Origin of the sequence: Streptomyces sp. NPDC021080 (genome assembly GCF_044333225.1) — a bacterium.
Lineage (GTDB): Bacteria > Actinomycetota > Actinomycetes > Streptomycetales > Streptomycetaceae > Streptomyces.
In genome coordinates this window covers 13245-59166 of the sequence record NZ_JBIRQM010000030.1, presented here as the reverse complement: position 1 = coordinate 59166, position 45922 = coordinate 13245, and the positions used below count along the sequence as shown (strand labels likewise).

At 68.2% G+C, this 45922-nt stretch carries 42 protein-coding genes, 1 tRNA gene, 8 pseudogenes and 1 riboswitch; of the genes and pseudogenes, 33 read left to right on the top strand and 18 right to left on the bottom strand.

Going from position 1 to position 45922, the window contains the following annotated elements; genetic code table 11:
• Positions 1-175 precede the first annotated feature (175 nt).
• From ACH4S8_RS42415 to ACH4S8_RS42405, 3 genes are all read right to left on the bottom strand, one after another.
• The gene (locus ACH4S8_RS42415) at positions 176-298 is read right to left on the bottom strand and encodes a hypothetical protein (RefSeq protein WP_398404183.1); all 123 of its coding nucleotides are present in this window, start codon (positions 296-298) and stop codon (positions 176-178) included.
• A 197-nt stretch (positions 299-495) separates the two neighbouring features.
• The gene (locus ACH4S8_RS42410; protein WP_398404181.1) at positions 496-1209 is read right to left on the bottom strand and encodes a peptide deformylase; all 714 of its coding nucleotides are present in this window, start codon (positions 1207-1209) and stop codon (positions 496-498) included.
• A gap of 463 nt (positions 1210-1672) precedes the next feature.
• A complete protein-coding gene (locus ACH4S8_RS42405) occupies positions 1673-2575 on the bottom strand; it encodes a LysR substrate-binding domain-containing protein (protein WP_398404179.1) in 903 nt (300 codons plus the stop codon).
• 188 nt (positions 2576-2763) lie between these two features.
• On the opposite strand from ACH4S8_RS42405, the gene ACH4S8_RS42400 reads away from it, so the two are divergent.
• From ACH4S8_RS42400 to ACH4S8_RS42380, 5 genes and pseudogenes are all read left to right on the top strand, one after another.
• Positions 2764-3057 carry a DUF1330 domain-containing protein gene (locus tag ACH4S8_RS42400; protein WP_398404177.1) on the top strand — a complete coding sequence of 98 codons (294 nt, stop codon included), beginning with the start codon at positions 2764-2766 and terminating at the stop codon, positions 3055-3057.
• Positions 3058-3288: 231 nt separating this feature from the next.
• Entirely contained in the window at positions 3289-3912 is a 624-nt protein-coding gene (locus tag ACH4S8_RS42395; RefSeq protein WP_398404175.1) for a histidine phosphatase family protein, read from the top strand.
• Positions 3913-4000: 88 nt separating this feature from the next.
• Positions 4001-4120, top strand: a pseudogene (locus tag ACH4S8_RS42390) (IS5/IS1182 family transposase); the annotation flags it as partial.
• Between the two features lie 359 nt (positions 4121-4479).
• A complete protein-coding gene (locus tag ACH4S8_RS42385; RefSeq protein WP_398404173.1) occupies positions 4480-4779 on the top strand; it encodes a hypothetical protein in 300 nt (99 codons plus the stop codon).
• Positions 4780-5189: 410 nt separating this feature from the next.
• The gene (locus tag ACH4S8_RS42380; RefSeq protein WP_398404171.1) at positions 5190-5927 is read left to right on the top strand and encodes a hypothetical protein; all 738 of its coding nucleotides are present in this window, start codon (positions 5190-5192) and stop codon (positions 5925-5927) included.
• Between the two features lie 59 nt (positions 5928-5986).
• Here ACH4S8_RS42380 and ACH4S8_RS42375 read toward each other — a convergent pair whose 3' ends face one another.
• Positions 5987-6187: a hypothetical protein gene (locus ACH4S8_RS42375; RefSeq protein WP_398404191.1), complete on the bottom strand. Its 201-nt coding sequence runs from the start codon at positions 6185-6187 to the stop codon at positions 5987-5989.
• Between ACH4S8_RS42375 and ACH4S8_RS42370 the strand changes: the two are divergent.
• A pseudogene (locus tag ACH4S8_RS42370) lies at positions 6101-6627 on the top strand (transposase). The gene ACH4S8_RS42375 and the pseudogene ACH4S8_RS42370 sit on opposite strands and share 87 nt — an antisense overlap.
• A gap of 70 nt (positions 6628-6697) precedes the next feature.
• Here the strand turns inward: ACH4S8_RS42370 and ACH4S8_RS42365 are convergent.
• Entirely contained in the window at positions 6698-7327 is a 630-nt protein-coding gene (locus ACH4S8_RS42365) for a TetR/AcrR family transcriptional regulator (protein ID WP_398404189.1), read from the bottom strand.
• A gap of 111 nt (positions 7328-7438) precedes the next feature.
• Here ACH4S8_RS42365 and ACH4S8_RS42360 point away from each other — a divergent pair, with 111 nt between their 5' ends.
• The 4 genes from ACH4S8_RS42360 to ACH4S8_RS42345 all read left to right on the top strand — a co-directional run bounded on the left by ACH4S8_RS42360 (position 7439) and on the right by ACH4S8_RS42345 (position 9343).
• On the top strand, positions 7439-8023 hold the full coding sequence (locus tag ACH4S8_RS42360) for a dihydrofolate reductase family protein (protein WP_398404169.1): 585 nt from the start codon (positions 7439-7441) through the stop codon (positions 8021-8023).
• Positions 8024-8073: 50 nt separating this feature from the next.
• Positions 8074-8466 carry a VOC family protein gene (locus tag ACH4S8_RS42355; protein ID WP_398404167.1) on the top strand — a complete coding sequence of 131 codons (393 nt, stop codon included), beginning with the start codon at positions 8074-8076 and terminating at the stop codon, positions 8464-8466.
• Between the two features lie 289 nt (positions 8467-8755).
• On the top strand, positions 8756-9163 hold the full coding sequence (locus tag ACH4S8_RS42350; protein ID WP_398404165.1) for a hypothetical protein: 408 nt from the start codon (positions 8756-8758) through the stop codon (positions 9161-9163).
• A gap of 107 nt (positions 9164-9270) precedes the next feature.
• Positions 9271-9343: transfer RNA gene (locus ACH4S8_RS42345), tRNA-Glu, on the top strand.
• A gap of 136 nt (positions 9344-9479) precedes the next feature.
• Here ACH4S8_RS42345 and ACH4S8_RS42340 read toward each other — a convergent pair.
• From ACH4S8_RS42340 to ACH4S8_RS42330, 3 genes and pseudogenes are all read right to left on the bottom strand, one after another.
• The gene (locus ACH4S8_RS42340; protein ID WP_398404163.1) at positions 9480-10286 is read right to left on the bottom strand and encodes a hypothetical protein; all 807 of its coding nucleotides are present in this window, start codon (positions 10284-10286) and stop codon (positions 9480-9482) included.
• Positions 10283-10597, bottom strand: coding sequence for a PadR family transcriptional regulator (locus ACH4S8_RS42335; protein WP_398404161.1), 315 nt, complete (start codon positions 10595-10597; stop codon positions 10283-10285). The genes ACH4S8_RS42340 and ACH4S8_RS42335 overlap by 4 nt, the downstream gene beginning before the upstream one ends.
• A 190-nt stretch (positions 10598-10787) precedes the next feature.
• Positions 10788-10940, bottom strand: a pseudogene (locus ACH4S8_RS42330) (site-specific integrase); the annotation flags it as partial.
• A 93-nt stretch (positions 10941-11033) separates the two neighbouring features.
• Between ACH4S8_RS42330 and ACH4S8_RS42325 the strand changes: the two are divergent.
• On the top strand, positions 11034-11474 hold the full coding sequence (locus tag ACH4S8_RS42325; RefSeq protein WP_398404159.1) for a hypothetical protein: 441 nt from the start codon (positions 11034-11036) through the stop codon (positions 11472-11474).
• 418 nt (positions 11475-11892) lie between these two features.
• On the opposite strand, the gene ACH4S8_RS42320 is transcribed toward ACH4S8_RS42325, so the two are convergent.
• Positions 11893-12174, bottom strand: a complete 282-nt coding sequence (locus ACH4S8_RS42320; RefSeq protein ID WP_398404157.1) for a hypothetical protein — start codon at positions 12172-12174, stop codon at positions 11893-11895.
• A gap of 576 nt (positions 12175-12750) precedes the next feature.
• Between ACH4S8_RS42320 and ACH4S8_RS42315 the strand changes: the two genes are divergently transcribed.
• Positions 12751-13149, top strand: a complete 399-nt coding sequence (locus ACH4S8_RS42315) for a hypothetical protein (protein WP_398404155.1) — start codon at positions 12751-12753, stop codon at positions 13147-13149.
• 123 nt (positions 13150-13272) lie between these two features.
• Here the strand turns inward: ACH4S8_RS42315 and ACH4S8_RS42310 are convergent.
• Positions 13273-14039 (bottom strand): annotated as a pseudogene (locus ACH4S8_RS42310) (transposase).
• Between the two features lie 54 nt (positions 14040-14093).
• Positions 14094-14813, bottom strand: a complete 720-nt coding sequence (locus ACH4S8_RS42305) for a hypothetical protein (protein WP_398404153.1) — start codon at positions 14811-14813, stop codon at positions 14094-14096.
• 111 nt (positions 14814-14924) lie between these two features.
• Between ACH4S8_RS42305 and ACH4S8_RS42300 the strand changes: the two genes are divergently transcribed.
• The gene (locus tag ACH4S8_RS42300; RefSeq protein ID WP_398404151.1) at positions 14925-15455 is read left to right on the top strand and encodes an SMI1/KNR4 family protein; all 531 of its coding nucleotides are present in this window, start codon (positions 14925-14927) and stop codon (positions 15453-15455) included.
• 414 nt (positions 15456-15869) lie between these two features.
• Here the strand turns inward: ACH4S8_RS42300 and ACH4S8_RS42295 are convergent, their stop codons facing one another.
• Entirely contained in the window at positions 15870-16301 is a 432-nt protein-coding gene (locus ACH4S8_RS42295) for an ankyrin repeat domain-containing protein (protein ID WP_398404149.1), read from the bottom strand.
• A gap of 436 nt (positions 16302-16737) precedes the next feature.
• Between ACH4S8_RS42295 and ACH4S8_RS42290 the strand changes: the two genes are divergently transcribed.
• Positions 16738-17598 (top strand): hypothetical protein, encoded by an 861-nt coding sequence (locus ACH4S8_RS42290; RefSeq protein WP_398404147.1) that lies wholly within the window; start codon positions 16738-16740, stop codon positions 17596-17598.
• A 154-nt stretch (positions 17599-17752) separates the two neighbouring features.
• A pseudogene (locus ACH4S8_RS42285) lies at positions 17753-17974 on the top strand (transposase); the annotation flags it as partial.
• A 23-nt stretch (positions 17975-17997) separates the two neighbouring features.
• Here ACH4S8_RS42285 and ACH4S8_RS42280 read toward each other — a convergent pair.
• Positions 17998-18306 (bottom strand): annotated as a pseudogene (locus tag ACH4S8_RS42280) (helix-turn-helix domain-containing protein); the annotation flags it as partial.
• On the bottom strand, positions 18306-19103 hold the full coding sequence (locus ACH4S8_RS42275; protein WP_398404145.1) for an alpha/beta fold hydrolase: 798 nt from the start codon (positions 19101-19103) through the stop codon (positions 18306-18308). The gene ACH4S8_RS42275 and the pseudogene ACH4S8_RS42280, both read right to left, overlap by 1 nt.
• A 36-nt stretch (positions 19104-19139) precedes the next feature.
• On the opposite strand from ACH4S8_RS42275, the gene ACH4S8_RS42270 reads away from it, so the two are divergent.
• The 3 genes and pseudogenes from ACH4S8_RS42270 (at position 19140) to ACH4S8_RS42260 (ending at position 21503) form a co-directional block, all read left to right on the top strand.
• Positions 19140-19760: a TetR/AcrR family transcriptional regulator gene (locus ACH4S8_RS42270; protein ID WP_398404143.1), complete on the top strand. Its 621-nt coding sequence runs from the start codon at positions 19140-19142 to the stop codon at positions 19758-19760.
• A gap of 132 nt (positions 19761-19892) precedes the next feature.
• Positions 19893-20678, top strand: a pseudogene (locus tag ACH4S8_RS42265) (IS630 family transposase); the annotation flags it as partial.
• Between the two features lie 42 nt (positions 20679-20720).
• A complete protein-coding gene (locus ACH4S8_RS42260) occupies positions 20721-21503 on the top strand; it encodes a class I SAM-dependent methyltransferase (RefSeq protein WP_398404141.1) in 783 nt (260 codons plus the stop codon).
• A gap of 1577 nt (positions 21504-23080) precedes the next feature.
• Here the strand turns inward: ACH4S8_RS42260 and ACH4S8_RS42255 are convergent.
• Positions 23081-23614, bottom strand: a complete 534-nt coding sequence (locus tag ACH4S8_RS42255; RefSeq protein WP_398404139.1) for a transposase — start codon at positions 23612-23614, stop codon at positions 23081-23083.
• A gap of 55 nt (positions 23615-23669) precedes the next feature.
• On the opposite strand from ACH4S8_RS42255, the gene ACH4S8_RS42250 reads away from it, so the two are divergent.
• The 9 genes and pseudogenes from ACH4S8_RS42250 to ACH4S8_RS42210 all read left to right on the top strand — a co-directional run bounded on the left by ACH4S8_RS42250 (position 23670) and on the right by ACH4S8_RS42210 (position 37415).
• Positions 23670-24893, top strand: coding sequence for an MFS transporter (locus tag ACH4S8_RS42250; protein WP_398404137.1), 1224 nt, complete (start codon positions 23670-23672; stop codon positions 24891-24893).
• Between the two features lie 972 nt (positions 24894-25865).
• Positions 25866-29885 carry an amino acid adenylation domain-containing protein gene (locus tag ACH4S8_RS42245; RefSeq protein WP_398404135.1) on the top strand — a complete coding sequence of 1340 codons (4020 nt, stop codon included), beginning with the start codon at positions 25866-25868 and terminating at the stop codon, positions 29883-29885.
• Between the two features lie 59 nt (positions 29886-29944).
• Complete coding sequence (gene epsC, locus ACH4S8_RS42240) at positions 29945-30643, top strand: serine O-acetyltransferase EpsC (protein ID WP_398404133.1); 699 nt, start codon at positions 29945-29947, stop codon at positions 30641-30643.
• Positions 30640-31593 (top strand): annotated as a pseudogene (locus ACH4S8_RS42235) (acetyl-CoA carboxylase biotin carboxylase subunit family protein); the annotation flags it as partial. The gene epsC and the pseudogene ACH4S8_RS42235, both read left to right, overlap by 4 nt.
• Positions 31594-31650: 57 nt before the next feature.
• Positions 31651-32946: a pyridoxal-phosphate dependent enzyme gene (locus ACH4S8_RS42230; RefSeq protein ID WP_398404187.1), complete on the top strand. Its 1296-nt coding sequence runs from the start codon at positions 31651-31653 to the stop codon at positions 32944-32946.
• A 44-nt stretch (positions 32947-32990) separates the two neighbouring features.
• Entirely contained in the window at positions 32991-34217 is a 1227-nt protein-coding gene (locus ACH4S8_RS42225) for an ATP-grasp domain-containing protein (RefSeq protein ID WP_398404131.1), read from the top strand.
• Positions 34218-34294: 77 nt separating this feature from the next.
• Positions 34295-35551 (top strand): ATP-grasp domain-containing protein, encoded by a 1257-nt coding sequence (locus ACH4S8_RS42220; RefSeq protein ID WP_398404129.1) that lies wholly within the window; start codon positions 34295-34297, stop codon positions 35549-35551.
• 8 nt (positions 35552-35559) lie between these two features.
• Complete coding sequence (locus ACH4S8_RS42215; RefSeq protein ID WP_398404127.1) at positions 35560-36825, top strand: MFS transporter; 1266 nt, start codon at positions 35560-35562, stop codon at positions 36823-36825.
• 137 nt (positions 36826-36962) lie between these two features.
• The gene (locus tag ACH4S8_RS42210; protein WP_398404125.1) at positions 36963-37415 is read left to right on the top strand and encodes a cupin domain-containing protein; all 453 of its coding nucleotides are present in this window, start codon (positions 36963-36965) and stop codon (positions 37413-37415) included.
• 74 nt (positions 37416-37489) lie between these two features.
• Here ACH4S8_RS42210 and ACH4S8_RS42205 read toward each other — a convergent pair whose 3' ends face one another.
• Together ACH4S8_RS42205 and ACH4S8_RS42200 are read right to left on the bottom strand one after the other, a co-directional pair.
• Positions 37490-37969 (bottom strand): nucleoside deaminase, encoded by a 480-nt coding sequence (locus tag ACH4S8_RS42205; protein ID WP_398404185.1) that lies wholly within the window; start codon positions 37967-37969, stop codon positions 37490-37492.
• Between the two features lie 121 nt (positions 37970-38090).
• Positions 38091-38927, bottom strand: coding sequence for an LLM class flavin-dependent oxidoreductase (locus ACH4S8_RS42200; RefSeq protein WP_398404123.1), 837 nt, complete (start codon positions 38925-38927; stop codon positions 38091-38093).
• 216 nt (positions 38928-39143) lie between these two features.
• Positions 39144-39253, top strand: a riboswitch (SAM riboswitch).
• 236 nt (positions 39254-39489) lie between these two features.
• On the opposite strand from ACH4S8_RS42200, the gene ACH4S8_RS42195 reads away from it, so the two are divergent.
• Genes ACH4S8_RS42195 through ACH4S8_RS42175 form a run of 5 tightly spaced genes read left to right on the top strand, consistent with a single transcriptional unit; the run spans position 39490 to position 45194 of the window.
• A complete protein-coding gene (locus tag ACH4S8_RS42195) occupies positions 39490-41124 on the top strand; it encodes an ABC transporter substrate-binding protein (RefSeq protein ID WP_398404121.1) in 1635 nt (544 codons plus the stop codon).
• On the top strand, positions 41121-42215 hold the full coding sequence (locus ACH4S8_RS42190; RefSeq protein WP_398404119.1) for an ABC transporter permease: 1095 nt from the start codon (positions 41121-41123) through the stop codon (positions 42213-42215). The genes ACH4S8_RS42195 and ACH4S8_RS42190 overlap by 4 nt, the downstream gene beginning before the upstream one ends.
• A 3-nt stretch (positions 42216-42218) precedes the next feature.
• Entirely contained in the window at positions 42219-43190 is a 972-nt protein-coding gene (locus ACH4S8_RS42185) for an ABC transporter permease (RefSeq protein WP_398404117.1), read from the top strand.
• Positions 43183-44946 (top strand): dipeptide ABC transporter ATP-binding protein, encoded by a 1764-nt coding sequence (locus tag ACH4S8_RS42180; protein WP_398404115.1) that lies wholly within the window; start codon positions 43183-43185, stop codon positions 44944-44946. Before ACH4S8_RS42185 ends, ACH4S8_RS42180 begins: the two co-directional genes overlap by 8 nt.
• Positions 44943-45194, top strand: a complete 252-nt coding sequence (locus ACH4S8_RS42175) for a DUF6059 family protein (RefSeq protein ID WP_398404113.1) — start codon at positions 44943-44945, stop codon at positions 45192-45194. The genes ACH4S8_RS42180 and ACH4S8_RS42175 overlap by 4 nt, the downstream gene beginning before the upstream one ends.
• A gap of 33 nt (positions 45195-45227) precedes the next feature.
• On the opposite strand, the gene ACH4S8_RS42170 is transcribed toward ACH4S8_RS42175, so the two are convergent.
• Positions 45228-45416, bottom strand: coding sequence for a hypothetical protein (locus tag ACH4S8_RS42170; protein WP_398404111.1), 189 nt, complete (start codon positions 45414-45416; stop codon positions 45228-45230).
• A gap of 242 nt (positions 45417-45658) precedes the next feature.
• On the opposite strand from ACH4S8_RS42170, the gene ACH4S8_RS42165 reads away from it, so the two are divergent.
• On the top strand, positions 45659-45922 hold a 264-nt coding region (locus ACH4S8_RS42165), incomplete at its 3' end, for a hemopexin repeat-containing protein (RefSeq protein ID WP_398404109.1).

Here is a 45922-nt window from a genome sequence, read left to right as displayed (position 1 = left end):
CTTGCTTCCGGCGGGGGAAGACCGCCTCTTCGATGCCGTCGTAGCCAGGCTCTTGGGCCGCAGCAGCGAACACCTGACCGCCGGCACCGTCTCAAAATCCCTTTTGGGCCTGGCTCCCGCGCATCACAAAAGCTGAGCCAGAGCCAAACGAGTGCTGCAACTGGGGTAGTTGGGGTTACTGGCGGGCTGCTGAGAGGCGACCGTCGATGCGCAGAGGCGCGGCGCGGCGGGTGCCGCGTTCGCGTTCGTCGTCACCGGTCTTGACCAGGCCGCCGATCTCGAACTGGCCGTTCTTCACGTGGTCGGGGGCGAGTTCCGCGGGAACGAAAGCGATGCTTCCGTTCCCAGATCAGCGGCCACGACCGCTGTGTCCTCACCTACACCACGCTGCGGAAACGCATCGCGGACGGATGGGACATCGAGACCGCGGCGACCACACCCCCAAGACGCGGGCGGCCGAAGCGGCCGTCGTAACTGACTGAGGCATGTTCCAGGTCAAGAGTTGTACGTCCAGGACTGGCCGGTCTGCCGGTACTCCTCGATCGGGATCGGGTCGACGCCCGGACGCAGCCGGTTGAGGGTGAGCAGCCCGTCGAGATGGTCGATCTCGTGGGCGATGAGCCGGGCCATGCCGCGCGTGTAGTCGGTGGTCACGGTGGTGCCGTCGATGGTGGTCGTCTCGACGGTGATGGTCAGGGGGCGGGGGACCAGAGTGCGGACGTCGAAGAAGCTGAGGCAGCCCTCGTACTGCTCGTCGCACTCGTCGGAGGACGCGGTGATGCGGGGGTTGAGGAGGACGATGGCGCCGGCGCCCGCCTCGGCGGGCTGGACGACGGCAACCGCCCGCGGGATGCCAATCTGGGGGCGGCGATGCCCATGCCCTTGGCGAAGGGGTGGACCCGGGCGATGCGCTCCATCGAGGCGAACAGCATCTCCACGGCCTGCTCCGCGGCCTCGCGCTCGGTGGGCAGGTCGAAGCGGCGGGCGGGCTCGGTGAGGATGGGGGCTCCGTGCTGGACGACCCCGAGGTTGCGCATCTGCTCGCTGGGCCGTGCCTGGGTCACGTGAATTCCCCCTGATCCATGCTGCGTTCGGACTTCCGGGCCCGGAAGCGCCACTCCAGACGATATCGGGCGTGCGGCACCGGGCCAGCGGTCGACCACCACCGGGTTGGGCGCACGCAACTCCGCGCCCGGACAGCAGTGACACACCCCTGCCACGCAGCCAGCCACTGGTAGCGGTCACCAGCAGAGCAGAGGTCTCCGAAGACCCTCTCGGTCGCTGCTTTACGAGTTGGTGCCGCAACCGCTACCAGGTGGCCAACTGCGACGCGGTAGTCCTCACAGCAGCGGGGGGTCGACGGCCAGTGTGACGAGGCCGGCTGGACCGAGCAGGTGAAGAACGGGGAACGCTACCTGGGCAAGCCCATCATCGCTGAGTGCCTCCTCCAGGCCCGTGCTGCCTGACCTGCCCACAGTCGAAGAGCCCAGCGAGGCGGTGGAAGTTCCACTCGGACCGGGCCCGGGGCCATCATCGGATGCTGATCCGCCGGCGTAGCGAGGTCGTGTCGGACATTGAGCAAGACCGCCGTCGTCATCACCGCGAAGTCCGCCGGGCGCAAGGTCTTCGGCCTCGCCACCGCAGGCGTCCGTCTCGCTTGACCTCTTGCGCGTCAGTCCGGCAGCCAGTGCAGCTCGTGTGCCAGGGTTTTGGCGACGGCACGGATGCGGCGGTGTAGCGGCGACTGCTCGCGTGGGAGGACCAGGTGGATCGTCAGGCTGGGCGCGCCCCGCAGCGGTCGCCAGGTGAGACCGGCCGGTTGTGCCGTGACCGCGGCTTCTCCGGCCGGGGCGAGGGTGACCCCGTCGCGCAGGTCGCGCTGAGACATGTCGAAAGAGACTGCGGGCGTGTGGAATCGGGGGAGTGGTCGGGTGTCTTGGAACAGTGCGGACAGCTGATCGTGGATCACGGGGTTGGTCGTACGGTCCGGGAGTCGCAGCGGATAAGCGGCCGCGTCGGCGATCTCGATCTCCGGGTGTTCGGCCAGCGGATGGTGCTGCGCCAGCTGGACCCCGACGCGCTCACGCCGCAGCAGGAACCGGCGCACGTCACGGCCCGGCTGTTCACCGCGGGTGATCCCGGCATCGATGCGGCCGTCGGCGACCGCGGGGGAGATCTCCGGTGTCGCCATCGGGACCGCGCCGACCTCGAGTCCGCTGTTGCCGCGAATCAGCCTGTCCACCAGGGCCGGTGCCGTCTCGGCCCCGGTGCTGAGGCTGTATCCGATGCGCAGTGTGCCCAGTTCACCGGCCGCTGCGCTCCGGGCGGTGTCCCATGCCCGGTCCAGTGCTGCCAGTGCGGGCGGTGCGGACTCCGCCAAAGCCGCACCGGCCGTGGTCAATACGACGCTACGCGTGTTGCGGACCAGTAGGGCCGTACCGAGTTCCGCCTCCAATCGGCGCATCCGGGCGCTGAGTGCGGGCTGTGCGATACCGATCCGTGCGGCCGCGCGAGTGAAGTTCAACTCCTGCGCCAGCACCAGGAAGTACCGCAGGTTCACCGTATCCGGCGCCACGTGTCCTCCCTGCCGATTGATAACGATCCGTTCTGAGTCTATTCCGTATCGGTCTTTCCCTCGACCGCACATCGAGCCCTAACCTGCGCATATGACGATTCAACTGACCGCAGTATCCGTCGCCGGGATCGATCGATCTGAGTGTCAATTCGAAGTCGGACGTGTCCGGCCGAACACAGGAGGTTTCCATGGCTAAGGGCTACTGGGTCAGTGTCTACCCCGCCATTTCCGACCCTGAGGGGCTGACTGCCTACGACAAGCTGGCCCGTCCGGCTGTCCAGGCTGGGGGCGGGCACCTCCTGTCCCGTGGCGGTCGAGTCGTCGCCCACGAGGCCGGAATCACGCAACGCGTCGTTCTGATCGAGTTCGACAGCTTTGAACAGGCCGTCGCGGCATACGAGAGCGAGGCATACCAGAAGGCGCTGGTGGCCCTCCCCGACGGCGTCGAGCGCGACTTCCGCATCATCGAAGGCATCGACTGACCGGCGGGCCCAGCCATCGCTGAGCATCCGTCACCTGATACGTACATGGTGCTGAACGAAGTCGAAGAGGTACAGCCCTGCCGGTCCCGCGGCGGCCAGCCGGTGGCCTTCGGGGGACCATGCGCAGCCGCCGACCGGCAGGGCGTCTCATTGACGGCAGATGGAACCGATATCGGAGGCGGCAGCGTCCATGGATGCACAAGATCGTCAGTGGGCGCAGAGGAGTTTGTGATGACCGGAATGGCCACCCGATACCTGTATCTCGTCCGGCACGGCGAGGCATTACCGGACGAGAGCGGGCTGACAGAAGGCGGCCGTCGACAAGCCACACTGCTCGGCCAACGCCTCCGGGACATCCCCTTCGCAGCCGTGCACCATGGTCCACTGTCCCGGGCCGAGCAGACCGCACGGCTGATCGGCGACCATCTGGAGAACGTCCCCCTTACCGTCTCCGACGTTGCCGGTGACTACGTCCCCTACATGCCGGTGAGGGGCGAGTTGCCGGCGGAATCGGCTGACCTCTTCCTCCGCTTCCTCGCTGATGTCACCGACGAGGAGAGGGAGCGCGGGCCCGCGCTGGCGCGCCGGGCGCTGGGTCTGTTCACTGGGCCGGTGGATGCCGAAGAGGACCGGTACGAACTGGTCGTCACCCACAACTTCCTGATCGCCTGGCTCGTCCGGGAGGCCATGCACGCGCCGAAGTGGCGCTGGCTCGGCCTCAACCACGGCAACGCCGCACTCACGGTCATCCGATACGCGCCCGGCCGGCCGGCCTCCGTCCTCGTCTCCAACGACATGCGGCATCTGCCCACCGAACTGCAATGGACCGGGTTTCCCCCCGAGTTGCACATCTAATGCGCCCGCCGAGCCACGTGCATCGGGTCATCGCTCCAGGCGGTGGCCTCAAGCGTGTCTTCCCCGTGCGTCGGTCAGTTGATCGGACCTGTCTGTCCGGTTGGTGATCACTGATGTGATGTGGGACCGGATCGAGCCGCTGATGCCGGCCCATCCAGTGAGTGGGCGGCGGTGGGCCGACCATCGCCACACCCTTGAGGCCATTGCTTGACATCCTCCCCCTCATTTAAGAGGGGGAGGATGTCAACGTCGCCACTTGCTCGCCGAAGCCCGCCGTCACCTCGCCCTTGTCCAGCGCGGCCAACGCCGCGGCACCGGCTTGGACAAGACGATCGTGGACGCCGCGCTCGCCGTGCACTGCACCGACATCACCGAGGCCCGCACCGAGCGCGGTCGCAGCCCGGAGTGCCGCCTCTACACCGCCCGCTGGGCACCACACGGCCCACCACTCGCACGGCGCCGACCGGCCGCTGCTCCTGACCACGACACCGACCGCAAGCTGCCTGCCGACACCCGGCGGCCGGGTCGCTTCTGCCGCTGGAGCCGGGGGAGTGGGGCATCCCGCGCGTGCCGCTGCGCCACGACCGCGCCGTCATCGCCAGCACTGTGCTGAGTGCCCGGCTGCGCACCGCCCGTCGTACGGGCCGCGACCCGTACGACGTCTTTGCACACCAGCAGGTGGCGATGCTCGAGCAGCTGCTTCTCTTCGGCCAAGAGGAGCAGCTCGCATTGAAGAAGGCCGGTCCAGTCGGCGTCGCCGCGCTGTGCACCGGCCTGGAAGCCCTGGAGCTGACCGCCGACCAGATCGGCCGGATAGGCAGGGCGTTCGCCACCGTCGGAGACGAAGCGCGCCCGACGGGTGCGTAAGCCTGCGCACCCGAACCCGGGTGGCGTGCCGCGGGCGCATCAGCCAGACGAGCAGAGTGCGTACCGCCCGCACCAGCCGCGCACCGGCCAGGGCCCAGGCGCGCCCGGATGATGCGCACCGGCGCAGTCAGCGCGCACCGACGGTTCGCCGTATCGCCTTGGGGATTCGCTGTATCGGCATCGGGGATACGGCGTATCCCCCAGGGTGCGCACCGCAGTGATACGCACTTGGTGCGCATGAGGGAGTAATTGTCAAGAGTTGTGGATCGCGCGGGATGCCCCCCCCAGAAGATCCGAGTCTTCGCCTCCAGCTCTGATCTGAGTCAGCCCCAGTCGGGGGGCATCGTTGCAGCACATCGCGGTGCCGGTTCGCCTAGCCAGTGTGAGCTGAGATGCGCTACAAACTGCCCATGAAGTTGATCACGGAGCTGTTTGACGCGCACGAGTGGCCCGACGAGCAGTTGGAAGAGCTCTTCAGCGAGGGATTCCCGGAGTTCATCACCGCTGATCGGCTGGCCAAGCAGTACATCGGCCGGATCAGGGAGTGGTTCACTGAGCTCAACCTCATGATGGTCGACGAGCGCGGCGTGCCGGTCGCCGCCGGCTGGGGGATACCGATCCGCTGGGACGGGAAAGCGGAAACACTGCCCTCTGGCTACACGGACGCCACCATTCGCGCCGTTGAGAACCGTGAGCAGGGCACCGAGCCCGACACTCTGGTGATCTGCGGCGCCGTGGTCACACCCTCCCTCAAGGGTCGCGGCCTGGCTGGGGAGACGCTCACTGCGCTGCGGCAACTCGCCGTGGAGCAGAGTTGGCCTCGGGTGATCGCCCCGGTCCGCCCAACCCTGAAGTCGCAGTACCCACTGGCGTCTATCGAGTCGTTCATGGGATGGACCCGCCCGGACGGTACCTCGCTCGACCCGTGGATCCGCACCCACCAACGTCTCGGTGCGCGCATCATTGCCGCCGCCCCCGCCTCTCAGACGATGACCGGCACGGTCTTCGAGTGGGAGCAGTGGACGGGCATGACCTTTCCGGAGCCGGGCGACTACGTCATCCCGCAGGGTCTCAGCTTGCTCCACGTCGACAAGGACAGCGACCAGGGCATCTACGTGGAGCCCAATGTGTGGATGCAGCACATGTGACGGCTAGTCACGTGTGACCGGATCGCAGTTGCCAATCTCTGTCGATCTGTGGAGCCAGGTCAGGCGGCGGTTGACTCGGTGCGTTCGACCAGGTGGCCGTTCTCGAAGAGGGCGCCGGCGCGGACCAAGGGCACCAGGTGGGCGCCGGTGATCCCACTCCCGGCGCGGCCGTCGTGGGCAGTCAGAGCGTCCGGGCCGGCGAACGCGGCGGCCTGCACGGATACGACGGTGGCAAGAAGGTCAGCGGCGTCAAGCGTCACCTGCTTGTCGATACCCGCGGCACCGTCCTGGTGGCCTGCGTGGTCCGGCGAGCGTCGGCGATCGCGATGGCGCCGCGGTGCTGTTCTCCCGGGCTGTCGGGACCTTCCCGCGCCTTCGGCACGTGTGGGCGGACCAGGGCTACCGCGGCGCCGACTTCCATGCCTGGGCTCAGGAAGCCGCTGGCATCCCCGTGAAGGTGGTGCAGCGTCGCGACGGAGGATCCCGCTCGACCCGGGCTCGGGTGGGGAAACCGCCTCCAGCAGTACCTCTCTTCGCGGTAGTCCCGCGGCGTTGGGTGGTGGAGCGGACGTTCGCCTGGCTGGGGCGGTGCCGCCGCCTGTCGAAGGACTACGAGTACTTGCGTGTGTGTTCGGAGAACGCCATCTACCTCACCATGGTCATGCTCCTCGTGCGGCGCCTCGCAAGATCGGCCCGCTGACAGGCTTTTCAGACGCCCTCCAGGAGTTTTTGGCCGTGGCCCGTCACGCGATTCCGGGCGTGCAGCGAGGTCACCGGGCTGTGGCGGTGGGGTGGTTGCCCAGGGCGGTATCAAGGAGGGTGTGGAGGTGGTCGGTCTCCGGGAGCAGGGTGGCCTCGATCTGGTCGTTGGTGTGGCCGGCCAGGGTGAGTTCCTGGATGCGTCGGAAAAGCAGGCGGTCTGCGGCGGCGATCAGGGCGGCGGCGGCCCGGGGTGCGATGGCCGGGGTGGGGTTTGGGGCAGTGGCGGTCAGTGCTGCGGCGAGTGCCGCTTCCCGCTGGTCGTGCAGTTCGCGCAGTCGGGCGGTGAGGGTGGGGCTGTCGGCGACCATGCGGGCGAAAGCGGGGCCGGTGAAGCCGACCACGGGGTTGTGTTCCAGTAGGGCGGTCCGGAAGGTCCGGCCCAGGGCGGCGAGCGGCTCCTCGCCGGGCCCGCGCTCGGCGACGGCCCGGGCCAGGCCCTGGGTGAACGCCTCGTGGTGGTCGAGGGCCAGGTCTTCCTTGCGGGGGAAGTAGTTGGTCACCGTCTTCTTGGCCACCCGGGCCGCGGCGGCGATCTCGGTAATGGTGGTCTGCTCGAAGCCCTGCTCGATGAAGAGCCTGGTCGCGCAGTCGGAGATCAGCTGCCTGGTCTCCTGCTTCTTGGACTCACGGAGTCCCATCTCGGTAGCCATGGAGCAATCTTACGTCCGTCGCAAAATTACGCTTGACCCATCAGTTAGCCCTGCTAAAGTTACGTCCGTCGCAAAAATAGCCCGAGTGAACGGAACTGGATGCGCAAGCTCACCTACTTCGTCGGCACCACCATCGACGGCTTCATCGCCGCCCCCGACGGCGACTTCGACTTCTTTACCCCCTACCTCACCGAGGACTACCTCCCGCACCTGGCCGGCGAGTACGCGGACTGCCTCCCAAGCCCGGGCCGCGCGGCCCTCGGCGTCGCGGGCGTACCCAATACCCGCTTCGACACCGTGCTCATGGGCCGCGGCACGTACGCCCCGGGTCTGGCCGTCGGCCTCACCAGCCCCTACGCCCACCTGCGGCAGATCGTGTTCTCCCGCTCGCTCACCACCAGCCCGGACCCGGCCGTCGAGGTCACCGACGAGGACCCGGCTGCCATGGTCCGCAAGCTCAAGCAGCAGGACGGGCTCGGCATCTGGCTCTGTGGCGGCGCCGACCTGGCCGGCCGGCTGCTCCCCGAGATCGACGAGTTGATCGTCAAGCAGTACCCGGTCGTGACCGGCACCGGCATCCCGCTGTTCCGCGCCGGCTTCTCGCCGCGTGCCTTCCAGCTCACCGACAGCCGCGTGTTCGAGAGCGGCACCCTCGTCCTCACCTACACGAAGGCCGCCGACTAGACCGGCGCCCTTCGCCTGCCACGCCACGCCCGAACCAGCCAGGAGCTGCTTTGAACGTCACCACCACCACCCTGTCCCTCACCGTCGCCGACGTGGACGCCTCACGCGAGTTCTTCTGTACGCACCTCGGCTACCAGGTCACCATGGCCGCCGACGGCTTCGCGTCCCTGACCCGCGGCGACGCCGCCGCCGACATCGTGTTACTCCGCTGCGGCACCGAGGTGCTCCCGCCCGAACAGCGAGACCGGCAGGCCGGCGGCCTGATCCTCGCGCTCACCGTCATCGACCTCGTCGCCGAGGAGCGCCGCCTGCGTGAGGCCGGCGCCCCGATCACCATGCCTCTGCGCGAAGAGCCGTGGGGCGAGCGACTGTTCCAGCTGACCGACCCGAACGGAGTTGTCATCCAGCTCGTCGAATGGGCCACCCGCGACGAACCCGCGTAGACCGAGGAGCCCGCCATACACGTGATCGGCCCCGGCGCCAAGAACGTCACCGAGTCCCCGAACGCCCGGATGACTGGTCTGGCCGCTCCCAGTCAGGGCAGTTCCGAACCCAGCACTGTGCGACATGCCGTGAGTTCCTCTGAGTCCCGCGGAGTCCTTGCCCCCGCGGCCAGGGGGTTCTGCCTCCTTGGGGGTGTTCTTCGAGCTGGTGACGTAACTTCAGGATTCATGAAGCATTCTCACTTCGTCCGATCGATCTGCGATCGAGGTGAAGGCTAGGAGGCTTGGGTTGTCGCTGGCAGTCGTATGCGACCTGTGCGAGTTCCGCGATCCGGTCTTGGCGGAGGAACTGGAGCAGTTCGAGACCGACGTGCTCGCCAGGTTCGTCCTCGCGCGGGCTTCGGCGGGGCTGGTGGACGGCGCCATCCGCGGGGATGTCAGGCATCTGGACCAGATGCGGGCCCGGTTCGGCCGGCCGCTGTGGGACGTGGAGCCGGCCGATGCCGACGGGTACTTCGGGAAGGTGCTGCGGGACTCGCCAAGCGGCACCCGGCTGGCCCGTGCGCAGGCGCTGACCACGTACTTCCTGTTCGTCGGCGCGGTGCTCGTCGCCTGTCTCGGCTTCGGCAGCGCCACCCTGTTCGTGATCGGGCTCGGGTTGGTCGCCCTTGGCCATAGGGTTAAGCCCTCACCCTGATCGCCTTCACAGCCGTGCCACAACCGTGCCAGAACGAGCGGGGAGCCACGGGGACCGCAGACGTCGGCGGTGCAGGTACCCCAAGTCCGCCGGATGGTTCCCATCGCAGGTCAGCAGCCGGATCGCCCCACCTCGCTCCTCAAGCGGGTGTCGCAGGATCGAATCCTGCCGGGGGCGCCAGGCAAAACGGCCCGGACCGATCATGGTCCGGGCCGTTTGACGACAAGACTTGACAGCAATGCAGCTCGCAGGGCCGGGCACACCGGCATATTTAACACAATGAGGGCAGTTGAGCGATTGACCATGGTGGCTCGGCCTACTCGTCTGCGCGTTCCGTCTCGGGAGTGGCCAGCTCGATGCCACGCACTCGGCGAAGCCAGCGCGCCAGGGCGAACAACGCTGCACCAGCGATGCCGCATGGGTCCCATATCTCGGTCACGAGCCCTGACAGGCCGTGGCCGTCGACGATGTAGATCGCCTGAGTACCGACAACCGATGTGATGAATGCGTTGGTGCGGGAGGAGGTACGGAGCAGCCAATCCACCGGCCACCAAGCAGGGCGAGCCCAATCGTGCAGGCGCATCCGCAGCGCGGCGAGTAGAAAGCCGAGTGCAACCAAACGTTGCCGCCGAGGCGAGAGAATGATGCCTTCTTCGGGTGCGCCTGCAAGGATGGCGACCCACTCCGCGTGGAGGTGCGCTCGGCGCCGGCCAGCGATCCGAACCGCGATGTTCGTCGCCTTGCGCGCAACACGACCAGAATTGGCAGGTGTATCTCCGCGCACAGCGCGGTGGCGGTCAGAGCGGTAAGTCTGCACCGGCGTAGGTACTGACGTGAGCACTCGCGTGAGCCCGACAATCACGTGCTCAACATTATCGACGCCCCTACTTGGCCGTCGGCTGACGAAGACAACGAGCAGGTCGGACGGCAGTCGTAAGCTGCTTGCACCAGCAGCATAGGGGTACTGGCGGATCGAGTATGGACTGATGTCACCTTGGCGCACGGTGCCGTCTGCAAGCTGGTCGCAGACAAAGAGCACCCGATCCTTTTGATCTTCGTCTAGACGATAAAAGTCCCGCCAGGCCTCCCCGGAGAAGAAGACCGCTCCAGCTTCGATGCTCACGGGGCGCCTCCCGCCAGGCCAAGACCGAATCGGCGCACCCTGCGCTCACGCAAAGCCTCGGTCGCCTGCTGCCGGCCTACACCGGTCAGCTCATAGAAGCGGCGCGCGGGACGCCCCGGATGGGGACCCGTCTCTTCATGACTCGTGACCCAGCCACGCTCTGCGAACCGATCAAGTATGGGATAGACCGTGCCTGGGCCCAGGTCGGCGTCGCGGCAGATGCTGAGGCCCCAAGCTGGGCGGTCACTCGTCGCTGAGAGCAGCGTTTCCAGGACGGCGATCGTCGGCTTGGTAAGCCGGATGTTCGTCATGATGCCAATTGAGCATGTATCGAGTACGACAGGCAAGCATGTATCGAGCACGACATTTGTTCGGGTGGGCGTCGAGCCGACACCCACCCGAATCGGCCTCAGGACATGTGGACTTCTAGGCGGCAGGTCGACGGCGCCTGAGCAGGCGGTCCATGTGTCTGATCGCCTCCCGCTGGGTGCCCTGCACGACACGAGAGGCGGTGAGAAAGTCGAGCGTCTCGTCCAGCGTCCAGGGCCTCAGCTCCCGGTTGTCCGTACGGGGCGGCTCGACGAGCTCGGCGACGTTGCACGCGATCAGCTCCTCGCGACAGGCCGAGGACAGAGCGGAGCGCAGCACGCGGTGACCTGCACCAGACCCATTCCCAGTCTGCGCCGATAAGTTCAGGTTCCACGACAGCCACCCCCTATAGCGGCAGGTCATCACTAGGGTGGCGACATGACAGAGACGGGAAGAGCCAGGAGACCGCCTAGGCCACTGAGCGAGCTGACCGATGTCTATGACTTCTTGGAGGAAGTGCGGCTGCGCCCCGGCATGTGGGTCCGGTGTAGCTCACTGCAACATCTGGACTCCATCCTGACCGGCTACCACGTCGCCCTGGGGATCCACGGGGTGGAGGAAGAATTCGACTTCCTGAACGGTGGCCCCATCGCCCCTTTCGCCGAGTGGCTGTGGAAGCGGTTGGGCATGATGTATCCCAGCAACCTGGGCTGGGCAGTCGAAATCGAGCGGGCAGCGGAAACAGCCGACGTGCCCGCGATGGAGCTGTTCTTCGACCTGCTGGATGAGTTCTGCGCCGCACACCATGGCGCCCAACCTTCAGCCGAACAAGCACATCAGGCGTCTCCCGAGACCGAACAGCCCCACAGTGCCGAGTGAGTTACAAGTATCTCTACTGGTTCAAGTGCCCGCGCAAGCGCGGGCTGGCCCCTGGGGCCCGACCCCTCTGCGCCTTCGGCGCCGGGGTCAGCCCCTGGGGCCGCAGCAAGCCACGGCCCACTGAGTAGACCAGGACACGGAGAACCCCCGGTCCGAACATGCCTCCAGCGGGGGCGCTCAGGCTCCGAGATGGAGGGGGCGCCGTTCGCGAGTGCCGGCCGAATGTGGCGTGCGTGGGGTGCTCCCATCCCGTCCGCCGTCGACCCAGGCGGAGCCGAGCAGTCGCGGCCCAGGGCGTCAAGGTCGTTCGTCCAGTTGGGCGCTCCACCTTGACGCCCTGAACCACGCCTGCTCCACGGTGTGTGGGTCGACGGCAGACGGGATGGGAGCTGGGGCGAGTGGTGGGTGACGGGAAGGATCAGCGGCGCCATGGTTTCTCCGACAAGCCGGCCAACCAGCCGCCGAACATCATTACAACGAGGGCGATGCCCTCCACCCCCAAGCGTGGGGTGTTGGTCTTGTAGTGGCTGAGCAGAGTGATGATGCCCGCAGAAGCCACGGTCAGTTGTGCCCACCCGAACATGACCGGTCGACGGACGTCGTTGCGGTACCACGCCGGTAGCCAGCCGCCTCCGAGGGTGGCGACCCCTCCGACGATCAGCACCGATGACATGACCACAATGACGCATTCCATAAACATGAATCGGCCTCCACTTTCGGAGCGGGATCCTGGCACACTCTCCGCGGATTGCCCAGATGATCCCGTGAGCCCCGCGCCCCGGCTGAGCGCCCCCCCCACACACACCGGACGGCTGCCGGGGGCAGCCTTCCCGTCCGTTCGAAGGTCTCTGGAAGGTTCCCTGTGCACGCCCTCGTTTTCCTGCTGCGGAGCACACTCGGCCTTGGCGCCTGTCTGGTGTTCGCGTGGGAGCAGGACCGCCAGGCTTCAGGGCCGGGCTGGAGGAAGCCTCGAGTCTTCGCTGCGGCTGTGGCTGGGCTACTCGCCGTCCTGCTGAGCGCCTACGCCTAGAAGCCGCCGCTCACCGTGCCCTTCCCGTGCCCGTTCAGTCGGGAACTGCGGGGAGTCACGGGCGCCGGCGGACACCGGGCATGAGAACGGACCCCGACCGATTTACCTGATCAGGGTCCGTTTCTGCTGGCGGTGGGTGTGGGATTTGAACCCACGGTGACTCGCGCCACGACGGTTTTCAAGACCGTTCACGGGCCCCACGGAGACTCCGGTACCGGCGAGGTACTCTCCCCGCGGAGGGGTGTCATGACTGCGTTGATCGTGCTGGCCTGCGGATGCTTGACGGTGTTCATGGGGACGTTGACCTTGAACGGTCGACTGGGAGCGCATCGCAGCGATCCCCGGAAGGCTGGTTGGGGCCTCATCCTGATGGGTTCCGCATGTGTCCTGGAGGGACTGCCGAGGCTGGTCGGATGGTCCTATGCGGTGGGCTCGGACCTCGCGGGCGTAGCCATGATTCTCGTCGTGCTCGGCGGCGTGCTTCAGTTCCTCGGCGGAACCACGCTACGGGCAACCCGGCTCTTGACATCACTGGCTGACACCAACAAGCCCGAACCGCACCGGACAACGGCGAACGTCAGCGGTGCGCCGGCCGAGGAAGAGCAAGGCCCGACCCTTGGCGATGATGACCTGCGACCGACCTGATAAAGATGCGGCTTCCGAGACGCCATTTTGAAGGTGCGGGTTCGCAAAGGCAGTGCTAAGGGCTGTCCCGTAACTGATCTTGAGGTTGCTGCGGGTGTTGTCAGCAGCACCGAGCCCATCTCCTCATCCGCTGAGGACGAGGTTGTGCAGGCGGGCGATGCCGAGCATGGCCTGGTGCACGCCGTCACCCTTGAGGCGGCAGTCGCGGAGGATCTTCCAGGTCTTCATTCGGGCGAAGGCGTGCTCGACGCGTGCACGGACCTGCTTGTGGGAGGTGTTGTGGGCCTTCTTCCACTGGGGTAGTTCTTCGCCTTTCCGGCGGCGGTGCGGCATCACGAGGCCCGTGCCGGGATAGCCACCGTCAGCGATGGTGATCGTGTTACCGACAGCAGCCTCGGCGCCGGACTCCTCCTACGCCTTACAGTCGTTGCGGTTGCCCGCGACTGGCCGCCCCACCATGACAACGAGACGGGTGTCGGCGTCGATGACGACCTGATGGTTGGTGGAGTATTGATAGTTCTTCGACTGCTCCGCCACTGCGTGATCACGAGTGGGCGCCGGGGTGCCATCCGCGATGAGTACCGTATCTCGGGCGAAACGGCGCCGGGTTCGCAGAGCGAGCAGCGGACCGAGATGGCTGATGATGCGGCCGACCGCGGACTTCGAGATCCCGAATAGTGGAGCGAGTTGCCGCATCGTCAAGTTGGTACGCCAGTAGGCCACGACCAGCAGGGCACGGTCCTGCAGTGGCAGGCCCCAGGGGTGCTCCTGGGGTGGGCGTCCGCGCCCTCGCGCCTCACCGCGGCGACCAACTTGTTGAAACACCGGGGGCTCAGGCCGGTGAACGGGGTTATCCACGACGGCTGCGTAGCCGTGATCACAGCGGTCACTGCTGGATGGTGCCAAACATCACCCGTGCACCGCTGGAAGTTGGCGTGCGCGGCTCACGGTGCCAATGCGGCGCTCACCCGGGCCAGGCGATCGGCTGACAGTGCGAAGCGGTTGGCGGGATTGCGGAAGGAGTACTCGCCGTCGTTGATGGAGGGACCGTGCCCGGCTGTCGTCCAGCGCGCGGGGCCGGGAGCTCCTTGGTCCTTCAGGAGAGCAGAGGCGAGGGTCTCGGGATCTTCCACGCTGGTGCGGGCGCGGAGTGCACCCGCCAGGCGGCCCGCAGCATTGTCGGGTGCTTCGGCGTCCCCGAATGCTGGCAACAGGAGCAGCAGGCGGGCGTGGGGATCGGTGGTGCTGCCGCCAGGCAGCGCATTGTCTGCGGCTGCCACGAGCTCATTCCAGGACAGGCCCGGTCCCATGAAGTGCCCGTCGTCCTGGGCGAGGAGTTCGGCCTGTGCCCAGTCGGGATGGTGAAGGAGGTAGTCGGTACCGGTGTCGTCCGCGAGAGTGCGGTAGACGACGTGGAGACGATGATCAACGGGGAGTGGAACAGTGAATGCCGGCCACTCTGCCTGCTCCCACAGCCGCCGCTGGAAGTCGCCGGCCGCGTCGTAGTCCGCGCCAAACAGCAGCTCCTCGGCCTCCTCGCTCTGGACACACGAGTAGAGATGCCCCAGCCAGAACAGGGGTTCGTCCAGGAGTCCGGTCTGGTGCGTGAGGGGGCCGCCCTCGTAACCCGGTATCTCGGCAGGGTGCAGGTCTGCAGGGTTCATCACGGACACCATCATGCCGCCGAGGCTCCGTACCCTTGACGTCGGCCGCGCCCGCCGACCTTTGCGGGACAGCCCTTATACAGCCTTGGCGGCGGCCACGATCATCGACGGGTGATCGAGGACGAGATAGTGGAACAGGTCCGAGCCTACGCACGAGCCCATGAGCTGCCGCCGCCCGCGCCTCTGCAGGCGGTCGCCGAGCTCGAGGCCATCGTGGGGTGCCCCATGCCGGATTTGCTGCGGCGCTTGTATCTGGAGGTCGCCAACGGCGGCTTCGGCCCCGACGGGAGCATCCTGTCGCTGACCGACACGGGCAAGGGGTACAGCGGTGAGGAGTCTCTGCTCCAACTCGCGCGCGACTGGTCTCCGACCGACGAGCCGGAGATTCCGCAGCCGCTCCATGTACCGCCGCTGATGACATTGGGCTGCGCGATCTGGTGGCACGTCGACTTCAGCACACCAGAGGGCCGCATGTGGGGCTGGGACCCGAACACGCGCTGCCAGCGCCATTGCTTCTTCATCGAGCGGTTCACTCTGGCTCAGTGGCTGGCGGACTGGCTTGAGGGCAACCGCACCTTCCCGGAGCCGCCGCCTGTGACGGACTGTTCCGACTGCTCCGACCCCTACCTCGGCAGCGGATGAGGGCTGCGGCGATACCTCTGCTTGGGCCGCCATCACCACGTGATCAAGGTCATGGCGCGTGCCACGACCGTGCCAGAACGGGCGGGGAACACCGGGAAGCGGCGGGCACTGGCGTGATCCGGGAACGAGAACGGCCCCTGACCAAACTTCTTGATGGTCAGGGGCCGATTCCCATTAGAGTGGCGGCGCCAGGATTCGAACCTGGGAAGGCGAAGCCGGCAGATTTACAGACTGTCCGACTCGCCAGAAGCTCACGTGGCCGTGATCACTCGCTTCATGGCAGCTCCCGCCCAAAGTCTCGGAGCCGACCTCTCAGCGTCGTCGACCGCAGGCCGTCGGCTCTACTCGGGCGTGCGGGCCTTGTCGGCCGAGGGCTGGGTCTGCTGGAAGCTGTCTGCTCCGAATCCTTCCCAATCAAAAGCGAGCCGCTTCCTGGCCTTCACCAGCGTTGCCTGCATCCTCATCTGCTTGCGTCGCCTCACCACGCTGGATGTGTCGCTGCAGCAGCTCGACCGCCAGGTGGTGGCCGTAGGAGACGGCCAGGCCTATGGGTGTTAGCCCGTCGGGTCCCGGGAGCTGCGGATCAGCCCCGAAGGCCAGAAGCACCGCGGTGGTGTGCACAGTCAACGGCTTGCCGCTCTGCAACGCGCCATCGCCTTCCGCGTCAACGGCGTGCGTAAGGAGCGTCATGTCGTGGCATATCTCATCGGGGTCGACTCCCTTGGCCAGCAGTTGAGCCAGGGTCTCTGCGTCTTCGTTCTCCACCGCTCGATGTGCCGGTGTGCAGGTGTTCTCCACGTCGGCATTCAACCGTGCGATACCAGCCTGACCAAGCCCTTTCCCCACGTCGGCGCACCTATTGGGATGGCTCGAAAGGAGAGCCCACGCGTGCCCCCTACGTGCCCGTTCGGTCGGGAAACAGCGGGGAGCCACGGTCGCAGACGGACAACGCTCACGAGAACGGCTCCTGACCGAGTTACCTGGTCGGGAGCCGTTCACTTGCGGTGGGTGTGGGATTTGAACCCAAACCCACGGATGCGCCGACCTGAACACACCTGTGGACCCGTGGGTTCAGGCTGAAGGACCTTCGGTTTCCTTGAACCCACGGGGAATCTAGGCCCTGGTCTCCTATCTCTGACTCAGGGTGCAAGGTAGCGGCGGCCACGGAAACTCGCCTTCGCTGCCGGCCGTCGTCGGGGGGGAGGGGGCTCGGCCCGAGACGAAACGTACGATTGGGCATCGGGTCGAACGGAGAGCTGCGAGGACTCAAGTGGCCGGCGAAATGAGCAAAGAGCTGATCATCAGCCCCCGCAGCGAGCGCGTGCGAGAGAAGCTGGCGGAAGCCGCTGCCTGGAGCGCATACGCGGCGGAGCTTCGCGAGGTGCTCGAAGCCGTGATTGAGAAGAGTGGCGCAGACCTCCTGGTGGTGGGCGGGCTGCTGGTGAGCGAGCCCCTTCCCGAAGAGCACCGCGGTCTGCGCAATGGTGCGGAGGTCCGGCCGCCGCAAGCGATAGGTCTCGCCGAGGGAATGGCAGCCGGGCGCGGGCCGTATTGTCAGCTTGCCGCACCCGGGAGACTTCAGATCGAGTCGGGATGGGACGGAGCGGTACACCTCTACACCACGCCAGCGGTGGCCGCCGATCTGGCGGGGCTCCATGGTGAGGGCGTGACGTTTCTGTGGCGAGACGCGGCTCCTGAACCCATAGAGGTCTCGGACCCCGTCGACGCCGTCGCGGACGCGGGTTTCTGGGCGAGGGTGGCGGAGGTGTCCGAGCGCCTAACCCTGGTCTGCGAGCGCTGGGCATACGGCGCTCAGGGGTGCAGATGGTTCCGTGTGACGCCGGAGAGCACAGCCGAAGTGGCCCGACTGCTGCAGCCACGCTCGCTGGTTTGCGTGGCCATCGAGCCGGAGCTGAACCCCAGAGCGGAGCTGCTGCAAGACGACTTCACCGCTTTCGTGGCCCCGCTGCCGCACGGCGAACTGGCCCACCGGAACTACCCCGGTGGAGCCGACACACTTTCCGAGGTCACGGATGACGGTTTCTCCCTCATGCTGGCCGATGCGGCGCTGGGCGACTGGTGCGCTGTCGTACCGGACGCGGACGGGGTGGCCAGGGGGCAGTGGGAGACCCCGGGTGAGTAGTTGAGGTATAGGAAATCCCAGTAAGAACGATCTTGCTGGGGTTCGCTTACCTCGTGCGAGCTTCAAGCTGACGGGGGACGGCGCGCAGTTACCGCTGTGGCAGACGGTTTACCACTACTGGCGGTGCTGGCAGACGGACGGCGTGTGGGAAGAGATGCTGACAGCGTTGCGTGAACGCGAGCGGGTGCAGCTCGGCCGGAATCCCACTCCCAGCGCGGCCGTCGTGGACAGCCAGAACGTCCGGGTCAGTGAGCGTGGTGGTCTGCACGGTTACGACGGCGGCAAGAAGGTCAGCGGTATCAAGCGGCACTTGCTCGTCGACACCTGCGGCACCGTTCTGGTGACGTGCGTGAGCCCGGCCAGTGTGGGTGACCGCGATGGCGCCGTGGTGCCGTTCGCGCTCACGGCGTGCCCGGTTCGGCTGAGTTCGAAGGCGATCCGCCCTGCGGACCACCTGTGGTTTCGGCGCATCTGCTCGATCTGCTCCACTACCTTGCCTGGTGCGGCTGTGGGTTGGCGGTGGGGTGTGGAGGACCGGTCGTGCAGGCCGAGCTCACCATGACGACGGTACCGGTTGACCCGCTTGGACGCGCATGCCCTGGAGATGCCCATCTCCGCTGCAACGTGGGCGATCGGAGGTGACACGCATCGCTCGACGAGTCGCCTGCGGCCCTCAATGGAGAGAGGTGCGTTGGCGTGGGTGCCCATCAGATGGCGGCGAGGTTGTTGAGCAGGTGGCCAAGTTCTGCCGGTGCCTGAATGTGGGCCAGGTGGCCCTGGCCGGGGAGTTCGTGGACTCCGGCGTGAGCGACGTGCTGCCGCACGTGGTCGAACGACGTTCCGTAGGGGGCTGTTCCGCGGTTGCACTGGCCGATGATCAGGTCGACTTGATCTGCCTGTCGCGCCATCACATCCAGAGGCGGTGTCGTGTTGAGCGCGCCGAGTTCGGCGTACAGCGGTCCACTCAAGCGACGCAAGTCCGCCCAACCGTGCTGATCGGCCCGAAGAGCCTCGACATGCGCAGCGGAGAAGCCGGAGATCTGCCGATTGACGATCTCGACGCAGCGATCCCAGTCCGCCGTCTGCACCGCGTTCTTCAGGTCCGGCAACGCATGGCGTCCGAATGGCTGCATCACCGGCTCGTAGGCGATCACTTGGGGAATCGGGCGATCGTTGGCGGCCAGCAAACTGATCAAGCCGCCGTAACTCCAGCCGAAGAGGGCCCTGGTGTTGTCGAACTCGTCAAGGACCACGCCGAGGTCCTCAACCTCTGTCCGCAGCGAGTACGAGTTGGTCAACGGCCCTGAGGAGGCACGTCCCCGGCGGTTTACGGCTACTACTGAGGGCCAGGCGTCGATGGCGCCCGCAACGTGGCGCCACGTATGCGCATCGCTCATCACGCCTGGGACGACGACGAGACCCGGGGCATCCGGCTCCCCGTACACATCGACCGTGACCCAGCTGTCCCCGCCGACCGACAGCTTCTTCTGAATCGTTCGCTCCATAAATCTATTATGGAGCGAACGATCTACAATGCAAGCGTGACCGAACGCAACCGTGGACGCCCCCGAGCCTTCGACCGCGACCGTGCGGTCCTTGACGCCGCTCGCCTCTTCTGGCGACGCGGCTACTCCGGCACCTCGACCCGCACCTTGACCGCGACCCTCGGGCTTTCCACCTCCAGCCTCTACGCCGCCTTCGGCAGCAAGGCCGGACTGTTCGAGGAAGCGGTGCGGACCTACGCCGAGCGTTACCGCGAGATCTACCAGCAGGCTGTCGCCGAGAAGGACATCCAGACGGTCATCGAACGCATCCTCACCGACTCGGTCCACGAGTTCACCCAGCCAAGCGACACGCATCCCGGATGTCTCATCAGCAGCGCCGTGATGACCGACAGCACGAGCACGCTCGATACCAGCGCCTACGCCGCCGAACTGCACAGCTCGAACGAGCAGGCCCTCCTCGTGCGCATCGAACGAGCGATCCAGGACGGGGAACTAGCCGCGGGCACCAACGCAGCGGTCCTGACCGGGCTCATCCAATCCGTCTGGCACGGATTGTCAGTGCGGTCCAACGTCGACACGGCTCGCGAGGACCTGCTCGCGACGGCACAACTCGTTCACCAGCTGATCTGCCAACAACTCACGTCACCAACGTCCTGACCCGCAACATCTAGTGCTCTGACCACGTAGGTTCGCCGGGTTGGGTGTCCGAGCGGTTGGATGAGCGGTGACGTCCGATCTGAGCGCTGGGGGTGTGGTGGCTGAGCCTGTCCGTGTACGCAGGTTGACTGACGCTGGTCCCTCCGTAAACTCGCCGCTTACCTGCGCCGCGTACACGGCCGTGTGATCCGGATCGGCCGCGAGGCGTTACGGTGCCTGCTCGCTCGCCGTGGCGTCACCTTCCAGCGCACGAAGACCTGGAAGGAATCCCCCGATCCCGAGCGTGACGCCAAGCTCGACCGGATCGAGCACGTGCTGAAGCACTTCCCGGACCGCGTTTTCGCGTTCGACGAGTTCGGCCCGCTCGGCATCAGGCCCACCGCCGGGTCGTGCTGGGCCGAGCAGGGCCGGCCCGAGCGGCATCCCGCGGCCTATCACCGCACCCACGGAGTGCGCTACTTCCACGGCTGCTACTCGATCGGTGACGACACCCTGTGGGGCGTCAACCGCCGCAAGAAGGGTGCCGCGAACACCCTGGCCGCGCTGAAGTCGATCCGGGCGGCCCGACCCGACGGCGCTCCGATCTACGTCATCCTGGACAATCTGTCCGACCACAAGGGCGAGACCATCCGGCGCTGGGCAAAGAAGAACCGGGTCGAACTGTGCTTCACCCCGACCTACGCCTCCTGGGCCAACCCGATCGAGGCCCACTTCGGACCTCTGCGGCAGTTCACCATCGCCAACTCTCACCACCCCAACCACACGGTCCAAACCCGGGCACTGCATGCCTACTTCCGCTGGCGCAACGCGAACGCCCGCCACCCCGACGTGCTGGCCGCCCAACGCCGCGAACGCACCCGTATCCGCAGCGAGAAGGGCATCCGCTGGGGCGGCCGAAGTCAGGCGGCCGCTGCCTGAACTGCCCGCACTCCCCGGCGACCACGCACTACGGTGGGATACATGTCCGAGCCCTCCGTGCGGGATTTCTACGACGATTTGGCCCACGACTACCACCTGATGTTCCGGGACTGGGACGCGAGCATGGCCTACCAGGCCGAGGTATTGGGCGGGCTCGTCCGCCGAGCTCTCGGCGCGGGACCACGCACCGTCCTGGACTGCTCGTGTGGGATCGGCACCCAGGCCATCGGGCTGGCCCGGGCCGGGCACCAAGTCGTTGGCAGCGACCTGAGCCCGGTCGCCGCCGCGCGCGCCGCCGCCGAAGCGGCGGCCCGTGGCAGCCGGCTTCCGGCCGCTGCGGCTGACATGCGCCAACTGCCTTTCAGAGAGACATCATTCGACGTCGTCCTCTGCGCGGACAACTCGCTCACGCACCTACTCTCCGGGCAAGATCTCCGGACGGCACTCCTCGGCATGAGACGGGTACTCCGAGACGACGGACTGCTGGTGATCACCGTCCGGTCTTATAACGAGACGCGCCAGACCAGACCCACGTCGACATCTCCCCAGGTCTCGCAAACACGCGACGGCCAAGCGATCACCTTCCAGCTGTGGCACTGGCACGAAGACGGCGAACGCTACGACCTGGAGCACTTCCAGCTCATCCCCGCAAAGAACACCTGGCAGGTCCGAGTCCGCCGGACCACCCACTGGGCGCTGACGCCCCCGCAGCTGACAGAGTTCGTGACTGAAGCCGGCTTCACCAACATCACCTGGCACAGTCCGGCCTCCAGCGGGTACTACCAGCCCGTGCTCACCGCACAGCGCGCTCCCTCAGCGCAGTAGCCCAGGCACCGGCTCCGCCCTGCCTAACTTTCCGGTCATCCATGGCAAACCGGTGAACGTTGCCGGCCACAGCACTAGCCGTGCGGGGATGACTGGACAACTCTGTTATTTGTTCGAATTGCCGGAATCGGTGAAAGTCAATGAAATTGCCCTGCCCGGCCGGTAGCGTCGCAGGTCAGACAGTCTGCTCCCCGCGCCCGCGGGGATGATCCCTGCACGCCGGCAGGCGGGGCCTGCTCGCTGAGCTGCTTTCCGCACCCGCGGGGATGATCCCGTCGTTCGGGGCATGCCGGGATCGGCTGGTCTCTGCTCTCCGCCCGCGCAGGGATGCCCCCTGTGGTCTGCTCGGCGCCAACCCCGCCTCGCCTGCCCGCAAGTGTTGGCCAGTCCTCTCTCTATCGCTCGCGCCCGGCTCGCCCCAGTCTGGAATAGGCACCCTCGGGCGGGCCTGGTCGGTTTGCTTGGCGAGATGGACGGAGTGTGACGAGATGAATTGCCCGCATTGCGGTGGCAGTGCCCAGCAAGGTCCTAACGGGTCCTGGCTCTGCCCTCAGTGCGGCCCGATTTCGAGTACGGCTCCGGGACCGCGGGTAGGGTCTGGTCCGTGAGACGTTCACGACGCACCCAGCAGCCCGCACCTGATTCGGCCGCAACCGCTGAGGCGGCTGCGGCGTTCCTGGACACGCAGGAAATCACGACGACGGGCTGTCGCAGGTGCGGGACAGAGATCGCTGGGGTGAACGGGCGGTACTCGTGCGGGGCTTGCGGTTGGACAAATCCGTGGCACGAGGGGCATCGGGATCTTCCTGGTGCCGAGGATGATCCGGACTGGCCTGGCCGGAAGCAGAAGTCCGGGATGTGAGAACGCACCGCCGGTGCAGGTCGGTACACGTCCAACTGGTCTCACATCCCTCAGAGGCCTACCTCGGGCCGGCTCGCCCGTGGCACGGGCCGTAGGGGAATAACGCTATTTCCCCTACTCGGGAGGATTCTCAGCCAACGGCTGGACGATCCCACGGAATGCGCTGTTCCCGATGGTCCTTCCATGGGCACGCACAGGCGCTGGTGCTGGCTGTGCTCTTCGCCCGCGCGCGGCATAGTCCCGGGTTCATCTGGCAGTACACCGGAGCCGACTGCTCCCCGCACCCGCGGGGATGGTCCCGTCGATCCGATCACCTGCATGAGCCCGCGACCTCACACAGGCAGATCTCAGGTCCGGCGGGCGCGCTGTTCCAACACCCCACGGAACTGTGCCTGATGCATCTATGCCAATTGATGGTGGGCTTTACATCATTCAGAAGTGCCGGGCCTGGCAGCTCTCATCGGCAGGAATGCTGCATCCAGTCGAGCAAGCGCAGGATCGGTCATCCTGCCCGATCCAAGTGCTCCTGCGACGCTCTGCCCTGCCTCGGTGCGCGCTGCCGCACCCACGTAGATCAAGGTGACCACCAGGGAGAAGACTGTGAGGCGCCAAGGGCTCCAGCGGACTGCCGTCACGATGCATGCCGCGGATAGAGGACCGAACATTGCGATACGGAAGTCTGCTTCGGCCTGGAGCCGGTCGTGCTCCAGCGTGATTACTGACCTCTTCGGGGTGTTGTCGGGTGGTGGGTGAGGTTGAAGCCGGTGCCTGTGAGGCAGCCGTCGATGAGTTCGGGATGACGCTGGATGCGACGCAGTTCGCGGCGTAAGACGCGTTCGAGGTGTTCGTGATCGGTGAAGGCGACGTTGGCCGGCGGGCCGCGTCGCAGCAGTGACCGCACCCCTTCCACCGGGTTCAGATCCGGTGCATAGGAGGGAAGTTGCACGATGGTGAGCCAGTCATGAGCAGCGGCGAACTGGCGCGTTCCGGCGGTCCGATGGGTGTTGAGATTGTCCCAGATCAAGACGATCGGGGCGCCGAGTTGCAGGTGGGCGCGCACGACCAAGTCGCGGTAGTCGCTCCAGATGAAGCTCTTGCGCCCTGAACCGGGATGCTTGCGGTGACGACAGGGCCGGTAGATTAGCCGCGATGTCTCGCCGGGCTTGTAGCAGCACAGGGCTGCGATCGAGAAGCGGCGCCAGGAACGTCCTCGCACCCGCACCACCGGCGTGTGCCCCGCCGGCTCCATGCCCGGGCGACGGACGGTGTCGCCCGGCCCCGGCCCCCGGTAAGGAACTGCCGTGATGAGCACGCCCGCCGAGCCGGCCGCCGCGTCGACCGGTCGGCGTGCGCCCGTGTTCCCCGGGCGCAGGCGGGCTGCGGTCAGCGGTGCGCTGATCGCCGCGTTCGGCGGCTTCGCGAGCTTCAATCTGCTGCTGTCCGCGATGCCGGCGTACGCGGTGCGGTGCGGCGCGGGCCCCTCGGGCGCCGGATTGCTCACTGCCGTCCTGATGGCGGCCACGCTGGGCGTCCAGCCCTTCACCCCGAGGCTCTTCGCCCGGCTCGGTCGACGGCTCTCGCTCGCTGTGAGCGGTGCGCTGCTCGCGCTGCCCTGCCTGGCCCTGCCGGCCGCCACGACGTTCACCGCCCTGACCGGCCTCGTGATTGTGCGCGGGCTGGGCTTCGGGGTCTTCGTCGTGGCCGGTGTCACCTTCACAGCCGAGCTGTTCCCGTCCGGCGAACGGGGGCGGGCCATCGGCTGGTACGGCGCCGTGGTCGGTGTCGCCGGCGTCCTCGGAGCCCCCGTGGGCATCGCTTTGGCTCGGCAGGAGGCGTACGCGCTCACCTTCGTCCTCGCGGCGGGCAGCGCCGCCCTGGTCGTGGTCGGCGCCCTCGGCTTTCCCCGGCGTGGAAGGACCGACCGCCCCGTCGGACCCCGGACCGCCCGGACGCGCGGCCCGCGGGAAACGGTGAAGGCGCTGCGCCCCATGACCGGCCTCCTGGCGGTGGAGATCGCCTCCACCACCGCCTACGGCGCGGTCTTCACCTTTTTGCCGCTGACCGCCCCGGCGGCGCCCGAGGCCCTGCTCGCCGCGCAGGTTTCCACCGTGCTCTTCCGGCTCGTGGGCGGCTGGTTCATCGACCGGTACGGCGGCCGACGGGTGCTGGTGCCGGCGGTCCTGGCCACCGTGCTCGGCACGGCCGCGGGCGCCGCGTCCCATCAGCCGGCTCTGCTGCTGTCCGGCGCAGCCCTGTTCGGGGCGGGCTTCGGCGCCGCCCAGAGCGCCACGCTGGTGCTGATCATGCAGGTGGCCGGTGACACGCCCGCAGGGCTGGGGCTGGCCGGAGTCGCGTGGAACATCGCCTTCGACGCCGGTACGGGTGTCGGTTCGCTCGTGGGCGGGCCCCTGCTCTCTCTCGGTGGGCCCTTCGCCCTCTTCCCGGCGACCGCCGCCGTCCTGGCCGCGTGCCTGCTGCTGGACCGGCGGCGAGCCCGCCCACCTGGTCGCGACTCCGGGAAGACATGAACGAGCGGCCTCTCGGCGTCGTCTGTTGCAGCTCCATGAACTCCTCCCGACGGCCCTGACCTGGCGGCGGGCCGACGGCGCAGGGTCGGCGGGATCGGAGGTTCACGACCGCAGACGCGCGTGAAGGCACGTATCACCGGGAGAGGTCGGGCCGGTCGGCTCGGCGTCGCGGGCCGCCGCCCGCCGCGGACCCGGGGTCGCGACGCCCGTGAGCGTCGGTTCTGCGTGCAGAGGGCGAAAACGGAATCGCTCCAGTCATTTTTCGGCCGAAGTGACTCCCTTCGGTCGCTGCCCCGGAAATTATCCGAAACCGCGCCCCCTTATTTGCATCCAGTAACGCGCCCGGCTTTCCGGTCTGGCCGAACGTCGAGGGGTGTAAGCGGATCAAAAGGGGCGTCGGGATCTGTTTTCGATGCTTCGCCTCGGCCATGTCCTTCGTGTACGTTCCGATTGCTCGCCGAGGCGGACCGACTTGTTTTGACCGGAGTCGTTCCCCAGCGGGGGACACCAATCCGCCAGTCGGGGTTCGGTGGTTCGGGAGCGGACCGAAAAGGCGGTGGCCGCTCGGAGGCGGCACACCGACGGGGAAGGGGGAGGCGTGAAAGGCATCGAAGCGCGGCTCTCCGCGCGAGCGCGGAATGCGTGTCGCCGATGTACCGGAGCGGCCTGAGCGCCGGCGGAGACCTCACGGTCGCGGGAAGCGCCCGAGTCGGACCGCTGGTGGGCGGCCGTTCACGCGGACTTCACGCGAAATCCGATCACTCTGACCTTCAGCGAATTCACCACGGGTCGTGCTGTGCCCTGTCCGTACTTTCCAGGGTGGCACGGCGACAAAGGGCGGCCGTGATCGATGCCTCAGGACATCGGTCACGTCGGCACGATGCCCAACGGTGATGCGCTCGAATTCACGAATTCTAGGTTCGAAGGATGATGGCGAAAACAACGCGGCCTCAGGAATTCTCTCTGTCGGACATGCTACGCGCGTCCATCCGTCTCCAGCCCGACCGGACCGCCGTCTCCTGCGGCGCGGAACGCCTGACGTTCCAGCAGCTCGGCGACCGCAGCGACGACTTGGCCGGCCATCTGCGGAACCTCGGTGTGACCAGGGACGGCCAGGTCGGCATCTTCATGGAACCGTCCGTCGACCTCATGGTCAGTGTCTGGGGTGTCCTGCACGCGGGCGGCGCCTATCTGCCGCTGTCGCCCGAGTACCCGGACGAGCGCGTGCGCTACATGATCGTGAACTCGGGAGCCGGGGTCATCCTGGCCGACGAGTCCCTGGTGTCCCGGCTGGCCACGATGACGCCCCCCACGACGAAGATCGTCACCCTCGCCGACGTGCGGACCTTACGGACGTCACGGCCGCATCCGCGGACCGCCCGGGCGAGCGCCCCCGCTCGGCCACGAGCGGACGATCTCGCGTATGTCATCTACACCTCTGGGAGCACGGGCAACCCGAAGGCCATCGGTATCGAGCATCACAGCATCGTCAGCCAGATGCGCTGGCTGGCCGATGAGCAGGGCCTGGACGCGCGCAGGACGGTGTTGCAAAAGACGCCGCTCAGCTTCGACGCGGCCCAGTGGGAGATCCTCGCACCGGCCTGCGGCAGCGGGGTGGTGATGAGCGAACCAGGCGTGTACGCCGACCCCGGCGGGCTCATCGACCTGATCACGACGAACGAGGTGACCACCCTCCAAGGGGTGCCGACCCTGCTCCAGGCGCTCGTCGACACCGGACGGCTCTCCCACTGCACTTCCCTCACCCACGTCTTCAGCGGCGGTGAGGCGCTCACCAAGAGCCTTGCGATCGAACTCCTCGACGCGTTACCCGACGGCGAACTCGTCAATCTGTACGGTCCCAGCGAGTGCACCATCAACGCGTCGGCCCACAGGATCGACCGGGAGAGCGTGCAGCACGGCCCGGACCACGTCAGCATCGGCCGGCCGGTGCGGGATCTGAGCTTCCACATCCTCGACGCCGCCCGTCGGCCCGTCGGCCCTGGTCGGTCGGGCGAACTCCATATCGCGGGCAGTCAGCTCGCCCGCGGATATCTGAACCGCCCCGACCTGACCGCCGAACGGTTTCTGCCCAACCCGTTCTCCACGGACCCCAGGTCCGCCCGCCTCTACCGCACCGGGGACCTGGCCCGCTGGAACGACGACGGCACCGTGCAGTTCCTCGGCCGCGTCGACAGCCAGGTGAAGCTGCGCGGCTTCCGCGTCGAACTGGACGAGATCAAGGTGGCCGTCGAGGCCCACGAGTGGGTCAAGCGTGCCGCCGTCCTGGTCCGCGACGACCCGCGACGGGGCGCCAACCTCATCGCGTTCATCGAACTGGACCCCGACCGCGCCGCGCTGATGGACCAGGGCAATCACGGAGCCCACCATCAGTCGAAGCGGAGCAAGCTCCAACTGCGGGCTCAGCTCGCCAATTTGGGGGTGCGTCAGGAAGCCGGGGCGCCGGTCGTCGACCTGCCGGGACGCACGCCCACGGACCGTCAGCGGCGCACGGTGTTCGCCCGCAAGACCTACCGGTTCTTCGAAGGCGGTGAGGTCACCAGGAACGACCTCCTGGACCTGCTGGCACGGCCGCCGGAGTCCACGGTGCCGCCCCGGCGGCCGTGCAGCCTGACCCGGTCCGAACTCGGCACCCTGCTGCGCTACTTCGGGCAGTTCGGCAGCGCCGAACGACTGCTGCCCAAGTACGGTTACGCCTCGCCCGGCGCCCTGTACGCCACCCAGCTGTATCTGGAACTGTCCGGCGTCGCGGACCTCGAACCGGGCTTCCACTACTACAACCCGGTCACCCATCAGCTCGTGCTCGTCAGCCCCGCTCCGGCAGCCGGACCGAGGCTGCGGATTCATCTCGTCGGGCGCCGGTCGGCCATCGAGCCGGTCTACCGCAACAACATCGGTGAAGTCCTGCGGTTCGAGGCCGGCCACATGATCGGCCTGTTCGACCGGGTGCTTCCCGAGTACGGCCTGCGGATCGGAGCCCGCGCGTCCACGCCGGGGATCAAGGACATCCTGGGGTGCCCCGACGAGGACGACCACCTGGCGACGTACGAGGTGGAGCCGTCCTCCGCCCGCGCCCTCGCCGGCCCGGTGGACACCTACGTACAGGCTCACCCGGGCCGTATCGCGGATCTGAGAGGCGGTCAGTACCGCTATACGGAAGGCGACTTGCAGCCCGTATCGGACGAATTGGTGCGCAAACGGCACGTCATCGCCATCAACCAGGAGGTCTACCAGCGCGCCGGCTTCGGCGTCAGCCTGATCGGCCGCGCCGCCGAACCGTGGCAGCGCTACGTCGACCTCGGCCGGGAACTGCAGCGCCTCCAGATGAACGACATCGGTCTGGGACTGATGTCGTCCGGCTACAGCTCGCAGACCGGCAACGACCTGCCCTCGGCCCGGCGCATCGCGGACATCGCGGGCCTTGGACCGGAAGCCGCCTCCTACTTCGCCCTCGGTGGCCGTGTCAGCGCGGAACAGCGGCTCGCCGAGGACATGAAGGAGGACTCCGTCCACTCACGCGGACCGGCCGAGATCGTCAAGGACAACCTCGCCGACTCGCTCCCCCCGTACATGGTGCCCAACCGGGTCACCGTGCTCGACTCCTTCCCACTGACCGTCAACGGAAAGATCGACCACCAGAGCCTGCGCGCTCTGGACGAGGCCGCCATGGAGGACACCGACACGCCGGTCGTCCCGCCCCGCACTCCCACCGAGGAGGCGATCGCCGCCCTGTGGCGCACGGTGCTGCGGCAGGAGAGGGTCTCGATCCGGGACAACTTCTTCGCCGCCGGCGGCCACTCGCTGACCGCGGTCAATCTGGTCGGACGGATCAACCGGGAGCTGGGCAGCTCCCTGCCGCTCCAGGTGCTGTTCGACTCACCGACCATCGCCGAGCTGGCCAGACGCGTCGACCGCGAGCCCGGAACCGCCCTGCCCAGGCTGGTGCGGTTGCGTGGCGGAGACGGCCCGAGGCCCGTCTTCTGCTGGCCCGGTCTCGGCGGCTACCCGATGAGCCTGCGGCTCCTGGCCGGCAGGCTGGAGGAGGACCGGCCGTTCCTCGGTGTCCAGGCCCATGGCATCAACGCGGGGGAGAGCGCGTACCCGACGTTCGAGGAGACCGTCGCCAGGGACATCGACCTCGTCCGGCGCGCCCAGCCGGACGGCCCGTACACGCTGTGGGGCTATTCCTTCGGGGCCCGGATCGCGTTCGAAGCCGCCCACCGGCTGGAGCGTGCGGGCGAACAGGTCGACGAGGTGATCCTCATCGCGCCGGGCAAGCCGCCGGTGGAGGCCCACCGCAGGTCACCCACCGGCACGGCGGCCGTCTTCTCCGACCCCACCTTCGTGTCGATCCTCTACTCGGTGTTCGCCGGGAACCTCGAAAGGGGGGCCGTGGACTCCTGTCTGGCCGCGACGCACGACGAGAAGTCGTTCATCGCGTTCGTCCTCGGCCGGTTCGAGTACCTGGACGTCGAGCTGGTGCGCCGGATCGTCGGCGTGGTGCGCCGCACCTTCCTGTTCGAGTACGCGCCGCACGAACTGGCCGAACGCAGCGTCGCGGCGCCGGTCACCGTGCTCACCGCCCGGGGCGACCAAACCTCCTTCATCGAGACCGGCCGCTTCCCGACGAGGACACCGCCCCGCATCGACCGGCTGGAGGCCGACCACTACGGCCTGCTCCGCGCCCACGGGATCGACGAACTCGTCACCGCCGTCCAGTCCGCACGACTCCCCAGAAAGGTCATCGGAGTGCCTCACGTGAACATCAAGCATTTCCCGAACAACCTGGAGGACCACCAGATCTCGGCCCTCGTCGAGGCCATCACCAAGGCGGTCCGGACCGCCTTCTCGGTGGACGAGGGCGCCGTGTCGATCGCCCTCGAACCGGTGGCCCAGGACGTATGGAACGAGCGGGTCTACCTCCCGGAGATCACCGAGGGCACCGGACAGCTGATCAAGGTCCCGAACTACTGAGCCCGGCCGCCACGACCGAGAGGCCAGGGGGAACCGGGCCATGAAACACGGAGGACCGCATGCGTAGGACGATGGCCAGGGCGAGGGAAGACCTGTCCGTGATCGTCGCGCGAGACCCGTCGATCCGCAGCCGCGCGGAGGCGCTGCTGCACCCCGCGCTCCCCGCGCTGTGGACCCACCGGCTGGCGCATGTCCTGTACACCCGTGGACACCGTCAGATCGCACGCCTCCTGGCCTACCTGGCCCGCGCGGCGACCGGCGGCATCGAGATCCATCCGGGCGCGCGCCTCGGGCGTCGTGTGTTCATCGACCACGGCGCCGCCGTGGTCGTCGGGGAGACCGCCGAGATCGGCGACGACGTGACGCTCTATCACCAGGTCACGCTCGGCGCGGTCGGCTGGTGGCGCGACGGCAGGCGTGAGCCCGGGACCCGCCGCCACCCCGTCGTCGGCGACCGGGCGGTGATCGGCACCGGCGCCATCGTGCTCGGCCCGGTCACCGTCGGCGCCGACGTGCTGGTCGGCGCCGGTTCCCTCGTGCTGAGCGACGTGCCCCCAGGAGCCCGCGTGATGGCCCCCACGGCCGCGATCGTGCTCCGGCCCCGTACCGAGGAACGAGAGAACCGCGAGGACCGGGGGAACGGCACCGACCGCAAGGACCAGGAGAACCACGAGGACCAAGGGAACGGCACGGACCGCGAAGACCTTGAGGACGCCGACCGGCTGCTGCGCGCCCTCGCCACCTCCGGCTGCTGGTGACACCCGCCCGTCCCCGTCCGTCGTATCCCAGCCGACCGTGTGTCGGCACGCCATCGGAGGCATACGTGATTCATGTCGGCGTTCTGGAGAGCAACCTCTCCGGATCCGGCTTCGAGGGCCTGCAGATCATCAAGGAACTCGACTGCCGTGTCACCTTCTTCACCCGCGACCTCGACCGCTATCTCGAAGTACCCGGCGGTCCGGCCTACTTCGACAACTACGTCGACGACATCGTCCACTGCGAGACGAACGTCCTCGACGAACTCCTGCCGCACGTACGGGCGGCCGGCGCCGAGCATCCCTTCGACGCCTTCCTGACCCTGGCCGAGTACGACGTCGTCGTGGCCGCCGAGGTGGCGGTCCTGCTCGGACTTCCCACCGTGAGCGTCGAGGGGGTCGCGATCGCCCGCAACAAGGCGCTCATGCGCAGGCGTTGCGCCGAACGCGGAGTTCCCATGCCTGCCTTCCGCACCGTCCGGACCCCGGCCGAGGCGGAAGCGGCCGCGACCGCGATAGGTCTGCCGGTCGTGGTGAAACCGGCTGATGAGACCAGCAGCGCCGATGTCCGGCTGGTGGAGAGCGCGGCCCAGGCCGCCGAGCACGTCCGGCTGATCCGCACCAGGGTGGAGAACACCCGGGGCCAGAGCCGGTACCACGAGCTGATGGTCGAGGAGTACGTCAGCGGTCCCGAGGTCAGTGTGGAGGTACTGGCCGAGGGCGACCGGTACGAGGTGTTCGGGGTGACCGACAAGTCGGTGGGCGGCCTCGGCTACTTCGTCGAGCTGGGCCACAGCTTCCCCTCCAGCCTGCCCGATCCGGTCGTACGCGCCTGCGGGGACCTGGCCGTGCAGGCGCTGCGCGCGGTCGGGTTCGACCTGGGCATGGCCCATGTCGAGATCAAGGTGACGTCCTTTGGGCCCAAGCTCATCGAGATCAACCCGCGCCCGGCGGGCGGCAAGATCACCTACCTGGTCGACCGTGCCCTCGGTATCCGCTCGCTGGAGCTGGTGGCCAGGCAGTACCTGGGCCAACCGCTGCCGGACCGCGTCGTGCCGCAAGCGCCGGTCGCCGGGAGCGCCATCCGCTATCTGACCGCCCAGCCCGGCCGCGTGGTGTCCCTCGGCGGTCAGGACCGGGCCGCCGCGCTGCCCGGTGTGGAGGAGGTCGTCCTCAAGGTGAAGCCGGGCGACGAGGTGCGCGAGCTGCGCCGCAACGGTGACCGGACCGGGCATGTGCTGGTGGTGGCCGAGACCGCCCAGCTCGCCGCGCGGACCGCCGAGGCCGCCGCCAAGGAGATCAGTGTTCGCACCGAACCGGTCGGCCGGCGTCCGGTCGCCGACTCGCTCGTCGAACTGATCGGCGGTACGCCCCTGTTGAGGCTGCCACTGGACCGGATCCTGGACGGCGTACCCGTCGACACCACCGTGCTGGCGAAGCTGGAGTCGTTCAACCCCTGGTCCAGCAGCAAGGACCGGGCCGCGCTGTCGATGCTGCGCGGAGCCGAGGAACGCGGACAGCTCGTCCCGGGCGACGGCACCGTGATCGAGGCGACCTCGGGCAACACCGGCATCTCCCTGGCCGCGCTGGCGGCGGCCCGCGGCTACCGCTGCCTCATCGTGCTGCCGGACAACGCGACCCAGGAACGCGTCTCCATCCTGCTGTCGCTCGGCGCCGAGGTGGTGCGGACCCCGCACACCGGCGGATACCAGGCGGCGGTCGACAGGGCCGAGGAGATCCACCGCGCCACCCCCGGATCGTGGTTCTGCCGCCAGCACGACAACCCCGACAACACCCGGGCCCACTACGAGTCGACCGGTCCGGAGATCTGGTCCGACACCGAGGGACGGATCGACGTCTTCGTCGGCGGGGTCGGCACCGGTGGCACCCTCAGCGGCGCGGGCCGCTACCTCCGCGAGCGCCATCCCGGCCTTCGCATCGTGGCGGTGGAGCCGGCCGGGTCGCCGCTGCTGTCCCGCGGTGAGGCCGGAACCCACGGCATCCCCGGATTCAACGGAGGCTTCGTCGCGCCGACCACGGAACGGGAACTCATCGACGAGGTGATCGCCGTCTCCGACTTCGACGCGCTGGACACCACCCGGCGGCTCGCCCTGCGCACGGGCCTCATGGTCGGGGTGTCGGCCGGCGCGGTCGTGCACGCCTCCGCTGTCGTGGCCGCCCGTCCGGAGTACCGGGGCAAGCGCGTCGTGACCCTGCTGCCCGACACGGGCGAGCGGTATCTGAGCCTGCTGAGCCGCGCCACCGAGCCCGCGACGGCCGGGGCGGCCGGCGGCGGTGCCCGATGACGGCCGTGCCGCCCCCCGGCGAACGTCCCCGTCTGCTGATGGTGATGCCCTACCGCCAGTTCGTCCGCAAGGCACAGACGGCCGGGTTCTGGGTCGCTGCGATCTGGGACCCGCGTCTGGAGTCGCCGGAGTACCTCGACGACGTACGCGCACTCGCGGATCTGTACGTGACGGCCGACTTCCGGGACGAGGAGGCGCTGCGCCGCACCGTCCGCGCGGTCGCGCTGGAGCACGACGCTTCGCTGATCTACCACATCGGCAGGGAGGAGACGATGGTCAGCGCCTACGAGGTGGCCGAGGAACTGCGCGCGGAGCTCAATCCGGCCGCGGCGATCCGCGTGCTCGCCGACAAGCACGCGATGCGCGAACTGCTGGCCAAGCGCGGGCTGTCCCCGGTGGCCTTCGTGGCCGCGCCGACCCGCCGCGAGGTGCCTGACGCGGTGCGGCGGATCGGTTTTCCCGCGGTGGTCAAACCGGCCGCGCTCGCCGGCAGCCGAGGCGTCTACCTGTGGCGGGAGCCCGCCGACCAGGTGCCGTGGACGGCGCTGCTCGACCAGTACGGCTACGACGGCCCGTTCCTCGTCGAGGAGTACCTGCGCGGTCCCGAGTACAGCGTGGAGACGCTCAGCCAAGACGGCCGGCACCAGGTCGTGGGCATCACCGGGAAACTGCTCGGTCCGCCACCGCTGTTCGTGGAGACCGGGCACGTCCACCCGGCGCCCCTGCCCGAGGACCGCCGCCGCGCCGTCGAGGATCTGACCGAGCAGTTCCTCACCGCCTGCGGATACCGGTTCGGCCCCGCGCACACCGAGGTGATCTGGACGCCGCGGGGCCCGCGCATCGTCGAGTCGCAGGCCCGGCTCGGCGGTGACCGGATACCAAGGCTTATCGAGCTGGCCACCGGGCTGGACATCGAACAGGCCGTCTTCGCCGCCCTGAAGGGCGCACCGGTGAAACCCCCGACCCCGACGGCGGCGGCGGCCGTACGGTTCTTCACCCTCCCGCCCGGTCATGTCGACGCGATCCGCGGCCTGGAGACGGTCGAGGCGCTCGGCCATGTCGACGAACTGAGCCTGCGGCTGAGCCCCGGGGACACCGTGCCGGAGGTCCGCGACTCCAAGAGCAGACACGGGCACGTCATCGTCTCCGGCGCCTCGCCCGAGGAGGCACAGGCCCGCTGTGCGGAGGCGCTCGCCGCCATCGAGGTCGTCATCGACGGAACGCCCGTACGGGCCGACGGCCGGACCGGGGCCCTCGGGGCACCCGCCTGAGCGTCGTCGGCCGTTCGTCCCCCCATGAAGAAAGGCAGTCCCATGCAGTGCTCCGCCCCATCAACCAGGAGGTCACCGTGACCGCCCCCGACACGGACGCCCAGGTGCTGTTCGTGGGTTACAACGCGGCCTACCTGCGCGCGATCGACGGGAGGATCCCCGGCGGGTCCGTCGTGGTGATCGAGGAACCCGACATCATCCGCAAGCGGGAACTGCGGGACGCGGCGGCGCGTTTCGACTGCCTGGACCGGATCGTCCCGGCGCGCTACCAGCAGTCGGCCGAGGCCCTCGACCTGGCGGTCGAACTCTCGGCGGCACGACCGGTGGCCGCCGTCGTCCCGGCACTGGAGTACGCGGTGCCGGCCGCGGCCGCCCTGGCCGCCAAGCTCGGCCTGCCCGGAGCCGGCGAGAGGGCCGCGCAGGCGCTGCGGGACAAGGTCAGACTGCGCGAGGCAGCGGCCGCCGGTGGCGTCCGCAACCCGCGTTGGCGTGAGGTGCACGGACCCGAGGACATCCTCGGCTTCGCCGGTACCGGGCCGGTGGTGGTCAAACCGGCGAACCGGCAGGCGAGCGTCGGCGTGCAGCTGCTGGACTCGGTCGATGCCACCACCGCGGCGCAGGCGTGGGAGCGCACCTCGTCGGCGGCCGAGTACGAGCAGGTGCCCGACCGGCCGCTGCAGTGGCGGTTCCTGGCCGAAGAACGCCTGGAAGGACCCGAGTTCAGCGTCGAGGCGCTGGTGCGGGAGGGCGAGGTCGTCTTCGAGAACATCACGGCCAAGACGGTGATCCCGGGACCGTATCCGGTCGAGCTCGGCCATCTGCTGCCCGCGCCGCTGGACCCAGACACCCGGACCGCGTTCGGGACGGCCCTGCGGGCGCTGATCGCGGCCGTCGGCTTCGGGACCGGCATCCTGCACGCCGAGTGGATCCTCACCGAGTCCGGACCGACGCTGGTCGAATGCGCCGGCCGCTGCCCCGGCGACCATCTGATCGACCTCGTCGACCTGGCCTACGACACCACGATCAGGCTGACCCTCATCGACCTGCTGGCCGGCCGCCCTGTCGAGCTGCCCCGAACCTCGAGCCGGACCGCGTCGATCCGCTTCCTGGCCGCAGGGCCGGGCACGGTGACCGGGGTCGCCGGACAGGACTCCGCGAAGACACTGCCCGGCGTACGGGCCGTGGAGGTGGACGTCGAGGCGGGCCAGGAGGTACGGCCCTGGGCGTCCTCATGGGACCGGGCCGGGCACGTCATCGCCACCGGGCCGGACGCGGACACCGCACACCGGCACGTCCTGGACGCCGTCGCCGCCATCCGTATCGCAACCGAGTGAGGGATCAGATGTCTGCTCTGTGGCAGCGCGTCCGCGGACTGCGCGGATCCGTGCCCGGCGGTCCGGTCGGCAGACGGCTGGCCGTGATGGCGATGATCGACGCGGTCGGAACCGGCGCCTTCCTGGCCGTGTCCGTCCCCTTCGTCACCAGGTCGGTCCACCTGTCCGAGCACAACCTCGGCTTCGGCCTGGGGCTGTCCGCCGCCATCGCCCTCGGCACGGCGATCCCCATCGGGATCCTGGCCGACCGCATCGGCCCGAAGAAGGTCCTGGTCGGGGTGAGCCTGTGGCGCTCCGTCTGCTTCGTGGTGTATCCGTTCGTCCAAAACCTCTGGCAGTTCCTGACCGTGGTGTGCCTGCTCGGCCTCGTCGACAAGGCGGCGGCGCCGATGGAGCAGGCCCTGGTCGGGCAGGCGGTGCCGACCACGGAACGGGTCAAGGTCGTCGCGATCCTCCGGTCGATGCGCAACGTCGGCTTCACCGTCGGCGCCCTGCTGGGCGGTGTCGGGCTGCTGATCGACACCCGAACCGGCTACGGCGTGATCCTCCTGCTCAACGCCGCCTCGTTCGCGGTGCTCGCGACCCTGGCGTCCCGGCTGCCGCTGCTCAACGCGCCGACGGGGAACCTTCGGCGGAGGTTCTCGGTGAATGTGCTGCGCGACGGCTCGTTCCTCTCGTTCGCCGGGATCAACGCGGTTCTCACCATGCACATGACGCTGTTGAGCATCGGGATACCGCTGTGGATCGTGGGGCACACGAACGTCTCGGCCGCGCTGATCTCCCCGCTCGTCGCGGTCAACACCGTACTGGCGGTGCTCCTCCAGGTGCGCGCGAGCCGGGGCACCGACGACATCCAGGGCGCGGCACGTGCTCTGGTACGCGCCGGTCTCTCCCTCGCGGTGTGCTGTCTGCTGCTCGTCACGGCACCGGGACTGCCGGTCGTCCTGGCGGTCGGCGCGCTGTTGCTGGCCATGATCGCGCTGACGGGCGGCGAGTTGTGGCAGTCCGCCGGAGGCTGGGGCGGCTCGTATCTGCTCGCGGTGCCCGGCCAGGAGGGCGTCTACCTCTCGGTATTCTGGCTCGGGGTGGCCGTGCAGCAGATCGCGGCACCGATCGTGGTCAGCCTGGTCGTCACGGCCGGCACCACGGGATGGGTGGCACTGGCCGCGCTGTTCGCCGCGAGCGGCCTCGCGGCTCCCGCGATCGGCCGGTGGGCACAGGCGCAGGCGGCGCGGCGACCGCAGCAGGATCCGAGCCTGGCCGAGGCCACCTGACGCGTCGGCCGTACGAGCCGGCCGTCGAAACCACCCGATGCACCACGACCCGATGCAGTACCACCCGATGCAACACCACCTGATTCGAGACCACTTGATTCGGCAGCACCCGAATCGACAACACCCAAGGAGAGAAAGTGTCTGTTCCGCTGTACGTGCCGCCGGGCGGGGGAGAGTTCGTCGACATCCGGGACACGAAGAGGACGTATCTCAAGCTCACCACACCGGACTCCGACGGGGAGTTCGGATTCTTCGAGCATCACATGGCTCCCGAAGCCAGCGGCGCCAGTCCGCATGTGCACAAGAAGTCCACGGAGATGTTCTACGTGGTGCGCGGTGAGATCGAGTTCACCATCGGCGACCGCAAGGTGGTGGGTGAGCCGGGTGCTTTCGCCTACGTGCCCAAGGGCGAGCCGCACGGTTTCACGAACCGGGGCAAGGAGGACGCCACCCTGCTGATCATGTTCTACCCGATCTACGACCGCGAGGACTATTTCCGCGGTCTGGGGCGCCTCACGGCGGGCGGCCGCAACCCGAGCCTGGAGGAACTTCAGGAACACATGGCGAAGTACGACCAGTTCATGGTCTGATCCGCGCGATCGTCCGCACACACCCCGGGCCCGGCAGCGAGTCACGCTGCCGGGCCCGGGTGTCTTCGGCCTTCTCAGCCGGCCGCGTCGATCCCGCTCCGGAAGCGCAGGTGCAATTCCTTCACCTGCTGGGCCAGTTCCGGGACCGGCCCGGCGATCTCCAGGCCGGGTACGACGTCCCGGATGGACAAGGGGCTCAGGGGCGAGGTGACGGGCACACCCCATTCGGCCTTCCAGTCCCGTGCCTGGCGGGAGGAACTCGCGTACACGATGCGGCCCAGTCCGACCCACCCGTGCGCGGCCGCGCACATCGGGCAGTGCTCGCCCGAGGTGTACACGGTGGCCGTGGCCCGTTCCTCGGGGTCGAGGTGGGTCGCGGCCCAGCGGGCGAGTTCGAACTCCGGATGCCGGGTGGGGTCCCCGGTGCTGGACTCGCGATTGCGGTCCTCGGCAAGGACCTTGCCGTCCGCGTCGGCCAGCAGGGAGCCGAACGGCCAGTCGCCGGCGTCCACCGCCTCGGCCGCCAGGTCCACGCAGCGGCGGAGATGGACCAGGTCGGCTTCGCTGACGGCGGAGGAAGGGCCGGTTTCGCCGTGGTCGGTGCTGTCGCTGCCGTTGTGGTGCGGGCCGCGGTCGTCGAGGGTCACTGTGGCTCCGTCTCTGTGGGGTGTGGGGCTATGCCAGGTTCGCGGCCACGGTGGCCAGCGCCTGCCATGCCACTTCGGGCCTGAGGGTCTCGTCCGGGTCGCCGTTGTAGGGGTCGAGGACCACCGTGGTGGCGCCCGAGAGGCGCAACTGCTCGATGTCCTGCAGGACTTGGTCGAGGGTGCCTTCGCCGGCGCGGCGATCGGGATGGTCGACCGGCTTGTCCGTGAGCCGGAGAAGGATGCGGGGCGCCGATTCGGGTGCCGGCTGCCCGAGTTCGGCCGCGATGTTCCCCAGACGGTCCAGCGCGTCACGGAACCACGGCATGGTGAACCGCAGTGGATGCCACGGCAGACCGAGCCGGGCCGCCCGGCGCAGCCCCGCGTCGCTGTTGCCGCCGATCCAGACCGGAATCCGCCCGCTCCCGTAGTCGGCCTCGTCGGCCCACGCGGTTCTCAGGGTGTTCAGATATTCGTCGGTCAGTGCGCCCCGCCGTTCGAAGGGGACGCCGAGCGCCGCGAATTCCTCCCGGGCCCAGCCGACACCGACGCCGAGGACGAGCCGCCCGCCGGAGAGCTGATCCAGGTTGGCCGCCATTCTGGCGACCAGCAGAGGATGCCGGTAGGGCGCGATGAGAACCGTGGTGCCCAGTTTGACCCGGGTCGTTAAACCGGCGAGCCAGGAGAGCGTCGTAAAAGGATCGTAGAACGGGGCGGGATACTGTTTCGCGACATCCGGTGTGATCGCCACATGGTCGGAGACCATCAATAGGTCGAAGCCGAGACCTTCCACCGTCTTGGCCCAGCGGGCGAGGGTTTCCGGATTGGTGCCAGGTCCGAAATTCGGGACGTTAACGCCTATCTGCATGGTTCAACACTAGCAACTGGGCGCCCCCGTCGGGTGGTTGGTTCCGGCGCCCTCCCGCCGCATTTCGTGGTTTTGCGGGCCTCTTTCGCTCCCGCACGAAGGAGGTCCGTTCCCGTGCAATATGATTGCAATCTGATGGAACGTCAGATTGCGATCATATTGCTTGTCGCGAGCAGAACTTGTCGTTCCTCCGACCGGAGATCTACGGTGAGCGCGAGCTACGAGTTCCGGTGATCAAGCCCTGGCTGGCCGGATGGCAACCCTCGGCGCAGTGGGGTGCCCCAGGTGAAGGCTCGGCGGATGTTTCTGTTCTGCAAGTGCGTTCCCACCGGCCCGACGGCCGGCGACACCCCTGGGGAGGACGGCGTGGCAACCGGCCTCGTGCTGTGCTCCCGGCGCCATGTGGATCTGCTGCTGGTGTGCAGCTGTCTCTGTCACCGCTGACCCACTTGTTCTTCACGCTCCTCCCGTCCCCACCCTTCACGCGACAGCGTGCGCCCGGCTCGCCCCTGCCTGCCGCGGCCCCTTCGCGCACCCACTCACGCGGAAGCAGAGACCAGCCATGGCGCAGCACAACACCACCAGACCCCTCCGGGCCCTCGGCGCGATATCCCTCGGCACGGTGTTCCTGGCGGCCCTGACCGGCTGCACGAGCAGCAGGAGTTCCACCGGGACCGGGGAGGCGGCGATCACCGTCGGCACGACCGACCAGGTGACCGCCCTGGACCCGGCGGGCTCCTGGGACGCGGGCTCCGGCACCATCGAGAGCGAGGTCTACGCGACCCTGCTCAGCGTCAAGAACGGCGCCACGAAGGTCTCCCCGGACCTGGCGAAGGGGATCGAGCCGACCGGTCCCAAGGAGTACACCGTCACGCTGAAGAAAGACCTGAGGTTTGCCAACGGTCACCGACTGACGTCCTCCGACGTCAAGTTCAGCTTCGACCGCACGGTGAGGATCGCCGACGAGAACGGCCCCTCCTCCCTCCTGTACGACCTCGACTCCGTCGCCGCCCCGGCACCGGACAAGGTCGTCTTCACCCTCAAGTCGGCCGACGACACACTGTTTCCCCAGGTGCTGTCCACCGCCGCGGGCTACATCGTCGACGAGCAGGTCTTCCCCCCGGACAAGATCCTGGACGACAAGGCGATCGTCGCGGGCAAACCCTGGAACGGCCCCTACGGCGTGCGCAGTTACGACAAGAACTCACTGGTCTCCTTCACCGCCAACAGCGCCTACGGCGGCGCTCTGGGCGCCGCGCGGACCCGGAACATCCAGCTGAAGTACTACACCGACGCGAGCAACCTGAAGCTCGACGTCCAGCAGGGCACCGTCGACGCCGTCTACCGCACCCTCACCACCGCCGACCTCGACGACCTGTCCACGAAGAAGGACGTCAAGGTCCACACCGGCTCGGGCAACGGCATCCGCTACATCGTCTTCGACTTCAGGACCCAGCCGTACGGCACCAGGACCAAGAAGCCCGACAAGGCCAAGGCGCTGGCCGTGCGGCAGGCCGTCGCCGACTCCGTCGACCGGGCCCAACTCGCCCGACAGGTCTACAAGAACAGCTATCAGCCGCTGTACACCTCCGTGCCCGACGGACTCACCGGCGCCACCGCCTCCTTCAAGTCGCTCTACGGCGACGAGAAGGGCGGCCCGGACAAGGCCGCCGCCGCCGCGCGTCTCAAAGCGGCGAAGGTGACCACCCCGGTCACGCTCAACCTCCAGTACAACAGCGACCACTACGGTTCCTCCTCGGCCGACGAGTACGCGCTCCTCAAGACCCAGCTCGAAGCCACAGGACTGTTCACGGTGAACCTCCAGTCCACCGAGTGGACCCAGTACGGCAAGGACCGCGTCAAGCACCTCTACCCGCTCTACCAGTTGGGCTGGTACGCCGACTATCTGGACGCGGACAACTACCTCTCGCCCTTCTACTCCGCCAACAGCTGGGTCGCCAACGACTACTCCGACCCCGCCGTCCGCGAACTGATCAAGAAGGAGGAGACGGAGACCGACACGACCGAGCGCACCGAACTGCTGAAGCGGGCACAGGACAAGGCCGCGGCCTCGGTACCCCTGCTGCCGCTGCTCCAGGGCTCGACCGCGATCGTCACCCGTAGCGACGTCAGCGGTGTACCCGACGAACTGAGCAGCGCGTACCAGTTCCGCTGGGCCGGGCTCGCGAAGAAGTGAGCACCCCGACCCAGGAGATCCCCGACGCCGCTCCGGCCGACGCCACCGCCCCGGCCGGCGGCGCCGCGGGGTACGGACTCACCCGCTACCTGGTGGTCCGCTTCCTCCTCATCGTCCCCACCGTGCTCATCCTGGTCAGCCTCGTCTTCTTCCTGATGCGCGCCACCGGCGACCCGATCAGCGCCGCCTTCGGCGACCGCCTCACCCCGGACCAGCTTCAGGCCAAGCTGCACCAGGCAGGCTACGACCGGCCGTTGCTCACCCAATACCTCGACTACCTGAAGTCCCTGGCCACCGGGGACTTCGGGCACACCGTCACCGACAACCAGCCGGTGACACACGTACTGGGCACCTACGGCGCCGCCACCGCAGAACTCGCCTTCGACGCACTCGTCGTGGCCCTCCTGGTGGGTGTCCCCCTGGGCATGGTGGCGGCCGTCCACCGGGACCGCGCGCCCGACGCGGTGCTGCGGCTGTTCGCCGTCCTGACCTACGCCACCCCCGTGTTCTTCGCGGGACTGCTGCTGAAACTGGTCTTCGCGATCCGGCTCGGCTGGCTTCCCGCGTCCGGCCGGGCGAGCACCGACGTCCAGCTCTTCCTCCAGGACCAGACCAGCACGACGGGGTTCTACCTCGTCGACGCCCTGCGCAGCGGCGACGGGAGGGCCGTCACCGACGTCCTGAAGCACGCGGCACTGCCCGCGCTGGCGCTGGGCCTGCTCGTCGCCGGCATCGTCCTGAGGCTGGTCCGCACCAACCTGATCGGCACCCTCTCCGCCGACTACGTGGACGCCGCCAGATCCCGTGGTGTGGCACCCCTTCGCCTGGTCACCCGGCACGCCGCCCGGCCCGCCCTGATCCCCGTCGTCACCGTCCTCGGACTCCAGGTCGCCGGTCTGCTCGGCGGAGCGGTGCTCACGGAGACCACCTTCGAGTGGAAGGGGCTCGGCTATGAACTCGCCCACTACCTGACGGTCCGTGACTTCCCCGCCGTGCAGGGCATCGTGGCCCTGTTCGCCGTCGTCGTGGCGGTGACGAACTTCCTCGTCGACATCGTCGCGGCCCTCATCGATCCCCGAGTGAGGTACTGAGCCGTGGCCCAGATTCTCCTCCACCGGCGGACGCGGCTGTCGGCACGCCTGCGCGAGCGGCTGAGCACCGGCGGCGCGGTGCAGCGCGCCATGCTGCTCACCGGCACGGTCCTGACGGCACTGTTCGTCCTCGCGGCCCTGGCCGGCCCGCTGCTCGCCCCGTACGGCTACGCCCAACTCCAGGACGGATCGGGGCTGTTCGGATCACAGCAGCACCCCAGCGGAGCGCATCCGCTCGGCACCACCATCGCGGGGTACGACGTGCTGTCCCGCACGCTGTGGGGCGCCAGGACCGCCCTGGAGATCATTCTCGCGGCTCTGTCGCTGTCGGTGATCCCGGGCACCGTCCTGGGGCTGGCCTCCGGATACCTCGGCGGCCGCCTGGACCGGTCACTGGTCGGGCTGGCCGACGCACTCTACGCGTTCCCACCGCTGCTGCTCGCCATCGTCATGTCGATCGTGATCAGCGGCGGCCGGTCGAGTCTCGTCGGAGGCCTCGGCGCGGCGGCCTGCTCGGTCGCCGTGGCCTTCGTACCGCAGTACTTCCGTGTCGTACGGGCCGAGGTGATCCGGGTGAAAGCGGAACCCTTCGTGGACGCGGCCCGCGTGATCGGCACCGGAACCTGGCGGATCATGGTCCGGCACGTGCTGCGCAACTCGCTGCGCACCCTCCCACTGATCCTCACCATCAACGCCTCCGAGGCCATCCTCACCCTCGCCGGGCTCGGCTTCCTCGGCTTCGGCATCGAGCCCAACTCGGCAGCCGAATGGGGATACGACCTCAACCGCTCGGTGGCCGACGTCACTTCGGGGCTGTGGTGGACCGCAATCCCGCCCGGCCTGGCCATCGTGCTCACCGTGCTCGGCACCACCCTGCTCGGCGAGAGCCTCACCGACCTGGCCGACCCCCGGCTTCGGCGGCGGGGCGCGGCGAGGGTCCCCACGGCCAAGGACGGTGGCACGGACGATGACTGACCTGCTGCGCATCGAGGACCTACGGGTCACCTTCGCCACCGATTCCGGTCCGGCCCCCGCGGTGAAGGGGGTGAGCCTCGCCGTCGCTCCCGGGGAGGTGCTGGCCCTGGTCGGCGAGAGCGGCAGCGGCAAGACCGTGACCGCCAGGTCGGTCCTCGGCCTGCTGCCCGCCACCGCGACGGCCCAGGGCCGAGTGCTGCTCGGCGACGGCACCACCGACCCGGTCGAGGACGTGCTCGGCGCGTCCCCCGCCCGTCTGCGCGAACTGCGCGGCACACGCGCCGCGATGGTGTTCCAGGAACCGTCCACGGCCCTGAACCCGGTCTTCACCATCGGCTGGCAGCTCGCCGAGGGACTGCGCGCCCACGGCCACGGCGGCAACCGGGCCGAACGCCGCGCCGTGGCCGTCGACTGGCTCGGCAAGGTCGGCATCCCGGACCCGGCCACGCGCGTGGACCACTACCCGCACCAGTTGTCCGGCGGTCAGAAGCAACGGGCCGTCATCGCCATGGCCCTCGCCCTCGGAACCGGGCTCATCGTGGCGGACGAGCCCACCACAGCACTGGACGTCACCGTCCAGGCGGAGATCCTGGAACTGCTGCACCGCTGCCGCACCGACTTCGGCACCGCCGTGCTCCTCATCACCCACAACATGGGCGTGGTCGCCGACCTGGCGGACCGGGTGGCGGTGATGAGTGAGGGCGAGGTGGTCGAACAGGCCCCGGTCCGCACGCTGTTCGCACAGCCACACCATGCCCGTACCCGGGAACTGCTCGCCGCCGTACCGGTGTTCGGCACGGGAGACGGTGCGCGGACGGCCCTCGCGAACAACCTGCCGCCGGTCCGACAGGCCACCGGACCGGTCGCGAACCACCCGGGATCCGCCGCGCCGCCGGTCGTACGGGCCGCCGGACTGGTCGTGGACCACCCGGGGAGGCTGGGGAGGAAGGGCTTCCGGGCGGTCGACGGCGTGAGCTTCACGATCGAGCCGGGCGAGGTGCTCGCACTGGTGGGGGAGAGCGGCAGCGGCAAGACCACCATCGGTCGGGCCATCGCCGGCCTGACGCCCGTGACCGGCGGTGAACTCGACGTCTTCGGAACGCCGTTGACAACTAGACGACGCGCCCGTAGCCGGTCGGGCCACATCGGCTACGTCTTCCAGGACCCCGCGGCCAGCTTCAACCCGCTGCTGACCGTCGCCGACAGTGTCGCGGAACCCCTCCTCGTCCACCGACGCGAACTGACGGCGGCGGAGGTCCGCGCCGAGACCGAGACGCTGCTGGAATCCGTGCACCTGCCTCGCGCCTACGCCGGCCGCTACCCCCATGAACTCAGTGGCGGCCAGCGGCAACGGGCCGCCCTGGCCCGCGCGCTCGCCCTGCGGCCCCCGCTGCTCATCGCGGACGAACCCACCTCGGCCCTTGACGTGTCCGTCCAGGCGAAGGTGCTCGACCTCTTCGCCGAACTGCACCAGGAGCTGGGCTTCGCGGCGCTGTTCATCAGCCACGATCTGGCGGTGGTCGAGCGGGTCGCCGATCGTGTCGCCGTCCTGCACCGCGGCCGGATCGCCGCGTACGGTTCGACGGCCGAGGTGCTGGGCAGTCCTCGGGACGACTACACCAGGCGGCTCGTCGCCGCCCTGCCCGTTCCCGACCCGGCCCGGCAGAGCCGCCGCCGGCACCTGACCACCGACGACCCCGAGATGTCCGACACCCTGGCCGACCCCGACCACCCCGCGACGGTGAGCCGACGATGAGACGCGCACGATGGGCCGATGCCCTCGCCCGATGGGCCCCGGGCCTGCTGGCGGTGGGATGCCTGCTGTCCGGATGCCCGCTGCCCGGGCCGCCGGCCCACCAGGAGGAGCCGGAACCGGCCCCGGAGCCGAGCGGCCGACCGCCCTCCTGGCACCCGGAATCCTGCGCCACGCACATCCCGCCGACGGACGTGGAACGGGAGCTGTGGTCCGCCCTGAGTCCCGAGCCCCTGCGGACGCGCACATGAAGCCGGCCGCGAGACCTTGAGCCTCTTCCAACCTCATGTTGATGCGCGGTGAAGGACGAAGGCAGCCTTCACCACGTCGGTGATCCGGTCGAACGGCAGCAGCGTGCCGCCCAGCCAGGTGCCCAGGGCGGCCTGGTCGAGTGTGTCGCCATCGATGCGGGCGAGCAGGTGGGCCAGCGTGCAGGTGCATGGGATGCCCCAGGTCAGGCAGTCCGCTGCCAAGATGCAGGCTGACGGCCTGGCGCGCATTCTGGTAGGGGGATGCGGAGACAATTATGGGCCTTGGCCTGCGGTCTTCGCTGGGCTCGGAGGTCAGATTTAGGACGAGTCCAACTACCAGACTGACAAGTTCGTTCACGGACTTTGGTGTTGCAGGAGAACTGGGGTGCTCACGCACCGGCGAGTTCCTGGGGCCGCAGGCCTCCTCACCTCTATGAGCAGTCCGTACCTCTGATCGGAGAATCATGAGCGACAGAGTGGCGTACTTCTTCAAGGCGGACCGGTACGTGCGGTACAACATCGACGACGACACTGTGGACGTTGGTCCTGTAGAGATTGCTAAGTTCTGGACTGCGCTCCCGGCCGAATTCCAGGAGGACCTTGACGCTGCCGTCAACTGGGGAGACGGGCATGCGTACTTCTTCAAGGCGGACCGGTACGTGCGGTACAACATCGACGACGACACTGTGGACGTTGGTCCTGTAGAGATTGCTAAGTTCTGGACTGCG

Coding starts and splice junctions, on each gene's coding strand:
- ACH4S8_RS42400 (WP_398404177.1), top strand. CDS start 2,764: ATGGCTAAGGGCTACTGGGTCAGTGTCTACCCCGCCATTTCCGACCCT.
- ACH4S8_RS42395 (WP_398404175.1), top strand. CDS start 3,289: ATGACCGGAATGGCCACCCGATACCTGTATCTCGTCCGGCACGGCGAG.
- ACH4S8_RS42380 (WP_398404171.1), top strand. CDS start 5,190: ATGAAGTTGATCACGGAGCTGTTTGACGCGCACGAGTGGCCCGACGAG.
- ACH4S8_RS42365 (WP_398404189.1), bottom strand. CDS start 7,327: ATGGGACTCCGTGAGTCCAAGAAGCAGGAGACCAGGCAGCTGATCTCC.
- ACH4S8_RS42360 (WP_398404169.1), top strand. CDS start 7,439: ATGCGCAAGCTCACCTACTTCGTCGGCACCACCATCGACGGCTTCATC.
- ACH4S8_RS42335 (WP_398404161.1), bottom strand. CDS start 10,597: ATGACGAACATCCGGCTTACCAAGCCGACGATCGCCGTCCTGGAAACG.
- ACH4S8_RS42325 (WP_398404159.1), top strand. CDS start 11,034: ATGACAGAGACGGGAAGAGCCAGGAGACCGCCTAGGCCACTGAGCGAG.
- ACH4S8_RS42320 (WP_398404157.1), bottom strand. CDS start 12,174: ATGTTTATGGAATGCGTCATTGTGGTCATGTCATCGGTGCTGATCGTC.
- ACH4S8_RS42315 (WP_398404155.1), top strand. CDS start 12,751: ATGACTGCGTTGATCGTGCTGGCCTGCGGATGCTTGACGGTGTTCATG.
- ACH4S8_RS42305 (WP_398404153.1), bottom strand. CDS start 14,813: ATGAACCCTGCAGACCTGCACCCTGCCGAGATACCGGGTTACGAGGGC.
- ACH4S8_RS42290 (WP_398404147.1), top strand. CDS start 16,738: ATGAGCAAAGAGCTGATCATCAGCCCCCGCAGCGAGCGCGTGCGAGAG.
- ACH4S8_RS42275 (WP_398404145.1), bottom strand. CDS start 19,103: ATGGAGCGAACGATTCAGAAGAAGCTGTCGGTCGGCGGGGACAGCTGG.
- ACH4S8_RS42260 (WP_398404141.1), top strand. CDS start 20,721: ATGTCCGAGCCCTCCGTGCGGGATTTCTACGACGATTTGGCCCACGAC.
- ACH4S8_RS42255 (WP_398404139.1), bottom strand. CDS start 23,614: ATGGAGCCGGCGGGGCACACGCCGGTGGTGCGGGTGCGAGGACGTTCC.
- ACH4S8_RS42250 (WP_398404137.1), top strand. CDS start 23,670: ATGAGCACGCCCGCCGAGCCGGCCGCCGCGTCGACCGGTCGGCGTGCG.
- ACH4S8_RS42245 (WP_398404135.1), top strand. CDS start 25,866: ATGCTACGCGCGTCCATCCGTCTCCAGCCCGACCGGACCGCCGTCTCC.
- epsC (WP_398404133.1), top strand. CDS start 29,945: ATGCGTAGGACGATGGCCAGGGCGAGGGAAGACCTGTCCGTGATCGTC.
- ACH4S8_RS42225 (WP_398404131.1), top strand. CDS start 32,991: ATGCCCTACCGCCAGTTCGTCCGCAAGGCACAGACGGCCGGGTTCTGG.
- ACH4S8_RS42215 (WP_398404127.1), top strand. CDS start 35,560: ATGTCTGCTCTGTGGCAGCGCGTCCGCGGACTGCGCGGATCCGTGCCC.
- ACH4S8_RS42200 (WP_398404123.1), bottom strand. CDS start 38,927: ATGCAGATAGGCGTTAACGTCCCGAATTTCGGACCTGGCACCAATCCG.
- ACH4S8_RS42195 (WP_398404121.1), top strand. CDS start 39,490: ATGGCGCAGCACAACACCACCAGACCCCTCCGGGCCCTCGGCGCGATA.
- ACH4S8_RS42180 (WP_398404115.1), top strand. CDS start 43,183: ATGACTGACCTGCTGCGCATCGAGGACCTACGGGTCACCTTCGCCACC.
- ACH4S8_RS42175 (WP_398404113.1), top strand. CDS start 44,943: ATGAGACGCGCACGATGGGCCGATGCCCTCGCCCGATGGGCCCCGGGC.